The sequence below is a fragment of the Nonomuraea sp. NPDC050328 genome (assembly GCF_044459405.1).
Taxonomy (GTDB): Bacteria; Actinomycetota; Actinomycetes; order Streptosporangiales; family Streptosporangiaceae; genus Nonomuraea.
The window spans coordinates 1-55,732 of the sequence record NZ_JBITIW010000013.1; the positions used below are offsets into that span (position 1 = coordinate 1).

At 73.0% G+C, this 55,732-nt stretch carries 50 protein-coding genes (1 of these 50 cut by a window edge); 20 read left to right on the forward strand and 30 right to left on the reverse strand.

Annotated features, from left to right (window positions below):
• Nucleotides 1-486 precede the first annotated feature (486 nt).
• Nucleotides 487-2,577 carry a DNA/RNA helicase domain-containing protein gene (locus ACIBG7_RS36595; protein ID WP_357930255.1) on the reverse strand — a complete coding sequence of 697 codons (2,091 nt, stop codon included), beginning with the start codon at nt 2,575-2,577 and terminating at the stop codon, nt 487-489.
• A gap of 308 nt (nt 2,578-2,885) precedes the next feature.
• Here ACIBG7_RS36595 and ACIBG7_RS36600 point away from each other — a divergent pair, with 308 nt between their 5' ends.
• From ACIBG7_RS36600 to ACIBG7_RS36620, 5 genes are read left to right on the forward strand one after another with little or no spacing between them, the layout of a single operon-like run.
• Nucleotides 2,886-4,046 carry an ROK family protein gene (locus ACIBG7_RS36600; RefSeq protein WP_397339222.1) on the forward strand — a complete coding sequence of 387 codons (1,161 nt, stop codon included), beginning with the start codon at nt 2,886-2,888 and terminating at the stop codon, nt 4,044-4,046.
• Between the two features lie 21 nt (nt 4,047-4,067).
• A complete protein-coding gene (locus tag ACIBG7_RS36605) occupies nt 4,068-5,417 on the forward strand; it encodes an ABC transporter substrate-binding protein (RefSeq protein WP_397339223.1) in 1,350 nt (449 codons plus the stop codon).
• Between the two features lie 2 nt (nt 5,418-5,419).
• Nucleotides 5,420-6,358 (forward strand): sugar ABC transporter permease, encoded by a 939-nt coding sequence (locus ACIBG7_RS36610; RefSeq protein WP_357930264.1) that lies wholly within the window; start codon nt 5,420-5,422, stop codon nt 6,356-6,358.
• Complete coding sequence (locus ACIBG7_RS36615) at nt 6,355-7,251, forward strand: carbohydrate ABC transporter permease (protein WP_357930266.1); 897 nt, start codon at nt 6,355-6,357, stop codon at nt 7,249-7,251. Before ACIBG7_RS36610 ends, ACIBG7_RS36615 begins: the two co-directional genes overlap by 4 nt.
• Complete coding sequence (locus tag ACIBG7_RS36620) at nt 7,248-8,228, forward strand: BadF/BadG/BcrA/BcrD ATPase family protein (RefSeq protein ID WP_357930268.1); 981 nt, start codon at nt 7,248-7,250, stop codon at nt 8,226-8,228. The genes ACIBG7_RS36615 and ACIBG7_RS36620 overlap by 4 nt, the downstream gene beginning before the upstream one ends.
• 3 nt (nt 8,229-8,231) lie before the next feature.
• On the opposite strand, the gene ACIBG7_RS36625 is transcribed toward ACIBG7_RS36620, so the two are convergent.
• Both ACIBG7_RS36625 and ACIBG7_RS36630 read right to left on the reverse strand, forming a co-directional pair.
• On the reverse strand, nt 8,232-8,693 hold the full coding sequence (locus ACIBG7_RS36625) for an AsnC family transcriptional regulator (protein ID WP_357930271.1): 462 nt from the start codon (nt 8,691-8,693) through the stop codon (nt 8,232-8,234).
• Between the two features lie 34 nt (nt 8,694-8,727).
• Nucleotides 8,728-9,273 (reverse strand): ATP/GTP-binding protein, encoded by a 546-nt coding sequence (locus ACIBG7_RS36630; protein ID WP_357930273.1) that lies wholly within the window; start codon nt 9,271-9,273, stop codon nt 8,728-8,730.
• Between the two features lie 291 nt (nt 9,274-9,564).
• Between ACIBG7_RS36630 and ACIBG7_RS36635 the strand changes: the two genes are divergently transcribed.
• From ACIBG7_RS36635 to ACIBG7_RS36660, 6 genes are read left to right on the forward strand one after another with little or no spacing between them, the layout of a single operon-like run.
• Nucleotides 9,565-11,205: an extracellular solute-binding protein gene (locus ACIBG7_RS36635; protein ID WP_397339224.1), complete on the forward strand. Its 1,641-nt coding sequence runs from the start codon at nt 9,565-9,567 to the stop codon at nt 11,203-11,205.
• Between the two features lie 3 nt (nt 11,206-11,208).
• On the forward strand, nt 11,209-12,402 hold the full coding sequence (locus ACIBG7_RS36640) for a putative glycoside hydrolase (RefSeq protein ID WP_397339225.1): 1,194 nt from the start codon (nt 11,209-11,211) through the stop codon (nt 12,400-12,402).
• A gap of 12 nt (nt 12,403-12,414) precedes the next feature.
• Nucleotides 12,415-14,184 carry a hypothetical protein gene (locus ACIBG7_RS36645; protein ID WP_397339226.1) on the forward strand — a complete coding sequence of 590 codons (1,770 nt, stop codon included), beginning with the start codon at nt 12,415-12,417 and terminating at the stop codon, nt 14,182-14,184.
• Complete coding sequence (locus tag ACIBG7_RS36650) at nt 14,177-15,079, forward strand: ABC transporter permease subunit (protein WP_357930284.1); 903 nt, start codon at nt 14,177-14,179, stop codon at nt 15,077-15,079. The genes ACIBG7_RS36645 and ACIBG7_RS36650 overlap by 8 nt, the downstream gene beginning before the upstream one ends.
• A complete protein-coding gene (locus ACIBG7_RS36655; protein ID WP_357930286.1) occupies nt 15,076-15,951 on the forward strand; it encodes a carbohydrate ABC transporter permease in 876 nt (291 codons plus the stop codon). Before ACIBG7_RS36650 ends, ACIBG7_RS36655 begins: the two co-directional genes overlap by 4 nt.
• A complete protein-coding gene (locus ACIBG7_RS36660; protein WP_397339227.1) occupies nt 15,948-16,535 on the forward strand; it encodes an SGNH/GDSL hydrolase family protein in 588 nt (195 codons plus the stop codon). The genes ACIBG7_RS36655 and ACIBG7_RS36660 overlap by 4 nt, the downstream gene beginning before the upstream one ends.
• Here the strand turns inward: ACIBG7_RS36660 and ACIBG7_RS36665 are convergent.
• Genes ACIBG7_RS36665 through ACIBG7_RS36695 form a run of 7 tightly spaced genes read right to left on the reverse strand, consistent with a single transcriptional unit; the run spans nt 16,525 to nt 25,371 of the window.
• On the reverse strand, nt 16,525-18,354 hold the full coding sequence (locus ACIBG7_RS36665; RefSeq protein ID WP_357930289.1) for a dienelactone hydrolase family protein: 1,830 nt from the start codon (nt 18,352-18,354) through the stop codon (nt 16,525-16,527). The two genes, ACIBG7_RS36660 and ACIBG7_RS36665, sit on opposite strands and share 11 nt — an antisense overlap.
• Nucleotides 18,351-19,346, reverse strand: coding sequence for a LacI family DNA-binding transcriptional regulator (locus ACIBG7_RS36670; RefSeq protein WP_397339228.1), 996 nt, complete (start codon nt 19,344-19,346; stop codon nt 18,351-18,353). The genes ACIBG7_RS36665 and ACIBG7_RS36670 overlap by 4 nt, the downstream gene beginning before the upstream one ends.
• 49 nt (nt 19,347-19,395) lie before the next feature.
• Nucleotides 19,396-20,625 carry a Gfo/Idh/MocA family protein gene (locus ACIBG7_RS36675; RefSeq protein WP_397339229.1) on the reverse strand — a complete coding sequence of 410 codons (1,230 nt, stop codon included), beginning with the start codon at nt 20,623-20,625 and terminating at the stop codon, nt 19,396-19,398.
• Nucleotides 20,615-21,388, reverse strand: coding sequence for a glucosamine-6-phosphate deaminase (locus ACIBG7_RS36680; protein WP_357930296.1), 774 nt, complete (start codon nt 21,386-21,388; stop codon nt 20,615-20,617). Before ACIBG7_RS36680 ends, ACIBG7_RS36675 begins: the two co-directional genes overlap by 11 nt.
• On the reverse strand, nt 21,385-22,689 hold the full coding sequence (locus tag ACIBG7_RS36685) for a mannitol dehydrogenase family protein (RefSeq protein ID WP_397339230.1): 1,305 nt from the start codon (nt 22,687-22,689) through the stop codon (nt 21,385-21,387). The genes ACIBG7_RS36680 and ACIBG7_RS36685 overlap by 4 nt, the downstream gene beginning before the upstream one ends.
• The gene (locus tag ACIBG7_RS36690) at nt 22,689-24,197 is read right to left on the reverse strand and encodes a UxaA family hydrolase (protein ID WP_397339231.1); all 1,509 of its coding nucleotides are present in this window, start codon (nt 24,195-24,197) and stop codon (nt 22,689-22,691) included. The genes ACIBG7_RS36685 and ACIBG7_RS36690 overlap by 1 nt, the downstream gene beginning before the upstream one ends.
• A complete protein-coding gene (locus ACIBG7_RS36695) occupies nt 24,190-25,371 on the reverse strand; it encodes an N-acetylglucosamine-6-phosphate deacetylase (protein WP_397339232.1) in 1,182 nt (393 codons plus the stop codon). The genes ACIBG7_RS36690 and ACIBG7_RS36695 overlap by 8 nt, the downstream gene beginning before the upstream one ends.
• A 150-nt stretch (nt 25,372-25,521) precedes the next feature.
• Between ACIBG7_RS36695 and ACIBG7_RS36700 the strand changes: the two genes are divergently transcribed.
• On the forward strand, nt 25,522-26,268 hold the full coding sequence (locus ACIBG7_RS36700) for an SDR family NAD(P)-dependent oxidoreductase (RefSeq protein ID WP_397339234.1): 747 nt from the start codon (nt 25,522-25,524) through the stop codon (nt 26,266-26,268).
• A 75-nt stretch (nt 26,269-26,343) separates the two neighbouring features.
• On the opposite strand, the gene ACIBG7_RS36705 is transcribed toward ACIBG7_RS36700, so the two are convergent.
• The gene (locus ACIBG7_RS36705; protein WP_357930308.1) at nt 26,344-27,453 is read right to left on the reverse strand and encodes a Xaa-Pro peptidase family protein; all 1,110 of its coding nucleotides are present in this window, start codon (nt 27,451-27,453) and stop codon (nt 26,344-26,346) included.
• A 144-nt stretch (nt 27,454-27,597) separates the two neighbouring features.
• Here ACIBG7_RS36705 and ACIBG7_RS36710 point away from each other — a divergent pair, with 144 nt between their 5' ends.
• On the forward strand, nt 27,598-28,875 hold the full coding sequence (locus tag ACIBG7_RS36710) for a SpoIIE family protein phosphatase (protein ID WP_357930311.1): 1,278 nt from the start codon (nt 27,598-27,600) through the stop codon (nt 28,873-28,875).
• Between the two features lie 15 nt (nt 28,876-28,890).
• Complete coding sequence (locus tag ACIBG7_RS36715; RefSeq protein WP_357930408.1) at nt 28,891-29,784, forward strand: 5'-3' exonuclease; 894 nt, start codon at nt 28,891-28,893, stop codon at nt 29,782-29,784.
• Between the two features lie 17 nt (nt 29,785-29,801).
• On the opposite strand, the gene ACIBG7_RS36720 is transcribed toward ACIBG7_RS36715, so the two are convergent.
• Entirely contained in the window at nt 29,802-30,545 is a 744-nt protein-coding gene (locus tag ACIBG7_RS36720) for a TetR/AcrR family transcriptional regulator (protein ID WP_397339235.1), read from the reverse strand.
• Between the two features lie 63 nt (nt 30,546-30,608).
• On the opposite strand from ACIBG7_RS36720, the gene ACIBG7_RS36725 reads away from it, so the two are divergent.
• Complete coding sequence (locus ACIBG7_RS36725) at nt 30,609-31,808, forward strand: FAD-dependent oxidoreductase (RefSeq protein WP_397339236.1); 1,200 nt, start codon at nt 30,609-30,611, stop codon at nt 31,806-31,808.
• An 87-nt stretch (nt 31,809-31,895) separates the two neighbouring features.
• Here the strand turns inward: ACIBG7_RS36725 and ACIBG7_RS36730 are convergent, their stop codons facing one another.
• Nucleotides 31,896-33,026, reverse strand: coding sequence for a hypothetical protein (locus tag ACIBG7_RS36730; protein ID WP_397339237.1), 1,131 nt, complete (start codon nt 33,024-33,026; stop codon nt 31,896-31,898).
• Entirely contained in the window at nt 33,019-33,411 is a 393-nt protein-coding gene (locus tag ACIBG7_RS36735) for a hypothetical protein (protein ID WP_397339238.1), read from the reverse strand. The genes ACIBG7_RS36730 and ACIBG7_RS36735 overlap by 8 nt, the downstream gene beginning before the upstream one ends.
• Nucleotides 33,412-33,557: 146 nt before the next feature.
• Here ACIBG7_RS36735 and ACIBG7_RS36740 point away from each other — a divergent pair, with 146 nt between their 5' ends.
• Nucleotides 33,558-34,979, forward strand: coding sequence for an RNB domain-containing ribonuclease (locus tag ACIBG7_RS36740; protein ID WP_397339239.1), 1,422 nt, complete (start codon nt 33,558-33,560; stop codon nt 34,977-34,979).
• Nucleotides 34,980-35,051: 72 nt separating this feature from the next.
• On the opposite strand, the gene ACIBG7_RS36745 is transcribed toward ACIBG7_RS36740, so the two are convergent.
• The 8 genes from ACIBG7_RS36745 to ACIBG7_RS36780 all read right to left on the reverse strand — a co-directional run bounded on the left by ACIBG7_RS36745 (nt 35,052) and on the right by ACIBG7_RS36780 (nt 42,382).
• Entirely contained in the window at nt 35,052-35,222 is a 171-nt protein-coding gene (locus ACIBG7_RS36745) for a hypothetical protein (RefSeq protein WP_357930328.1), read from the reverse strand.
• Between the two features lie 167 nt (nt 35,223-35,389).
• A complete protein-coding gene (locus tag ACIBG7_RS36750) occupies nt 35,390-38,116 on the reverse strand; it encodes a DEAD/DEAH box helicase (RefSeq protein WP_357930331.1) in 2,727 nt (908 codons plus the stop codon).
• 51 nt (nt 38,117-38,167) lie between these two features.
• On the reverse strand, nt 38,168-39,061 hold the full coding sequence (locus ACIBG7_RS36755; RefSeq protein ID WP_397339241.1) for a diacylglycerol kinase: 894 nt from the start codon (nt 39,059-39,061) through the stop codon (nt 38,168-38,170).
• A gap of 9 nt (nt 39,062-39,070) precedes the next feature.
• Nucleotides 39,071-39,865, reverse strand: coding sequence for a twin-arginine translocase subunit TatC (tatC, locus tag ACIBG7_RS36760; RefSeq protein WP_397339242.1), 795 nt, complete (start codon nt 39,863-39,865; stop codon nt 39,071-39,073).
• A 63-nt stretch (nt 39,866-39,928) separates the two neighbouring features.
• On the reverse strand, nt 39,929-40,255 hold the full coding sequence (gene tatA / locus ACIBG7_RS36765; protein ID WP_397339243.1) for a Sec-independent protein translocase subunit TatA: 327 nt from the start codon (nt 40,253-40,255) through the stop codon (nt 39,929-39,931).
• A gap of 71 nt (nt 40,256-40,326) precedes the next feature.
• Nucleotides 40,327-40,476 (reverse strand): hypothetical protein, encoded by a 150-nt coding sequence (locus ACIBG7_RS36770; protein WP_357930338.1) that lies wholly within the window; start codon nt 40,474-40,476, stop codon nt 40,327-40,329.
• The gene (locus ACIBG7_RS36775; protein ID WP_357930341.1) at nt 40,473-41,441 is read right to left on the reverse strand and encodes a WYL domain-containing protein; all 969 of its coding nucleotides are present in this window, start codon (nt 41,439-41,441) and stop codon (nt 40,473-40,475) included. The genes ACIBG7_RS36770 and ACIBG7_RS36775 overlap by 4 nt, the downstream gene beginning before the upstream one ends.
• Nucleotides 41,438-42,382, reverse strand: coding sequence for a helix-turn-helix transcriptional regulator (locus ACIBG7_RS36780; protein ID WP_397339244.1), 945 nt, complete (start codon nt 42,380-42,382; stop codon nt 41,438-41,440). The genes ACIBG7_RS36775 and ACIBG7_RS36780 overlap by 4 nt, the downstream gene beginning before the upstream one ends.
• 38 nt (nt 42,383-42,420) lie before the next feature.
• Here ACIBG7_RS36780 and ACIBG7_RS36785 point away from each other — a divergent pair, with 38 nt between their 5' ends.
• Nucleotides 42,421-43,491: a DUF3866 family protein gene (locus ACIBG7_RS36785; protein WP_397339245.1), complete on the forward strand. Its 1,071-nt coding sequence runs from the start codon at nt 42,421-42,423 to the stop codon at nt 43,489-43,491.
• Between the two features lie 209 nt (nt 43,492-43,700).
• Entirely contained in the window at nt 43,701-44,906 is a 1,206-nt protein-coding gene (locus ACIBG7_RS36790) for a monooxygenase (protein ID WP_397339246.1), read from the forward strand.
• A 4-nt stretch (nt 44,907-44,910) separates the two neighbouring features.
• On the opposite strand, the gene ACIBG7_RS36795 is transcribed toward ACIBG7_RS36790, so the two are convergent.
• The 8 genes from ACIBG7_RS36795 to prcB form a co-directional block, all read right to left on the reverse strand.
• Nucleotides 44,911-45,393, reverse strand: coding sequence for a DUF3291 domain-containing protein (locus tag ACIBG7_RS36795; protein ID WP_397339247.1), 483 nt, complete (start codon nt 45,391-45,393; stop codon nt 44,911-44,913).
• Between the two features lie 13 nt (nt 45,394-45,406).
• On the reverse strand, nt 45,407-46,054 hold the full coding sequence (locus ACIBG7_RS36800) for a helix-turn-helix domain-containing protein (protein WP_357930354.1): 648 nt from the start codon (nt 46,052-46,054) through the stop codon (nt 45,407-45,409).
• A gap of 17 nt (nt 46,055-46,071) precedes the next feature.
• Complete coding sequence (locus ACIBG7_RS36805) at nt 46,072-47,868, reverse strand: PP2C family protein-serine/threonine phosphatase (RefSeq protein ID WP_397339248.1); 1,797 nt, start codon at nt 47,866-47,868, stop codon at nt 46,072-46,074.
• 67 nt (nt 47,869-47,935) lie between these two features.
• Nucleotides 47,936-48,886, reverse strand: a complete 951-nt coding sequence (locus ACIBG7_RS36810) for an FKBP-type peptidyl-prolyl cis-trans isomerase (protein ID WP_397339249.1) — start codon at nt 48,884-48,886, stop codon at nt 47,936-47,938.
• Between the two features lie 93 nt (nt 48,887-48,979).
• Nucleotides 48,980-49,891, reverse strand: a complete 912-nt coding sequence (locus ACIBG7_RS36815) for an FKBP-type peptidyl-prolyl cis-trans isomerase (RefSeq protein ID WP_357930360.1) — start codon at nt 49,889-49,891, stop codon at nt 48,980-48,982.
• 78 nt (nt 49,892-49,969) lie between these two features.
• A complete protein-coding gene (gene pafA, locus ACIBG7_RS36820; protein WP_357930363.1) occupies nt 49,970-51,328 on the reverse strand; it encodes a Pup--protein ligase in 1,359 nt (452 codons plus the stop codon).
• Nucleotides 51,329-51,521: 193 nt separating this feature from the next.
• A complete protein-coding gene (gene prcA / locus ACIBG7_RS36825; RefSeq protein WP_357930365.1) occupies nt 51,522-52,295 on the reverse strand; it encodes a proteasome subunit alpha in 774 nt (257 codons plus the stop codon).
• A 21-nt stretch (nt 52,296-52,316) separates the two neighbouring features.
• Nucleotides 52,317-53,162, reverse strand: a complete 846-nt coding sequence (gene prcB, locus ACIBG7_RS36830; RefSeq protein WP_357930368.1) for a proteasome subunit beta — start codon at nt 53,160-53,162, stop codon at nt 52,317-52,319.
• A 222-nt stretch (nt 53,163-53,384) separates the two neighbouring features.
• Between prcB and ACIBG7_RS36835 the strand changes: the two genes are divergently transcribed.
• Both ACIBG7_RS36835 and ACIBG7_RS36840 read left to right on the forward strand, forming a co-directional pair.
• Nucleotides 53,385-54,689 (forward strand): extracellular solute-binding protein, encoded by a 1,305-nt coding sequence (locus ACIBG7_RS36835; protein WP_397339250.1) that lies wholly within the window; start codon nt 53,385-53,387, stop codon nt 54,687-54,689.
• 23 nt (nt 54,690-54,712) lie between these two features.
• Nucleotides 54,713-55,732 carry the 5' portion of a DNA polymerase IV gene (locus tag ACIBG7_RS36840; protein ID WP_357930373.1) on the forward strand. 15 nt of this gene lie beyond the right edge of the window, so only the first 1,020 of its 1,035 coding nucleotides appear in the window; its start codon is at nt 54,713-54,715; the stop codon falls past the right edge of the window.

Here is a 55,732-nt window from a genome sequence, read left to right on the forward strand (position 1 = left end):
AGGTCCTGCCCCACGCCGGTGCTTCTCCTCCCGACCGGACGTGCTGGCACAACCGCACCCGCCCTCGCGCGGCCGGCCGGACCGGGCGGGGCGGACCCACCGTCGTGGGACCGCCCGGCGCTCTCGCGGTGAGTCCGGGAGCACGGGAACGGGAAGAGGGCCCGGCAACCCTTCGGACCGGATCCGTCCCGTCGGCGGCGAGCGCGGAGTTCCGTTGTCTACTGGGCTGCCGGGCCCGTCCCGGGTCCAACCCCCCGTCCGGTTGGGGTGCCCCGACTCGACGGACCGACGGCCCTGCACCTGGCTGTGTGGACGAAACCATCGGCTTCGTCACGGACGCAGGATCTGTCGATGTCAGAGACGGCCAACCGGCCAAGTCCCGTGCTGGACTGGGCAGCAAACTACCGACTCTGGCGATGATGTCAACCGTGTCCCGATCAGCGGCAACATCAAGTTTTCGCAGCTAGGACATGCTTGGCGCACTGCTCAATGACCCGTTGTCGGGACATTTCCCAGGCGGGACAGGCTGGACGGAAGGGGCAAGTCGTGCACGACGCCGAGCCGTTGCGTGGCCCGGGTCAAAGCTACGTAAAGATCGCTCAAGCCGCGCGGTGACTCCGCCACGATGCCCGCCGGCTCCACGACGATCACCGAGTCGAACTCCAGTCCCTTGGTGTCGCCGACGCCCATGACCGCCACCGGGGCGTCAAGCGCCTCCGCGCCGGCCCGCTCGCCGGGCCGTACCACGACCGCGTCGCCGAGGCTGAGCGTCGCCAGCATCGACTCCGGGGCGATCACCACCGTCTTGCCCCCGGCCTCGGCCGAGGCCTTGACCAGGGCGGGCAGTTCGGCCAGCGGCGCGGACCACGGCTGGAAGCCGCTCTCGCGCACCGACAGCGGCGGGCGCAGCTCCGGCCCGATGGCGGCCAGCACGTCGGCGGCGACCGCCATGAGCTCGACGGGCGTGCGGTAGTTGACCGTCAGCTCCTCCTGCCGCCAGCGACCGGCGACGTAGGGGTCGAGCACCTCGCCCCAGGAGCGGGCGCCGGCCGCCGAGCCGGTCTGGGCGATGTCGCCGACGATGGTCATCGACCGGGTCGGCACCCGCCGCATCACCGCGCGCCAGGCCATCGGCGACAGCTCCTGCGCCTCGTCCACGATGACGTGGCCGAAGGCCCAGGTGCGGTCGGCGGCGGCCCGCTCGGCGGTGGTGAGGTAAGGGCCCTCGCCGCGCTGGCGCTCGGCCAGGCGCTCGGCCTCCATGACGTCCGACAGGCCGGTCAGCTCCAGCACCTCGCGCGCGTAGGCGAGTTCGGACTCGCGCTCGCGCTCCTCGGCCAGCCGGGCGGCCAGCAGTTCCTCCTCGGCGTGCGCGGCCGAGGCGCGCAGGACCTGCTCGTCGATCTCGCCGAGCAGCTCGGCCGCCTCGTCGAGCAGGGGGACGTCGGCCTCGGTCCAGTCGCCGCCGGTGCGGGCCAGCAGCTCGGCCTCCTGCGGGGTCAGCCCGGCCGCGGCCAGGCGGTCGGGCGAGCCGTACAGGGAGATGAGCAGCCGCTGCGGCGTGAGGTAGGGCCACCAGCGGTTGAGCGCGCTGCGGACGACCGGTTCTGTGCGCAGGTCCTCGCGCAGGTCGGCGAGCTCGTCGTCGTCGAGCAGCCCCTTGCCGAGCTTCTTGCCCGCCTGGCGGGCCAGCGCGTTGAGCAGGGAGCGGACGAAGACCGCGCGGGCGGCGTTGTGCGGGCGGCGCGACTTGATCGCCTTGCTGCGGGCGGCGTCGAGCATGCGGCCGTCGATGGTCAGCGTGTAGCGGCCCAGCGGCAGCTCGACCGTGCTGCGCGGCACCCGCTGCCGCTCGCGTACGGCCCGCGTGAGCACCTCGGTCATCCGCAGGCTGCCCTTGAGCGCGGCGGTCTCAGGCCGCTCGCGGGCCAGGCCGGTGACGCCCGGGTAGAGCTCGCCGACGGTGGACAGCAGCACGTCGGTCTCGCCCAGCGAGGGCAGCACCTGCTCGATGTAGCGCAGGAAGGTCGGGTTGGGCCCGAGGATGAGCACGCCGCGCCGCTCCAGCCGCTCGCGGTGCGAGTACAGCAGGTAGGCGGCGCGGTGCAGCGCGACGACGGTCTTGCCGGTGCCGGGGCCGCCCTGGACCACCAGGACGCCGTTGAGGTCGGAGCGGATGACGCGGTCCTGCTCGCCCTGGATGGTCGCGACGATGTCGCGCATGCGGCCGGTGCGCTGCTCGCCGAGCGCGGCCAGCAGCGCGGCCTCGCCGTTCAGCGTGGCGCGGTCGGCGTCGGCCAGGTTGTCGAGGTCGAGCAGGTCGTCGTCGACGCCGGTGACGGTACGGCCGCGGGTCTGGATGTGCCGCCGTACGGTGACGCCCATCGGCGCGGCGGGCGTGGCGCGGTAGAACGGCTGCGCCACGGGGGCCCGCCAGTCGATGAGCAGCCGTTCCTGCTCGTCGTCGGTCAGGCCGATCTTGCCGATGTAGAAGCGGTCGCCGTCGGCCTGGTCGAGCCGGCCGAAGGCCAGGCCGCGCTCGACCGCCCACAGGCGGGCCAGCCGGGCGGCGTACATGCCGGCGAAGCTGTCACGCTCGGAGCGGTTCTGTTGCGTGCCGACCGCGCCCGTGGCCAGGACGTCCTTGAGTTGCCGCTGGGTTCGCTCGCGCAGTACGTCGAGGCGCTCATACAGGCGCGTGACGTAGTTTTGCTCCCTGGCGAGCTCGGAATGAGTCGAAATAGGGCACTCCCGCTGTGAAGACGACTATCAAGTATGCCGCAGCGAGGGTCACGGCTTGGTTGCGCCGCTTGACCCGGACGGTCCGAGTTCCCTATGGTCAGAGCTAGTTAGGAAAGTTTCCTAACCCACAACGAGGAGCCGATGTGAAGCCTGGGACCCCGAGCCTGCTGCGCGCGATCAACGACCGCGCAGCCTTGGAGGCGCTCTTGGAGCGCGGTCCCCTGACACGCCCGGAAATCGGTACTTTGACCGGTTTGTCGAAGCCCACAGCCTCCCAGCTGCTCTCCCGCCTCCAGGAGGCGGGGCTGGTGGTGCTCGACGGCATCCGGGAAGGCCTGCCGGGCCGGACCGCCGAGGTCTACCGCATCAACCCGGAGGCCGCCTACGCCGCCGCGCTCGACGTCACCCCCGACCGGATCGAGGTGCGCGTGGCCGACCTGACCGGCACGGTCGTCGGCGAGCACACGCTGGAGACGCCGCGCCGGCCCACCGGGGGCCTGGTCGAGCGGCTCAAGAGCGCGCTGGCCGGGGCCAACCCGCCCCCGGGGCTGCGCCACGTCGTCATCGGCGTGCAGGCGGCGGTCGATCCCAGCACCGGCAAGCTGGGCTACGCCACCGCCAAGGACATGCCCGGCTGGCAGATCCCCGACCTGGTGCCCACCCTCAGCAAGGGCCTGGGCGTCCCGGTCGACGTGGAGAACAACGTCAACCTGGTCGCGCTCGCCGAACAGGCGCACGGCGCGGCCCGCGGCCACGGCGACTTCGTGCTGCTCTGGGCCGACGAGGGCCTTGGCTCTGCGGTCGTGCTCGGCGGCCGGCTGCACCGCGGCGCGACCGGCGGCGCGGGCGAGGTCGGCTACATGCCCACTCCGGGCGCGCCCACCGCCCGGGAGACCGGGCGCACCGGCGACCACGGCTACCAGGCGCTCACCGGTGGCCGGGCGATCCACAAACTGCTCAGGTCGTACGGCGTGCGCGGCGCCGACTTCCGCCAGGCGATCACCAACGCGGTCCGGCTCAGCCCCCGCTCGGACGACGCCAGGGCGGGACTGCGCGACGTGGCCGCTCGGCTGGCGGTCGGCCTGGCCGCCATCACATCCGTCCTGGACCCGGCGCTGATCGTGCTGACCGGCGGAGTGCTGAGCGCGGGCGGCGAGACGCTGCGCGAGCTCATCGAACACGAACTGCACGCCCAGACCATCCCGCGGCCGCAGGTGCGGCTGTCGAGCGTCGAAGGCAACCCCGTCCTGGCCGGAGCCCTCGGCCTCGCCCTGGACGCCACCCGTGAAGAGGTCTTTCCCTAAAACGATCAGGAGGCACCCCCCGTGCGTTTGATCCCCCTCGCGGTCGCCGGGCTTCTGGCCCTGACCGCCTGCACCGCCACCCGGGAGGCGCCGCCCACCCTCGGCGCCCAGCCCAAGCCCAGCGCGGCCGGCACCGAGCCGGCCGCCGCCGCCCTGCCTCCGGCCTCGCTGGAACTGTGGCACGGCTTCTCCACCGACGCCGAGGTCAAGGCCTTCGAGGACGCGATCGCCGGCTTCAACAAGAAGTTCCCGCAGATCAAGGTCGTCGCCAAGAAGGGCATCCAGGACGACCAGATCACCTCGGCCATCCGCAGCGGCAAGGCGCCCGACGTGGCCGCCTCCTTCACCACCGACAACGTCGCCCAGTGGTGCAAGAGCGGAGCGTTCCAGGACCTCACCCCGGTCATCCAGCAGGACGGCATCGACCTGTCGGTGCTGCCGGCCGCCTCGCGCTCCTACACCGAGTTCGAGGGCAAGCGCTGCACCATGCCGCTGCTGGCCGACGCCTACGGCCTGTACTACAACAAGGCCCTGATGAAGGGCAGCGAGCCGCCCAAGACGCTGAGCGAGCTGACCGAGCTGACCAAGAAGCTCACCGTGCGCGACGCCGACGGCACCATCAAGGTCGCCGGCTTCATCCCGAGCTTCCAGTACTACGAGAACTCCCCCTCCCACCTCGGCCCGATGACCGGCGCGAAGTGGTACAACGAGGACGGCACCTCGGCCATCGGCTCCGACCCCGCCTGGAAGCAGCTCCTCACCTGGCAGAAGGAACTGGTCGACTGGTACGGCTACGCCAACCTGGAGAAGTTCCGTAAGAGCCTGGGCGACGAGTGGGGCGCCGAGCACCCCTTCTTCAAGGGCAAGGTCGCCATGATCGTCGACGGTGAGTGGCGCAACGCCATGATCGCCAACGACCCCAAGGCCAAGACCCTCGACTACGGCACCGCCCCGCTGCCGGTCGCCGACGACAAGCCCGACCTGTACGGCAGCGGCTTCACCGCCGGCACCGTCATCGGCGTGCCGAAGGGCGCCAAGAACCCGCAGCACGCCTGGGAACTGGTCAAGTACCTCACCACCGACACCGACTCGCTGGTGACCCTGTCCAACGCGCTGCGCAACGTGCCCACCACGAAGGCCGCGGCCGAGTCGCCGAAGCTGGCCAACGACGCCAACTTCAAGACCTTCCTCGACATCTTCGCCCACCCGAAGACCTCGACGCTGCCCGCCAACGTCAACAGCGTCTTCAACCAGGACGCCTTCAGCACCTTCCTCACCTCGTGGGAGAAGGGCTCCGTCAAGGACCTGGACGCCGGGCTCAAGGACGTCGACAAGCGGATCAACGACAAGCTGAAGCTGTCCGGAGGCTGATCGTGGCTTCCTCCCTCGCCGCGCCGCCCGTCCGGCGGCGCGGCCAGGGCCTGCGTGCCCTGGTCTGGCTCTCGCCCCTGCTGGCCGGTCTGGCGATCTTCCTCGTCTACCCGCTGCTCGCGACGGTCTTCTACTCCTTCCACCGCTACGACCTCTACACCCTGGAGTTCGTCGGGCTCGCCAACTACGAGTACCTGCTCTCCGACGAGCGGGTCTGGCAGTCGGCCCGCAACACGCTCTGGCTGGTCGTCTTCATGGTGCCCGCCCAGCTCGCCTTCGCCCTGGCGCTGGCGCAGCTCGTCACCCGGATCAAGGCCGGGGCGGGCGTCTTCCGCACCATCTTCTACCTGCCCTCGCTGGTGCCCATGGTGGCCGGCACGGTCGCCTTCGTCTTCCTGCTCAACCCGGCCACCGGTCCGGTCAACAACCTGCTGTCGCTGCTCGGCGTCGCCGGTCCCGACTGGTTCGGCGACCCGGCCTGGTCCAAGCCGAGCCTCACGCTGCTCGGCATGTGGGGCGCGGGCAACACGATGGTGATCTTCCTGGCCGCCCTGCTCGACGTGCCCAAGCACCTGTACGAGGCGGCCTCCATCGACGGCGCCGGGGCCTGGCGGCAGTTCAGGAGCATCACGCTGCCGACCATCTCGCCGGTGCTGATGTTCACGGCCATCACCGGGGTCATCTACGCGCTCCAGTACTTCACCCAGGCGATGATCGCCTCCCGGGTGGCCTCCGGCGCGACCGACTCGGCCGGGTCCACCTTCACCCCCGGCTACCCCGAGGGCTCCCTGCTCACCCTGCCGCAGCATCTGTTCCACTCCGGCTTTCGCGACTACGAGCTCGGTTACGCCTGCGTGCTGGCGCTGGCGCTCTTCCTGACCGCGATGGTCTTCACCCTGTTCCTGCTGCGCCGCTTCCGCTTCGCCGAGGAGGCCTCATGAGCGTCGCCGCTCCGCCCCGCCCCGTCGCACCGCGCGCGGCCGCCCGGGCCGCCCGCGGTACGGCCCGCCGGCGCCGTGCCCTGCACTGGATCGCCGTCCACGCCATAGCCGTGGCCCTGGCGATCATGTTCCTCGCGCCCGTCGTCTTCGTCGGGCTGACCGCCCTGATGACCGACGAGCAGGCGCTGACCAGCCAGTTGTGGCCCCAGGACTGGCACTGGGGCAACTTCGTCACCGTCTTCGCCGACTCCCAGCTCATGACCTGGATGGTCAACAGCTTCCTGTACGCCGGTCTGGCGACCGTCTTCATGCTGCTGTCGTCCATCCCGGCCGCCTACGCCCTGGCCCGCTTCCGCTTCCGCGGCCGGCGGTTCATGCTGCTGCTGGTCATCGCCTGGATGATGCTGCCGCCGCAGGTGGTCGCGATCCCGGTCTTCACCATCTGGGTCAACCTCGGCCTCACCGGCTCGCTGTGGCCGCTGATCCTGCCCATGCTGCTCGGCGACTGCTTCTCCATCTTCCTGCTGCGCCAGTTCCTGGTCAGCATCCCGCGCGACTACTTCGACGCCGCGCAGGTGGACGGCTGCTCCGACTTCCGCACCCTGGTCAAGGTCGTGCTGCCGATGGCCCGTCCGGCGATCGCCGCGGTGGCGATGTTCTCCTTCTTCTACTGCTGGAACGACTACTACGGCCCGTTGCTCTACACCGACCCCGGTGACCAGAGCGGCTGGACGCTCTCCCTGGGGCTGGCGACCTTCAAGGCCTTCCACAGCGTGCAGTGGAACCTCACCATGGCCGCCACCCTCCTGGTCACCGCACCGGTGATCATCGTCTTCTTCCTGGCCCAGCGGGTCTTCATCGAGGGAGTCACGCTGACGGGAGTCAAGGGGTGAACACCGCAGGGCGGCTGCTGGCCGTCGACGGGGGCAACAGCAAGACCGACGTGGCGCTGGTGGCGATGGACGGCAGTGTCCTGGCCACCGTGCGGGGCGGCGGGTTCGATCCGGGCCAGACCGGCTTGGCGCCGGCCGTGGACCGGCTGGAGGAGGCGGTACGGCGGGCGGCCGGTCCCGGTGCGGCGCCGCCGTACGCCGGGCATGTGGCCGCCTACCTGGCCAACGCCGACTTCCCCGAGGAGGAGGCGGCGATCGCCGCGGAGCTGGCCGGGCGCGGCCTGGCCGGTTCCGTGACGGTCGGCAACGACACCTTCGCCCTGCTGCGCGCGGGTGCGGCCAACCCGTGGGGGGTGGCCGTGGTGTGCGGGGCGGGCATGAACGCGGTGGGGGTCTCCCCCACCGGCCAGGTGGCGCGCTTCCCGGCCCTGGGCGCGCTGAGCGGCGACTGGGGCGGCGGCCTGGACCTGGGCACGGACGTGCTGTGGCACGCGGTCAGGGCCGAGGACGGGCGCGGCCCGGACACGGTGCTGACCGAGCTGGTCAAGGAGCGGTTCGGCGTGGCCACCGTCCTGGAGGTGGTGCTGGAGCTGCACGCCGGGCGGATCGAGTGCGCGGGACTGCAGGTGCTCGCGCCGGGGTTGTTCGAGGTGGCCCAGGCCGGGGACGCGGTGGCACGCTCCATCGTGGGCCGGCAGGCGGCCGAGGTGGTGGCGATGGCGGAGGTCTGCCTGCGCCGGCTCGACCTGCTCGACACGCCGGCCGAGGTGGTGCTGGGCGGCGGCGTGCTGGCCGCGCGGCACCCGTTGCTGGAGGCGCGGCTGGAGGAGGAGTTCGCCCGGCGCGCGCCGCAGGCCAAGCCGGTGGTGGCCGACCTGCCGCCGCTGGCGGGGGCGGCGCTGCTGGGCCTGGAGCACCTGGGTGCGGGCGAGACCGCGAAGGCCCGGCTGCGCGCCCACTTCCAGGCGAGCCGTTAGGCCCTACTCGGCCGCGGGCGCCTCGCCGATGGTCGGCGGGCGGTGCTCGAACGGGGTGCTCAGCACCACGGTGGTGCGGGTGGAGACGTTGGCCGCCGCGCGGATGCGCTGGAGCAGGTCCTCCAGCGCGTGCGGCGAGCCCACCCGCACCTTCAGGATGTAGCTCTCGTCCCCGGCCACGCTGTGGCACGCCTCGATCTCGACGAGGTGGGCCAGCCGGTCGGGGGCGTCGTCGGGAGCGGCGGGGTCGATCGGCTTGATGGACACGAACGCGGTCAGCGGCAACCCGATCGCCTCGTGGTCGACCAGCGCGGTGTAGCCGCGCAGAACGCCGCGCTTCTCCAGCCGGCGCACCCGCTGGTGCACCGCCGAGACCGACAGGCCGGTCTCCTTGGCCAGGTCGGTGAAGCTCATCCGGCCGTCGGCGGCCAGGAGCGTGACGATGCGGCGGTCGATCTCCTCCATCGGACAAAGGTAGCGGTTCCGGCCGACCGCCTCATCATGCGTGGATGCCCGCCCGCCCGGCCGCGTGCTGGAGCAGGGCGATGAGCACCTCCTTGCCCGATTCCCGGCGCCGGGCGTCGCAGGTCACCATGGGGACGTCGATGTCCAGGTCGAGCGCCTGCCGTACCGCGTGCAGAGGCAGCTCGCCGGCGCCCTCGAAGCGGTTGAGCGCGACCACGAAGGGCGTGCGGTGCTGCTCGAAGTAGTCGATGGCCGGGAAGCTGTCGGCCAGGCGGCGGACGTCGGCCAGCACCACCGCGCCGACCGCGCCGGAGGCCAGCTCGTCCCAGACGAACCAGAAGCGGGCCTGGCCGGGGGTGCCGAACAGGTACAGAAGGTACTGGTCGCGGATGGTGATGCGGCCGTAGTCCATGGCCACCGTGGTCGTGGACTTGCCTTCCACGCCGGAGAAGCCGCTGATGCGTTCCTCCGTGCGTACCGGGCGGGTTTCCGAGACCGCCCCGACCATCGTGGTCTTGCCCGCGCCGAATCCGCCCGCGATCAAGATCTTGATCGCGACTGGCGGCCGCAAGCGGTCCATCGCTCACCACCCCGTGTCAGGAGAGTGTCAAGAATGTAGCAACGCTCCTGACGCCCCTCAAGACCCATTCGCCGCAATTTGAACTTTCTTCACTTGACTCGCATGGTCAGGAAACCTGGTCAGGCGGTTGTGCGGCTCACCCATGGCATGGCCCGGTTTCCATTCGTTGCGACAACCGCTTGCCACGATTGAATGTGCGGTTTTCGTGAGCATTGTGGCCATGTATTGACAAGAAACGCAAGCGCTTGCACTCTTGTGCCCACCCCCGGTCATGAAAGGACGTGTCCCGCGATGGACCACTCCCCCGTGCCTCGACGGCAGGTGATCAAGGGTGCGCTCGGGTTCGCCGCGCTGGGCGCGCTGGCCGCCTGCGGCTCCGGATCAGGCGGCGGACCAGGCTCCGGACCAGGGGCCCAGACCTCCCGCGCCGCCGTACGGTTGCCCGACCACCTGCCCTACACCGGGCTCGAGCCCGACCTGCCCGGCACGCCGGAAGGGGCGCTCCCGGCCTTCTTCGCCTACCCGGCCGACCCGGTCCGCTTCACCACCGGCACGCCGGCCCGCGGCGGCACCATCCACGCGCTGTGCACCATGAACACCCCGCCCACCCCGCTGCCCGGCAACCGCTACTGGCAGGCGCTCAACACCGCGCTCGGCGCCGAGCTCAAGGTCACCGGCGCGCCGACGGCCGACTACGTCAACAAGTTCCAGACGCTGATGGCCGGCGGCGACCTGCCCGACACCATGGAGGTCCGGGCCAACACCCCGCAACTGCCCGGCCTGCTGGAGGCCAGGTTCCAGGAGCTGTCGGAGTTCGTGTCCGGCGACCGGATCAAGGACTATCCGGGCCTGGCCAACATCCCCACGGTGAGCTGGCAGTCCACCGTCTACAACGGCGGCATCTACGGCATCCCCATCCACCTGCCCGCGGTACGGCTGGCCGCCTCGGCCCGCGCCGACCTGATCGCCGCCAAGGGGCTCGACCTCGACGTCAAGACCGGCGCGGAGTTCCTGGAGCTGTGCCGCGCGCTGAGCGAGCCGGCCGCCAACAAGTGGGCCATCGACGAGCCGCTGTCCACCCTGGAGTACGTCGGCTCGATGCTCGGGATCGCCAACAACTGGCGGGTCGAGGGCGGCCGCTTCACCAAGAACTACGAGGACCCGCGGTTCGCGAAGGCCCTCGAACTCGTCGCCAGGATGTGGGCCGAGCAGGCCTTCCACCCCGACGCCTTCACCGCCACCGGCGCGCAGAAGGTCGCCTGGATGTCCTCGGGCGCCACCAAGATCCACGTCGGCGCCTCGACCTGGTCGAACATCGCCGTCGCGGCCCGCGCGGCCGATCCGAAGGCCGAGATCAAGGCCATCGCCGCGCCGAAGTTCGACGGCGGCGGCCAGGCGGCCACCTACCTCGGTCCCGCCGTCTTCTCCATCACCGGACTGAAGAAGGCTCCCAAGGAACGCGTCCAGGAGGTGCTGCGGGTGCTCGACTGGCTGGTCTCCCCCTTCGGCACCGCCGAGCACCGCCAGCGCGTCTACGGCGTCAAGGACTGGGACTTCACCCTCAAGGGCAGCGACCCCCTCCACACCGACGTCGGCAAGTCCGAGACCACCGTGCCGACGCTCTACATCGCCGCCTCGCCGGTGGTGCACTACACGCCGGGCTTCCCCGACATCACCAGGAACGAGTACGAGGCCGAGAAGACCGCTCTCGCCACCCGGGAGGCCTGGCCGACCGGCGGCCTGTACTCCCCCACCGACCAGGCCCAGGGCGCCGCGCTCGACAAGCGCATGAAGGACCTGCAGGCCGACATCATCCAGGGCCGCAAGCCCGTCTCCGCCTGGGCCGAGGGCGTGGCCGCGTGGAGGTCCGGCGGCGGGGACAGGATCCGCGCCGAGTACGCCGACTCGTTGCAGAAGACCGGGAGGAACTGACCCATGATGCGCCGCCTGCTCACCCTCACCGCCTTAGCGGCCGTTCTCGTCGCCGGCACCGCCACCAGCGCGGGCGCCGGGCGCCGGGCCGACCTGCTCCAGCCGCGCACCCAGGCCCACGGCATCTCCCGCGGCCAGGTCTTCGACAACCGCATGCCCGACCGCTCGGTCTACCAGGGCCGCGTGCCGTTCGTGTGGGGCGCCTACCCGCTGGACGCGCAGCCGCCGGACGTGGTGCCCAGCCGCTACCTGCCGGCCATCCGCGACAACGGCCCGGCCCGGACGCTGTCGTGGTACCAGGCCAACCACCCGGACTGGATCATGTACCAGGCCGACCGGACCAGCCCGGTGATCCAGGGCGGCAGCTCGCCCATCGTCACCCTCGACGTGGCCAACCCCGCGGTGCGCGAGTTCTACTTCACCACCCTGGTGCTGCCGAACATCCAGGCCGGCTACCGCTGGATCGCCCTCGACAACGTCGTGCCGTGGAACTGGACCGCCGCGGCCGGCCACTACGACGCCTCCGGCGCCTGGGTGCAGCAGTACAGCGGCCTGGACGACCCCGCCTACGCCCAGGTCTTCCTCGACTGGCTGTGCTGGCTGCGCAACAAGCTGCACAAGTACGACGTGGGCCTGGCCGGCAACATCAGCCCGCTCGGCGCCAACGCCTTCCAGCGCGACAAGTCCGCCAAGGCCGTGCGCATCGTCGACCTGTGGCTGCACGAGGGCGGCTTCACCCGGGCCCGCGACAGCAACATCCTCGACGGCGAGTGGGCGCAGACCTTCGCCCTCTACCGCTCGGTCGTGCCCGCCAAGCCGGTCGTCAGCGTCGGCATGACCACCGGGGCGCTGGCCACCGCGAGCCAGAGCCAGATCGACTGGATCATCGCCAACTACCTGCTGGTCCGCGAGCCGGCCACGATGCTCGCGCTGGTCGGCCGGTTCGACTACGGCTACTTCGTCGACCGGCCCGAGCTGGACCTCGACCTCGGCGCCCCCACGGCCGCCCCGGCGCAGCACGCCGGCGGCCTGTGGTACCGCGACTACCAGCGCGGGCGCACCGTGGTGAACCCCTCCTCCACCGCCACCTCGACACTGCCGCTGCCCGCCGGCACCTGGACCGACAGCCACGGCGCCGCGCACACCGGCCAGGTCACCCTGGCGCCCAACTCCGGCCTGATCCTCACCCGTTCCTAGGAGGTCGCCCCGATGCGCCTGTCCGCACCCGGCGAGCTGAGCGGCGGCCTGGCCGAGCTCGCCGCCGAGTACCCCCGGCGGTTCGGCCACGGCCCCGAGGTCCGCCTCGAACCCGACCCCGCCGTCGCGGGCTTCTCGACCACCGCCGAGGAGTACGGCTGGCGCATCGGCTACGCCCGCCCGCGCGACGCCTACCGGGCGCTCGGCGCGCTCCTCGGCGAGGCCGCCGAGCGCGCCGAGTCCAGCCCGTTCACCAGCCTGGCGGTGATGCTCGACACCTCGCGCAACGCCGTCATGCGCCCCGAGGCCGTGGCCTCCTACCTGCGCAAGTGCGCGCTCATGGGCATCGACACGCTCTGGCTCTACATGGAGGACACCTACCAGGTGGCCGGGGAGCCCGTGCTCGGCTACGCCCGCGGCCCCTACACCCCCGAGGAACTGCGGGCCATCGACGACACCGCGCACCGGCTCGGCATCGAGGTGATCCCGTGCGTGCAGACGCTCGGCCACTTCGAGCAGATCCTGCAGTGGCCGGCCTACTGGCCGCTGCGCGACACCGAACGGGTGCTCATGGCCGAGGCGGCCGAGGGCTACGCGCTGATCGGCCGCATGCTGGCCACGGTCGCCTCCTGCTTCCGCAGCCGGCGGGTGCACGTCGGCCTCGACGAGGCGCACGGCGTCGGCACCGGCGGCTACCGCAGGCGCTTCGGCGACCGGCCGCCCTTCGAAATCCTCTCGGCGCACCTGAAGAACGTGCTCGGCCTGTGCCGCGAGCACGGCCTGGCGCCGATGATCTGGAGCGACATGTACTTCCGGCTCGGCTCGGCCACCGGCGACTACTACGACCCGGCCACCGAGATCCCCTCCTGGGTGGCCGGGCAGATCCCGGCCGAGGCCGAGCTGGTCTACTGGGACTACGAGCACGGCGACGCCGCCTTCTACGCCGGCTGGATCGGCCGCCACCGCCGCGACCTGGGCAAGACGCCCGTCTTCACGGCGAGCGGCTGGACCCACCACCGGCTGTGGGCCGCCCTGCCCCGCGCCCTGGCGACGCTGACCGCCGGGATGACCGCCGCACGCGCCGAGGGGCTCACCGAGGCGGCGATCACCATGTGGGGCAACGACGGGACCGAGTGCGACCTGTTCTCCGCGCTCCCGGCCGTCCAGGCCTTCGCCGCGCTCGCCTACGGCGCCGAGCCGGAACGCGACCCGCTGCGGCCCTCCGCGCGGCTGGCCGCCGACTTCCGCGGCTCCTGCGACGCCACCTTGGAGGCGTGGCTGGCCGCCGCCGAGCTCGACTACCTGCCGGGGGCGGGCGATCCGGCGCGCTGGCGGGGCAACCCGGCCAAGTGGCTGCTCTGGCACGACCCGGTGCTCAGCTTCCTCACCGCCGGCCTGCCCGGCTGGCTGGCCGGGCACTACGCGGAACTGGCCGCCCGGCTGGAGGGGCCGCTGCCCGGCGACGTACGGCTGGCCTTCCCGCGGGCGCTGGCCGAGACCTTGGCCGCCAAGGTCGTGCTGCACCGGGAGCGCCGGGCCGTACCGGGCCTGGCGGAGCAGGTGCGGGAGCTCCGCGAGCGGCACCGCGAGGTGTGGTGCGGCGACAACAAGCCGTTCGGCTGGGACGTCATCGACCGGCGCTACGGCGGGCTGCTGGCGCGGCTGGAACACCTGGAGCGGTTCGGGGCGGTGGAGTTCGAGGCACTCGACCCGTACCCGGACGGGGCGCTGGCCCAGTGCCTGCCGTACGCGCGCACCGCCTCGGCGAGCTTCCATGCGTGAGCGGCTGCGGCGGGACGGCTTCCTGCTCCTGCTGGCCGTCCCCGGCATGGCGGTGATCGTCGTCTTCCAGTACCTGCCGCTGCTGGGCAACGTGATCGCCTTCAAGGACTACCAGCCCTACCTCGGCATCGCCGGCTCCCCCTGGGTCGGCTGGGACAACTTCGGGGTCATCCTCACCCTCGACCCGCTGTTCCTGACCGCGCTGAGCAACACGCTGATCATCGCCTTCCTGCAGGTGGTCTTCGTCTTCCCGGTGCCGATCGCGCTGGCGCTGCTGCTCAACTCGCTGCTGTCGGAACGGCTCAAGCGCCTCGTGCAGTCGGTGCTCTACCTGCCGCACTTCATGTCCTGGGTGATCGTCGTCGCGCTGTTCCAGCACATGCTGGGCAACGGCGGCCTGCTCAACGCGTGGCTGCGCAGCAAGGGCATGGAAGGCTTCTCGATCATCGGCGACCCCGAGCTGTTCAAGGTGCTGATCACCAGCCAGGTCGTCTGGAAGGACACCGGCTGGGGCACCATCCTGTTCCTGGCCGCGCTCTCCCGGGTGGACGTCGAGCTCTACGAGGCGGCGGCGGTGGACGGGGCCTCGCGGCTGCGCCAGCTCTGGCACATCACGCTGCCCTCCATCCGCGGCGTGATCGTGCTGCTGCTCATCCTCAAGCTCGGCGACGCGCTCACCGTCGGCTTCGAGCAGATCCTGCTCCAGCAGCGCGCGGTCGGCGTGGACGCCTCGGAGGTGCTGGACACCTACGTCTACAACAACGGCGTGATCAACGGGGGCTGGGGGACGTCGGCCGCGGTCGGCCTGGTCAAGGGCGTGATCGGGGTCGCGCTGGTGCTCGGCGCCAACAAGCTGGCCCACCTGTTCGGCGAAAGGGGCGTCTACTCCCGATGAACACCTTCACCCCTTCCCCGCCCGTGCGGGCCGCCAAGGGCGTGCTCCTGCTGCTGTGCTGCGCGGTGGTGGTACTGCCGTTCGCCGCGGTGGTCGCCACCAGCCTGGCCGGGCAGGCGCAGATCAACGCCGCGGGCGGCTACGTGCTGTGGCCCTCGCCGGTCACCTTCGACGCCTACCGGGCGATCTTCGCCGGCGGGGTGGTCTCGCGGGCGCTGGTGATCTCGCTCCTCGTCACCGTCGTCGGCACCGTGCTCAGCCTGGGCTGCAGCACGCTGCTGGCCTACGCGCTGTCGCGGCCGGGCAGCCTCGGCTCGCGGCCGCTGCTGATGCTCGTGCTGTTCACGCTGCTGTTCTCGCCCGGCATCATCCCGCTCTACCTGGTGGTCCGGCAGCTCGGGCTGCTGGAGTCGCACTGGTCGCTGATCCTGCCGGTGCTGATCAACGGGTTCAACGTGATCGTCATCCGGTCGTTCTTCCTGGACCTGCCGCGTGACCTGCTCGACTCGGCGCGCATGGACGGCGCAGGCGAGCTGCGGGTGTTGTGGCAGATCGTGCTGCCGCTGTCGAAGGCGGTGCTGGCCGTGGTCGGGCTGTTCTACGCGGTCTCCTACTGGAACAGCTTCTTCGCCGCGCAGCTCTACCTCAACGACTCGGCCGACTGGCCGCTCCAGCTCGTGCTGCGCACCTACGTGGTGGACGGCTCGACCATGGGCGTGGACAACGCGGCGCTGACCGGCGAGCTGCCGCCGCCGCAGCAGGCCATGCAGATGGCCGTCCTGGTCGTCTCACTGGTGCCGATCTTGCTCGTCTATCCTTTCCTGCAGCGGCACTTCGCGAAGGGCGTCCTGGTCGGTGCGGTGAAGGGATGAACGTGCTCTGGTTGTTCTGCGGCGACAGCGTGACCCAGGGGGCGCTCCACACCTTCGGCTTCCGCGACTACACCCAGCTCTTCGCCGAGCGCGTCCGCTTCGAGCTGGAGCGGCCCGGCGACGTGGTGGTGAACACCGCGGTGAGCGGCGCGCGGTTCACCCAGCCGGACCTCGCGCGGTTCGAGCCGGACGTGGTCTCGCTGATGTTCGGCATGAACGACTGCCTGGACGGGACGCGCGGGCTCGACGGCTTCCACGCCGCCTACGCCGAGGCCGTGACGCGCATCCAGCGCGCCGGGGCGCGGGCGGTGGTGCACACGCCCAACCGGGTCCTGCCCGGCGCGCTGCCGGAGCGGATCGAGCACCTCGGGGCCTACGCGGAGGTGGCGCGCAAGGTCGCCGCCGACACCGGCGCACTGCTGGTCGACCACCACGCCGAGTGGGGCGGCCGGCCGATCGCGCACTGGATGGCCGACGACTGCCACCCCAACGAGTACGGTCACCGGGCCCTGGCCCGCAGCCTCCTTCGGGCCCTCGACCTGTGGGACCCCGCCAGCGGGACCGGGCGGTTGTTCATCCCCTGAGCTCGCCGGGCGCCAGGCGCGCGGCCAGGCCCGGGATCACCGCCTGCCAGCCGTACGCGGGCTCGCCGACTCCGGCCGCGACGGCGGCGCGCGGGTCGAGCGGCGCGGCGCCCTCCACCGCGCGCACCCGCGGCTCCAGGCGGGCGGCCAGCGTGACCAGCAGCGCCTCCTCCGGCCCCGCGCCGTACAGCACCAGGCCGGTACGGCAGGCGGCCAGCCGCTCGTCCCGCCAGGCGAACCCGACCGCCCGCAGGACGTCGAACACCCGCCCGGCGGCCAGGCTGTCGCCCAGCCACAGCAGGTCGGTGGCCAGCTTGAAGGTGGTGTCGAAGTACCCCGGCGCTCGCGCGTTGACCGGCGCGGGAGCCAGCGCCCCGGTGCCGCGCACGTCGATGGCGAGCACCAGCCGGCCGGGGCCGGGCTCGGGCGGCTCGCCGAGCGCGATGACCAGCTCGCGGGCGCCCTCCGGGTCGCCGTGCAGCACGCCGCAGTTCCACAGGTCGGCCTCGGAGCGCCAGAAGACGTGCCGGTCGAACCAGCGGGGGAAGAACTCCTCCGGCGGCGTGCGGTGCGCGTGCACCCGCTCGGCCAGCCACCCGGTCCAGTCCCGGCCCGCGTCGGGCAGGTGGGCGAGGTTCAGGTCGCGGGGGTGGCGGGTGTCCGGGCGGTCGGCGAAGATCCCCTTGGCGGTGCAGCGCAGGAGGTGCTCGGGCAGCGGTTCCGGCTCGCGCTCGTCGGTGACCCGGCCGCCGAGGTGCTCGGCGAGGAAGGCGGTCGCGGCGCGCGCCAGCTCGGGGAAGAAGCCGTGCCCGACCTCGGAGCGCACGAGCCGCAGCCGGTCGGCCGCGCCGAGCAGGCCGAAGGCGCGGCGCGCGCGGCGGACGCTGCGGACGGTGCCCTCGATCGGGAAGAAGTCGTAGTCGGCGGCGAGCACGAGCGTGGGCCTGGGCGCCATGGCCAGGAGGAAGTCCTCGTGGTCGACGCCGCCCAGGGTCGCGCCGGGCAGCACCTGTTCGGCGTCCTGGGCCTGGCCCGACCACAGGTAGGCCTCGCGGCCGGTGACGAACGTGCCGGGCGCGGCGGCGGCCAGGCGCGGCTCCAGCGCCATCAGCAGGGTGGTGATCGTGCCGCCGCCGCTGTTGCCGGTCATGCCGATGCGGGCCGGGTCGACGTCGGGGCGGGCCGAGAGGTAGTCGATGGCTCGGCGGGCGTCGTGCACGAAGTAGCGGGCCACCGAGTGGCCCAGCCACCAGCACTGCACGCCCGCGTCGGTGTGCTCGGAGACGCCCCCGTCGGTGCGGGCGGTCGCGGCGCGTTCGCCCTGGCCGAACGGGTCCGTCGCCAGCGCGATCAGGCCGGCTCTGGCCAGGCGGGCGCAGACGGCCTGGTAGGTGGGGTGGGCCTTGGCCTCGGGACCGTGCCCGCAGGCGAACAGCACCGCGCCCGCCGGCTCGCGCACCTCGGCGGGGCGCCACAGGTTGGCCGGCACCACCACTCCGGGGGCGGTGGTCAGGAGGAGTTTCTCGACGACGATGTCGCCGAGGTCGATCACCCCGCACTCCTCGGCCTCGACCGCCACCCCGCGCTCATCAGGCAGGTCGACGGATGGCGGGGCGCCGGTGACGTCGGGGAGGCCGCCTAAAGAGGCGAGGACCTGGGCGCGGATGGCCGCCTGGCGGGCCCGCACGTCCTCCGGCGTGGCGAGGGCGTCGTTGACGGCGTGCCAGCGGCGCAGCTCGGCCAGGGTCCGCCGGTAGACGTGCGCCTGCAGGTCGTGCGAGACGTCGAAGCGCCCGCCCAGGTGCGGCCCGAAGCTCACCGCCGCTCCGGCGCCGGCCCGGTGGAGCTGCGCACCACGAGGTAGGTCTCCAGCTCGGCCAGCGGCGTGCCGCCCCCCTCGTGGGTGCCGTCGATGACGTCCAGCAGCAGGTCCACCGCGGTCGCCCCCGCCTCGGCGCCGGGCACGTGGATGGAGGTGAGCGTCGGATAGGCCACCCCCGACAGCGGGCTGTCGTCGATGCCGATCACGCTGAGGTCGCGCCCGACGCTCTGCCCGCGCTCGGCCAGCCGCGCCATCACCCCGAGCGCGATCAGGTCGTCGTAGGCGATGACCGCGGTGACCGGGCTGCCGTGCAGCAGGTCGGCCGCCTGCACCCCGGCCTGCACCTGCGGCTCGAACGGCCCGAAGACGGTCAGCTCGGTCCCGAGCTGCGCGCACGCCTCCTCGATGGCCGCGGTGCGCTGCTGGTTGGACCACGAGCGCCGCGGCCCGGCCAGGTAGCCGATGTGCCGGTGGCCGAGGGCCACGAGGTGCTCGACCGCCTGCCGGATGCCGTCCGCGTTGTCGATGATCACCGTCGGCGCCCCGGGCACCTGCCGGTTGACGAACACGACCGGTCCGAGCCGGACGATCTCGGCGATCCGCGCCTCGCTGGACCGCGGCGAGACCATGATCAGCCCGTCGACCTGCTTGGCCAGCACGCGGGCCCGGTCGAGCTCGTCTGCGGCCCGCTCGTCGGTGTCGGCCAGCACGACCGCCAGGTCCTTGCGCGCCGCCCGCGCCTGCACGGCCTTGATGATCGGCGGGAAGAACGGGTTGGCGACGTCCGGCACGATCAGCCCGATGGTGCCGGTGCGGCCCATCGACAGCGAGCGCGCCACCCGGTTCGGCGTGTAGCCCAGCTCGCGGGCGACCCGCTGCACCTTGTCGCGGGTCTGCGCGCTGACCCGGCCCGGGTCCGACAGCGCCCTGGAGACCGTGGACGGCGACAGGCCGCACGCCTCGGCCACCTCGGCCAGCGTGACGGTCATGGCCACCTCCCCTTCGAGTTCGCAACCGCTTGCCGGAAGCTTCCCACACTCACCCGAGCGGTCCCGCCGGATCGGCGCCGCCCGCGACGGCGAGCAGCGCGTCCACGTCGACCGCCTGGCCGGTGCGGATGGAGCGCCGCACCGCCTCGCCCAGCACCACCGCGCGAGCGGCGTCGGCGGCGGGAGCCAGGTCGCCCGGACCGTCGCCGAACAGGTCGGCCACCATCGGCCCGTCGGCGCCCAGATGGCCGCCGTGCTCGCCCGGCACCTCGTACGCGCGGCGCTCGCCGAACATCGGGTGGACCACCACGGGCGGCTGCGGGCCGGCGGCCTGCCTGCCGTACTCCAGGCTGGTCTCGAGGCGGCCGTGCGTGCCGTTGACGCCCAGGCGGTAGCCCTCCCAGGGGGCGGCGAACTGGATGGAGTACGACAGGTGCGCGCCGCCACGGTAACGGACCAGGGCGGCGTAGTTGTCCTCGATGTCGATCTCGGCGTCGTAGAGGTAGCGCTCCTGCCCGCCGTACTGCCGGCCGCGCAGGGCGGGCAGTTCCACGCCCTCCTCGCGCCAGCGCGCGTTGAACGGGCAGCGGCGGCGCTGCTCGGCCACCGGCAGCGCCGCGCCCGGGTTGTGCGGGCTGGCGGCGCCGAAGTAGGCCAGCGAGCCGGCCGCGTAGACCTGCTGCGGCGTGTCGCGCAGCCACCAGCCGACCAGGTCGAAGTGGTGGCAGCTCTTGTGCACCGCCAGCCCGCCCGACAGCGCCGCCCGCCGGTTCCAGCGCTGGAAGTAGCTCGCGCCGTGCAGCGACTCCACGTTCCAGACCAGCTCGACGCCGAGCACCCGGCCGATCGCGCCCTCGTCGAGCAGCCGCCGGATCAGCCGGTGGCGGGGCGCGTAACGCAGGTTGTGCGTCACCCTGACCTGCCCGGGCGCCGAGGCGGCCAGGACGCGGCCGGCGTCGGCGGCGGTGGTGACCATGGGCTTCTCGGAGACGACCCGGAGCCCGTTCCGCAGCCCGGTCAGGATCGCGCCGGCGTGGGTGTGGTCGGGCCCGGCCACCAGCAGCACGTCGGGGGCGGTCTCCAGGACCATGCGCTCGAAGTCGTCCGGCGCGTACCACGCCAGGCGCTCGTCGAAGGCCCGCACCCGCTCGCGGTCGGGGTCGAGCACGGCGACCAGCTCGCCGCGCCCGGCGTACTCGCCCAGCAGCGGCCGGGCGAAGACCGACATCCCGCGCGCGCTCAGCCCCGACAGCGCGTAGCGGGTGCGTTCAGGACGCATCGGCCGGCACCAGCGCCGCGGAGTCACGGTCGAGGAAGAGCCGCGCCCCGGCCTGCTCGCGCAGCCACGTGGCCGGGCAGTGCGCGCCGACCGGGCCGCACAGGCTCTCCTGTACGGCTGCCGCCTTGCGCCCCTCGGGCACGACGGCCTGCACGACGGCGGCGCTGAGCAGCGCGGGCACGGTCAGCGTGAGCGCGGTCGCCGGGACCGAGGCCAGGTCGGGGAAGTGCCCCTCGCCCACCTGCTGGCGGCGCGACTCCGGGGTGAGCGTGATCGTCTTCACCCAGCGCGGGTCGTGCCGGTCGGCCTGGTGGGGCTCGTTGAAGGCCAGGTGACCGTTCTCCCCGATGCCCAGGCAGACCAGGTCGAGCGGCGCGGCGCGCAGCAGGTCCTCGTAGCGGCGGCACTCGGCCTCGGGGTCGGCCGCGTCGCCCGCCAGGTAGCGCACCGCCGCCGGGCGCAGCGGCTCCTCGACGTTCTCCCTGATCCAGCGCCGGAACCCGGCCGGGTGCCCGGCGGGCAGGCCCGCGTACTCGTCCATGTGGAAGACGGTCACCGCCTCCCACGGCACCCGCTCCTCGCGCAGGGCGCGGACGAAGCCGAGCTGGGAGTTGCCGGTGGCGATCACCACGCGGGCCGAGCCGCTCGCGGCGACGCGCTCGCGCAGCACCTCGGCGGTGTGCCGGGCGGCGGCCTCGGCGAGCTCGGCCTGGTCCCGGTGGACGTGGACGGCCAGCAGCCCCGCCTCGAAGCGGTGGTTCACGGTGTGGTTTCCCTTCTGATGACGGTTCCGGCGCCGTGCCGGGCCAGGTCGCGCAGGTCGGCGTGGAGCAGGTCGGTGAAGCCGCGGTGGCCGGGCAGGTCGTCGCCGAAGACGGCGCGCTCGCCGAGCAGCCGGCCCAGGTTGGCGGCCGGGTTGCCCGCGGCGCGCCGGGCCAGCCGGGCGGCTCCGGGGTCGGCGGCCTCGACCGGCCGGCCGGCGTCGTCGAGCCCGACGGTGACGTGCCGCAGCCAGGCGGCGACGGCCAGGACCGCCCAGCGCGGCACCGCCCCGGCGGCCAGCCGGTCGCGGACGGTGCCGAGCAGCCGGATCGGCACCTTGAGCGAGCCGTCGGCGGCCACCTGGGCGCAGCGGTGCCGCAGCGCGGGGTTGCGCATGCGGCCCAGCACGGTCGCGGTGTACTCCCGCAGGTCCACGCCGTCCGGCGGGGTGAGCGTGGGCAGCACGTCCTCAAGTGCCAGCCGCTCGGCCAGCCGGCCCAGCGCCGGGTCGGCCAGGGCCTGGTCGATGCGTTCGTGGCCGGTCAGGGCGCCGGTGTAGGCCAGGGCGCTGTGCACGCCGTTCAGCACGCGGATCTTGGCGCGCTCGTACGGGGTGACGTCGGCGGTGAACACCGCGCCGGGCCAGGCCGGCCGGCCGCCGGGGAAGCGGTCCTGCAGCACCCACTGCCGGTACGGCTCCGCCACCACCGCCGCCCGGTCGCGCTCGCCGGTCAGCGCCTCGACCAGCGTGTGGTCGGCCTCGGTGGCCGCGGGCACGATCCGGTCCACGACGGTGGCGGGGAAGGCGACCCCGGACTCCACCCACCCGGCCAGGCCCCCGTCCCGAGCGGCGCAGGCGGCGAGCACGAGCCGGGCGAGCGTGGGGCCGTTGCCCGGCAGGTTGTCGCAGCACACCACGGCCAGCGGCCCGGCCTCGGCGGCCCGCCGGGCGGCGAGCCCGTCCACCAGCAGCCCGAGCACGTCACCCGCCGGGGTGTAGGCCTTCTCGGTGACGGTCAGGGTCACCACCCGGGTGTCGGGATCGGCGAGGGCCGCGACCGCCTCGGCCCGCTGCGTGGGCGCGTGCAGCGTCTCGGTGATCGCGCTCACCGGCACCGCCTCGGCCCGGCCGTGCTCACGCACCAGCACGTGGTAGCGGTGCCCCTGGGCTCGTAACGCCCCGGCCACCGTGCCCGACCTCGGGGCGATCGCCCGGATCCGCCAGCCGGGCGAGTCCTGGGTGTAGACGGCCTGGTGCGCGCGGTGGAAGGCGCCGAGGCCGACATGGACCACGGAGGGCATCACATCACCGCCCCGAGCTGCCACGGCACGAACTCCTCGGCGCCGAAGCCGAGCTCCTCACTGCGGGTGCGGCGGCCGGAGGCGGTCTCGACCAGCAGGCCGAACAGCCGCCGCCCGGCCCGCTCGACGTCCTCCAGGCCGTCGGCGACGGTGCCGCAGTCGAGGTCCATGTCGTCGCCGAGCCGGCGGAACAGCTCGGTGTTGGTGGCGACCTTCACGCTGGGGACGGGGCGGCAGCCGTACACCGAGCCTCGGCCGGTGGTGAAGCAGATGAGCTGCGCGCCGCCGGCGACCATGCCGGTGGCGGAGACCGGGTCGTAGCCGGGGGTGTCCATGAAGACCAGGCCGCGCTCGGTGACGGCCTCGCCGTACTCGTAGACGGCGGTCAGCGGGCTGGAGCCGCCCTTGGTGACCGCGCCGAGGGATTTCTCCAGGATCGTGGTGATGCCGCCCGCGCGGTTGCCCGGGGAGGGGTTGTGGTCGAGGCTGCCGCCGTGCCGGGCGACGTAGCCGCGCCACCAGTCGATCCGGGCCAGCAGCCGGGCGGCCACCTCGGGTGACGCGGCCCGCGCGGCCAGCAGGTGCTCGGCGCCGTAGATCTCCGGCGTCTCGCCCAGCACCGCGGTGCCGCCGTGCGCGACGAGCAGGTCGGCGGCCACGCCGAGCGCCGGGTTGGCGCTGAGCCCCGAGTAGCCGTCCGAGCCGCCGCACTGCAGGCCCAGGACGAGCTCGGCCAGCGGCACCGGCGTGCGCCGGGAGCGCGCGGCCTCGGGCAGCAGTTCGCGCAGGGCGGCGGTGGCGGCCGCGACGGTGGCGGCGGTGCCGCCGGACTCCTGGATGGTGAGCGTGGGGATGGGCAAATCGAGGGCGGAGATCTGGTTGACCTCGCAGCCGAGCCCGATCATGACCAGGCCGGCGAAGTTGGGGTGGCGCGCGTAGCCCTCCAGGGTGCGGCGCAGGATGGCCAGGCCCTCGCCGTCGTCGGCCAGGCCGCAGCCGGTGCCGTGGGTGAGCGCGAGCACGCCGTCGGTGCCGGCCTCGCGGGCCTCCTGGTCGAAGCGCTGGGCGACCAGCTTGGCGACGGTGGCCGAGCAGTTGACCGAGGTCAGGATGCCCAGGTAGTTCCGGGTTCCGGCCCGGCCGCCCGGGCGGCGGTAGCCGTCGAAGGTGCCCGAGAGCGTGGGCTCGGCGGGTGTCGCGGGGGCCGGGGCGGCGGCCGTGCCGCCGTGCTCGGCGAACTCCAGGTTGTGGGTGTGCACGTGCTCGCCGGGGACGATCGGGCGGCTCGCGGTGCCGATGGGCTGGCCGTACTTGCGCAGCCAGGTCCCGGCGGGCACCGGGCGCAGGGCGAGCTTGTGCCCGCGCGGCACCGGCCCGGCGACGGTGAGGGAACCGATCCGCTCCCCCGCCACCAGATCGCGCAGCGCCACGGCCACGTCGTCCTCCGGCCTCAACACCAGCACGTGCTTGGTCATCGCCCCGCCCCGATCCCGCTCGTGCTCAGCCATGGACCGGCTCCCCGATCCCGGTCAGGTCGACCGCCCAGCGGCCGGCCACGATGGTGGCGACCGCGGTGAACTCCTCGTCGAACAACGCCAGGTCGGCCGCCAGGCCGGGCCGCAGCGCGCCCCGGTCGCGCAGCCCGAGCACCCGCGCGGGCACCTCGGTCGCCGCGGCCACCGCCTCGCCGAGCGGCAGCCCGAGGTCGCGGTGCAGGTGCCGCAGCATGCCGTCCAGCCCGGTGACCCCACCGGCGAAGCTCCCCGTCCCGGGCAGCACGCCGACCCCGCCGGCCACCACGCAGTCCAGGGCCCCCAGCCGGTACGGCGAGCCGTCCGGCAGCCCCGCACCGGGGGTGGCGTCGGAGACCACGGCCAGGTCCCCGCCCAGGCACCGGAAGGCGATGCGCAGCAACGCCGGAGGCAGGTGGCGGCCGTCGGCGATCACCTCGGCGGTCAGCCCGGTCGAGGCCAGCGACTCCTCCAGCAGCCCCGGCACCCGCCAGGGCCCTTCGCGGCGCAGGCCCGACTGGCCGCTCCACAGATGGGTCAGATGCCGCACCCCGGCCTCGACCGCGGCGGCGAAGAGGGGGCCGTGCGCCTGGCTGTGGCCGATGGCGACCACCGTGCCCGCCGCCGCGAACCGCCGCACCGCCTCCAGGCCGCCGGGCAGTTCGGGGGCGAGGGTGACCATCGTGGGCGGGCCCGCCGCCAGCAACCGCTCGACGAGCGCGGCCGACGGGTGCCGCAGCAGCCCCGGATCGTGCGCCCCGGCCTGCTCGGGAGCCAGGAAGGGCCCTTCCAGATGCACCCCGGCCAGCCGCGCCCCTCGCTCGGGTGCCGTGCCCGGCCGGCGGGTGGCGAAGGCCAGGGTCTCGGCCATCCGGTCGAGCTCGGCGGTGGCCAGCGAAGCCTGGAGCGTCGTCACCCCGAACCGGGCGTGCGCGGCCAGCACGGCCTCGTACCCGGCGGCGGACGGCTCGTCGAACCCGTGCCCGGCGGCCCCGTGCGCGTGCAGGTCGATCAGCCCGGGCGTCAGCAGCAGCCCGGAGACGTCCACCCGCGGCACCCCGCCCGGCACCTCGGCGGCGGGCGGCATCGCCTCGATCACGCCGTCCCGCACCAGGACGGCCCGCGTCCCCCCGGCGGGCAGCCGGGCGCCGACGAGTGCGTATCGCGTCATGCCGTCCCTCCGGTATGCAAGCGGTTGCGCACACTTTCTATCCCATCGATACAGCCCTCTACAAGACCGCGATGGAAATTGCGGCAATCGCTTGCGCAACCGATGCCACCGCCTCCTAGGATCAAGCCATCCCCGTCGAAAGGAGCGGTCATGTCCCGATTCCAGGGCCGCACGGCCCTCGTCACCGGCGGCGGCTCGGGCATCGGCCTCGAGATCGCCCGCCGCCTGAGCGCCGAGGGCGCCGCGGTCACCGTGGCCGACCTCGACCCCTCGGCCGCCGCGCGGGAGCTGGGCGCGACCCCGCTGGAGCTGGACGTCACCGACGAGCGCGCCGTCTCCGCCCTCGACCTGGCGCCGGACGTCCTGGTCAACAACGCCGCCACCTGCACCGACACGCCGTTCCCCGAGCTCAGCGGCGAGGAGTGGGACGCCGACCTCGCCTCGGTGCTCAAGGGCCCGTTCCTGATGTGCCGGACCCTGCTGCCGCGCATGCCGGCCGGCGGCAGCGTGGTCAACATCGGCTCCGTCAACGCCGCCGCCTTCTTCGGCAACGACGCCTACAGCGCCGCCAAGGCCGGTCTCGAGAGCCTCACCCGGGGCCTGGCCGTGCGGTACGGCCCGCGCGGCATCCGGGTGAACCTGGTGGCCCCGGCCACCATCCGCACCCCCATCTGGGACGCCCGGCTGAGCCGCGACCCGGAGCTCATGGCGCGCCTGGCCGGCTGGTACCCGCTCGGCCGCATCGGCTCACCCGCGGACGTCGCCGCCGCCGTGCTCTTCCTCGCCTCGCCGGAGGCCGCCTGGATCACCGGGACCACGTTGCGGGTCGACGGCGGCCTCACCGCGGGCAACGCGCGGCTCGTGGCCGACATCCTCACGCCCGGCCACCTCCGCTGAGCAGGGGCGCCGGACGCGCGACGGCCCCCGCGCGGTCGAGCCGTCGCGGGGGCCGTCGTCAGCGCGATGAGCCGATCAGACGATCACCAGGTCGCGGGTGGTGCGGTTGAGCCGCTCGCCGCCGTCGGCGGTGCAGACCACGATGTCCTCGATCCGGGCGCCGTGCCGGCCGGGCAGGTAGATGCCCGGCTCGACGGAGAAGGCGAAGCCCGGCTCCAGCAGCTCGCCGTTGCCCGCCACGATGTAGGGCTCCTCGTGCGTCTCGATGCCGATGCCGTGCCCGGTGCGGTGGATGAAGTACTCCCCGTACCCGGCCTCGGCGATCACCTCGCGGGCCGCGGCGTCGATCGACTCGCACGACACGCCCGGCCGTACCGCCTGGCAGGCGGCTTCCTGGGCGCGCTGCAGCACCGCGTAGTACTCGGCGAACTCGGCGGGCGGCTCGCCCACGCAGTACATCCGGGTGGAGTCGGAGCAGTAGCCGCTGTGGAACTGGCCGCCGATGTCGACGACGACCGGCTCGCCGGGCTGGATCACCCGGTCGGACAGCTCGTGGTGCGGGCTGGCGCCGTTCGGCCCTGAGGCGACGATGACGAAGTCCACGACGGCGTGCCCGGCGGCCAGGATGGCGTCGTGGATGTCGCGGCCGACCTCGCGCTCGGTCCGCCCGGCCTTGAGGAACTGCGGCACCTGCCGGTGCACGGCGTCGATGGCCGCCCCCGCCTCGCGCAGCGCCGCCACCTCGACGGCCGACTTGCGCATCCGCAGCTCGCGCAGCACGCTCCCGGCCAGCACCTGCTCGGCCTGCGGCATCGCCGCCCTGAAGCGCAACGAGGCCATCGCCCACATCCGGTCGGCCAGGCCGACCTTGCGCACCTGACCCAGGCGGGCGGCGACCACCGCGTAGGGGTCGTCGGTCTCGTCCCACGCCACGAAGTCCAGGCCGAGGCGCGCGGCGGGCGAGGCCTGCGCCGCGGGCAGCTCCAGGCGTGGCACCATCATGAAAGACTCTCCGGAAGCCGGCACGACCAGGCAGGTCAGCCGCTCCAGCGGCAGGGCCTCATAGCCGCTGACGTAGCGCAGGTCCGGGCCGGGGGTGAGCAGGAGGGCGTCCAGGCCCGCCCGGGCGGTGGCCTGCTGAACTGCGGAAAGCCGGGACACCGGATAAAGGTCGGTTGAGGTCACGCTCGCTAATCTACTCCGGCGCAGCCCGGCAAAATCCACGAAAAGCTCTCACAACACGGCAAGCTATCGCTACACTCCGTTCAAGGACGATCACATACTGTGGGGGTAATTGTCCTGTTCCGTTGAGGTCTGAGAGTGAGACATATGGTCGGCGTCGTTCCCTCCTCGTCGCAAGACCGCCGCCCGCTGACCGCGGAGGAGCTCGTACGCCAGCTCACCGACCAGCAGGCCGCCGAGCGTGAGGCCGCCATGCTCTCCATCCAGCTCGCGCACGCCCAGCGACTGGGGAACATGGGCTGGGCGCGCTGGGACCTGCGCAGCGGCGAGATCACCTGGTCGGAGCACGTCTACGTGATCTTCGGGCGCGACCGCGAGCGCGGTCCCGCCGCGCTGGCGGACCTGGCGGCCTACATCGACCCGGCCGACGCCGCCGCGCTCGACCGGCTGCTCGACGCGGTGGAGGCGGGCGTGAGCCCGATCCAGGCCGAGTTCCGCATCCGCCGGGCCGGCGAGGTGCGCAACGTCCGCATGGTCCTCGAACCGCTGCCCGCCGCCGACGGCGTGTCCGGCGTGTCCGGCGGGCCGGGCGGCTCCGGGGTGCCCGGCGTGCACGGGGTCATCCAGGACATCACCGGCCGCCGCCGCGCCGAACGCCTCATGTCCGAGTCGCGCCGCCAGCTCCTGGAGGAGCGGGAGAAGGCCGCCGTCGACCGGACGATCATGCTGGCCATGCGCGAGGCCATCCTGCCCGCCGAGACGCCCTGCCTGGCCCTCCCCCGCACCAACGTGGCCGTGCGCTACGTCCCGGCGGAGAAGACCGCCTCGCTGGGCGGCGACTGGTTCGAGGCCGCCGGGCTGCCCGACGGGCGCGTCCTGCTGGCCATCGGCGACGTCTCCGGGCACGGCCTGCCCGCCATCGCGCACATGGCCCAGCTCCGGCACGCGCTGGTCGGCCTGACCATGACCGGCGAACCGGCCGACCGGCTGCTCGGCTGGCTCAACGAGCTGGTCATGCACCGGCTCGACGGCACCACCGCCACCACGGTGCTCGGCCACCTCGACCCGGTCAGCCGCGTCTTCACCTGGGGGCAGGCCGGGCACCTGGCGCCCATCCTGGTGCGCGGGGGGCGGGCCCAGCAGCTCATCGCGCCGAAGGGCGTGCTGCTCGGTGCGACCTGCGATCAGCCGTACCGGCTGGCCAGCACCCGGCTGGAGGCCGGTGACGTGCTGCTGCTGTTCACCGACGGCCTCGTCGAGCGGCGCACCCGCGACCTCGACGCGGGCCTGGCCCTGGCCCTGGCCGCGGCGAGCGAACTGCCGCCGCTCGACCTGGAGGCCGGGCTCGACCGGCTGCTGGAGCGCATCGGCGGCCCCAACCCCGAGGACGACGCCTGCCTGCTGGCTGTCGGTATCCTCGGCTAGGTTGAGTCCGTGCTGATGCTGCTGGACACCCCGTCGCTGTACTTCCGCGCCTTCTACGGGATCCCCGAGTCGATGACCGCGCCCGACGGCATGCCGGTCAACGCCGTGCGCGGGCTGATCGACATGATCGCCACCCTGGTGCGCACCCACCGCCCGAGCGAGCTGGCCGCGACCATGGACGCCGACTGGCGGCCCGCCTTCCGGGTGGAGGCCATCCCCACCTACAAGGCGCACCGCGTGGCCCACGGCGAGGTCGAGGAGGTGCCCGACACGCTGGTGCCGCAGATCCCGGTCATCGAGCAGGTGCTCGACGCGCTCGGCATCGCGCGCCTGGAGTGCGCCGGCTACGAGGCCGACGACGTCATCGGCACCCTCACCCACCGTGCCAAGGGCGCGGTCGACATCGTCACCGGTGACCGCGACCTGTTCCAGCTCGTCGACGACAGCCGGCCCGTGCGCGTCCTGTACACCGCGCGCGGCATCCGCAACCTCCAGCTCGTCGACGAGGCCTTCGTCACCGCCAAGTACGGCATTCCCGGCCGCTCCTACGCCGACTTCGCCACCCTGCGCGGCGACCCCAGCGACGGCCTGCCCGGCGTGCCCGGCGTCGGCGAGAAGACCGCCGCCGCGCTCATCACCCGCTTCGGCTCGCTGACCGCGCTGCTGGAGGCCCTCGACGCGGGTGAGAGCGCCGGCTTCCCGGCCGGGGCCCGCATCAAGCTCGCCGCCGCGCGCGACTATCTGCGCGTCGCGCCCGCCGTCGTCGAGGTCGCCGCCGACGCGCCGCTCCCGGCCGCCGACCTCACCCTCCCGGCCGCGCCGGCCCACCCCGACGAGCTGGTACGGCTCGCCGACCGCTACGACCTGACCAGCCCGCTCAACCGCCTCCTCAACGCCCTCCAGCTCTAGGCTTTTGGCGGACGGCTTCAGGTGGCGGCCCCGCGTTCCTGGATCAGGGCCTCGACGCCGTCCAGGATGCGGGCCAGCCCGAAGCCGTAGTCCAGCCGCCGCTCCTCCGGCGGCAGCTCGGCCGGATAGGCGTACGCCCCGGCGTCGATCGCGGCACGCAGGGCCGGGAAGCGCCGCGCGTCGACCAGGCGCGCGAGCAGCGTGCTGTAGGCGGCCACCGACTCGTCCCTGGCGGCCTGCCCCACCTCGGCCGCCAGCCGGGCGGTGGCGTGCAGGTAGTTGGCGACCAGCAGCACGACCTCGACCTTGTCGGCCTCGGCGAGTCCGGTGCCGCGCAGGGCGGCCAGGGCGTGCTCGGTCCAGGCGAGCTGGTTGGGCGTGACGGGCGGCCCGGTGATGGGCAGGTGCACGATCCAGGCGTGCGCGCGCAACATTCGCCACTGGGCCGCGCTCCAGCGCTCCAGCCCGGCCCGCCAGTCCCCGGCGGGTTCGCCGAGTTCGGCGGGCACCGCCGCGACCGCGTCGAGCATCATCAGCAGCAGCTCGTTCTTGCTCTTGACGTAGCGGTAGAGCGACATCGGCGTGTAGCCGAGCCGGTCGGCGAGCTTGGCCATGGACACGGCCTCGAGCCCTTCGGCGTCGGCCGCCTCGACCGCCGCCGCCACGATGCGGGCCTGGCTCAGGCCGGGCCTGGGTTCCGGCTCCGGCCGGTCGAGCCGCTCCCAGAGGCTGCGCAGCCCGGGCGGAAGGTCGCCGTTCATCTGATGTCCCCACGTAGCAACGAGGCTTGCCGTCCCGTCGAGTATATGGCATAGATTAGGTATATGGCATATACAGCACTGGTCATCGGTGGCGGCATCGCGGGCACGGCGAGCGCGATCGCGCTGCACAAGGCCGGGATCGAGGCGGTCGTCCACGAGGCGTACGACCGGCCGGCCGACGACGTCGGGGCTTTCCTCACCCTCGCGGTCAACGCCCTCGACGCCTTACGCGCCCTCGGCTTCGACGTCACCCGCCTCGGCTTCGAGACCCCGCGCATCACCCTCACCAGCGGCTCCGGCCGGCGGATCGGGGACCTGCCGCACGGCCCCCGGCTCCCGGACGGGACGGTCAGCCGTACCGTCAAGCGGGCCGAGCTCTACCGGGCCCTGCGGGAGCAGGCCCTCGCCAGAGGCATCCGCATCGAGTACGGCAAGCGGCTCACCGACGCGGTGAGCACCGGCGGCGGCGTCCGTGCCCGGTTCGCCGACGGCAGCACCGCCGAGGCCGGCCTGCTGATCGGCGCCGACGGCGTGCGCTCCCGCACCCGCCGGATCATCGACCCCGACGCCCCCGGCGCCCGCTACGGCGGGATGGTGAACGTGGGCGGCTGCGCGCGGGGCGTCCGGGCCGGCGAGCCGGGCACGATGCACGCCGTCTTCGGCCGCCGCGCCTTCTTCGCCTACGCCGCGCAGCCCGACGGCCAGGTCCTGTGGGCGGCGAACCTGATGCGGCCCGTCGAGCCCACCCCCGCGGCCCTGGCCGCGATCTCCGGGCCGCGGTGGCGGGCCGACCTCACCGACGCCTTCCGTCGCGACCACAGCCCGGCTCTGGCCCTCATCGAGGCGACCGAGACCCTGGTCACCGGCTGGACCACCTACGACGTCCCCTCCGTGCCGAGGTGGCACCGCGACCACCTGGTCATCGTCGGCGACGCCGCCCACGCGACCGTCCCCTCCGCCGGCCAGGGCGCCGCCCTCGCCCTGGAGGACGCCGTCGTGCTGGCCAAGTGCCTGCGCGACACGCCCGGCATCGGCCCTGCCTTCGCGGCCTACGAACGGCAGCGCCGCGACCGGGTGGAGCGCGTCGTCGCGCACGGCCGGCGCACCGACACCTGGAAGACCCTCGGCCCGGTCGCCCGGCTGACCCGCGACCTGGTCATGCGCCTGGCACTGAAGCACCTGGCCCGCACCGGCCACGACCCCAGCCGCTGGATCTACGACCACCACCTCGACTGGGACGAGCCGGCGCCCGCGGCCCGGTGAGAACCGTGGCGGGTCAGGCGATGGGGGGTCAGACGATGACGGCTCAGGGGATGGCGGCTCAGGGTTGGCGGCTCAGGGGATGGCGGCTCAGGGGATGGCGGCCAGGTCCACGACGAGCCACTCCTGGCCGAGCCACTGCACCAGGGTGCGGCCGTCGGACAGCGCGCGCGGCAGGCGCAGTCCCTGGCCCGGCGGGGCCGCCGGACCGAGCGCCGCGATCAGGCCGCGTTCGGCGTCCTGCAGCACGGGCCGGTGCCGGCCGGTGGCCTCGGACACGACACCGGCCCGGAAGCGGTCACGCACCAGCGGCTCCGGCGGCCCGGCGACCGCGTACGGCACCGGGCGGCTGGTGCCGTCGGCGGCGACCAGGGCGGCGGACTGACCGCCCGCGTCCGCGTGCAGGCAGCGTGTGGCGCCGCAGCCGAGCAACCGGCCCGATCCGCTCGCGGCCTGCCGGGCCTGGCCGGTCTTGAGGTTGCGGACCGAGGCGAAGGTCCCGTCGCCGAAGGGACGGCGACCGGGGCTGCCGATCCACGGCCAGGCCAGCAGGTGCTGCCCCTCGGTGCCCGCGACGAGCTGGGGGCCTGCGCCCGGCTCGGCCCGGTACAGGCCGCCCGCTCCGGCGGAGTAGACGAACCCGCCGTCGGCCAGGGCCAGTTCGGAGGGACGCTGCGTCCGGTCCCGCGCCGGGAAGGCGACCGCCACCGCCGGGGTGCCGCCGGTGACGGGAACCGTCCAGATCTCGACGAGCTCGCCGCCGGCCGCCTTGCGTGCGGTCCACCAGGCGACCTTGCCGTCGCCGACGGTGAAGTCCCCGGCGAACAGGACCGCCCGGCGGGGGGTGACGACGTCGGCCACCTTGGTGGGCGGGCCGCCGGCCAGGTCGTAGCGCCACAGGGAGTCGGACTTCTCGAAGCTCGACTCGGTGGTGACCAGCAGGGTCCCGTCGTCCAGCAGGGCTTGGGGGTGGAAGCGGCGGCCGTCGGGGAGGGTCGCGGGGATCCGCCTGACCGCCTGCGGCCAGACCGCGGCCGCCTCCTGGAGAGGGTCCTCTGCCTGCCGTACCGGCTGGGCCGGGACCGGGGCGGCGGGCGCGCCGGGGCGTGCCAGCCAGGTGGGTCCCGCCACCACGACGCAGACCGCCGCGGCTCCCGCCAGAGCCGTGCGCCACGGCCGGCCGCGTCGGGCCGGGGCGGAGAGCTGCTCGGGGTCAGGCATAGAAGACCCCCTTCGAGCCGCAGTTGAAGACCCGGACGCCGCCCGAGACCGAATCCCTGCTGCACGCCTGGAGCTCGACCTGCTCGCCCTCGTAGAAGGAGGCGTAGTAGTCGTCGCCGGTGCCGGCGCCGCCGGTGTAGTCGTAGGTGCCGTAGTAGCTGCCGTACTGCCACACCTTGACCCGGACGCCGTACCCGTCGGGCTCGTAGTCGTGGATGTAGATCGTCTCGGTGGCGAGACCGTCGTCGAACCAGGCGCCGCCGCCGCGGTTGCCGGTGAAGACGCTGCCGTCGCTGGCGTGCGCGGGCGTCGCCCCACCCGCCACCAGCGCCAGCGCGGCGGCCACCATCGCCACCCGCCTCGCTAAAGGCCCTATGTCAAGCACTGTCCCACCTTCCAGTCAGATAGCCAGTCATATCGTGGTCTATCAAGACGGCCCCGGAAGCGAAAGATCTTGACTTGTCCCGCCACCCCGGCGCTGACCGGGGTAGTCACGACATCACCCGACTTCTTTCCCGATAGGTTGATCACATGACGAGCATCCGCGTGCCCGGCGAGCCCCACCCCAAGCTGAGCGACGGCCTGGAGCGCATCAGACGTGAGCAGAAACTGCCCGACGCCTTCCCGCGCGCGGTGCTCGACGAGGCCGAGTGGATGGCCACCTCCCCCGAGCACACCCGCCGCGACCTGACCGAACTGCCCTTCATCACCATCGACCCGCCCGGCTCGATGGACCTGGACCAGGCGATGTACATCGAGCGCCTGGGCGAGGGCTACCGCGTCTGGTACGCCATCGCCGACGTCGGCGCGTTCGTCCGGCCGGGCGGCGCGATCGACGCCGAGGCGCGGCTGCGCGGCGAGACGATCTACATGCCGGACGGGCGCGTCCCGCTGCATCCGCCGGTGCTGTCGGAGGGCGCGGCCAGCCTGCTGCCCGGCGCCGACCGCCCGGCCGCCGTCTGGCAGATCGACCTGGACGCCGAGGGCAAAACGGTCGGCGCCGACGTGCAACGCGCGCTGGTGCGCAGCCGCGAGCGGCTCGACTACGACTACGTGCAGGCCGCCGTCGACACCGGCACCGCCGACGGCGTGCTGAGCCTGCTGGCCGAGGTGGGCGAGCTACGGCTGCGGCTGGAGCGCGAGCGCGGCGGCGTCACCCTGCCCACACCCGAGCAGGAGATCGTCGCCCTGGGCTCGGACGACTACCGGCTGGAGTACCGCATCCCGCTGCCGGCCGAGGCGTGGAACGCCCAGATCTCCCTGCTCACCGGCATGGCCGCCGCCGCGATGATGCTCGACGCCGAACTCGGCCTGCTGCGCGTGCTCCCGCCGCCGCACCCCGACGACCTGGCCAAGGTCCGCCGCGTCGCCGCCGCCCTCGACGTGCCCTGGCCCGAGGGCGCCGGCTACGGCGACGTCGTGCACGGCCTCGACCCCAGCAAGCCCCAGCAGGCCGCCTTCCTGCAGGAGTCGAAGGTGCTGCTGCGCGGCTCCGGCTACGTCGCCTTCAACGGCGCTCCCCCGTCGCTGGCCGAGCACTCCGCCGTGGCCGCGCCGTACGCGCACGTCACCGCGCCGCTGCGCCGGCTGGCCGACCGGTACGCCACCGAGATCTGCCTGGCCATCGCCGCCGGCGAGCCCGTCCCCGACGACATCCAGGAGGCGCTGCCGGACATCCCGGAGATCATGTCCACCACCGGCCGCCGCGCCGGCGCCGTCGAGCGCGCCTGCGTCGACCTGGTCGAGGCCTTCCTGCTGCGCGAGCGGGTCGGCCAGAGCTTCGACGCCTTCGTCATCGACGTGGACGAGCGCCGCTCCGGCGGCCTGGTGCAGCTCCTCGACCCCGCCGTCATCGCCCGCTGCACCGGCGCCCTCCCCCTGGGCGAACCGGTCACCGTACGGCTGGCCCAGGCCGACCCTGCCACCCGCGAGGTCCGCTTCACCCTGGCCTGAGGGCCCGCTTCGCCCCGGCCCGGACATGGGCCAAGGCCGCGTCCGGGCGGGACGCGGCCTTGGGGACGACGGCTACTTCTTCAGCAGGCTCCACCCCGCGCCCACCCCCATGAGGTGCAGGGCGACGCAGAGCAGGCCGGCCGTGCCGAGGGTGGCGACGGTGACCACGCTGCCGACGGCGACGCCGGCGATCTCGAAGACGAGGGCGAGAACGAAGAGCAGGGCGGCGAGGAGAGCGAACATCGGCAACCTCCGAGGGGTGGCGGACGCGGCGGCCTCAGGCGGAAACGTCCGGCGGCTGGTGCTTCGACAGGGGGATTTCCGCTGCGATCACCAGGGAAACTGACCGCCAGGTGACGTTGAGTGAACTCACGATCACACCACCTTGACCGGGCGGTCAGCCACCCGCGCTACACCATCGAGGAGTAGGCCACCACGCCGCGGCGCATCGCGTCGATCGCCTTCGAGGCGGTCTGCTTGACGCTGCTTCCGGGCGGGGCGGCGGAGCCGAGCTGCGACAGCAGGTCCATGAGCTGCTTGACCCAGCGCACGAAGTCGCCCGCGGCCAGCTCGTTGCCGTTGATGCCGTCCATGAGCACCGCGTCCAGCGAGTGGCCCTTCGTCCAGCGGAAGGCCGCCCAGGCGAAGCCCAGGTCGGGTTCGCGGATGATGGACACGCCGTTGTCGCGCTCGATGCCCTCCAGTTCGCCCCACAGCCGGACCATCGCGGTGAGCGCGTCCTGCGCCCGCCCGGCCGGGATCTTGGGCCGGCGGGCGTCGTCGGACTGGCGGGACTCGAAGACCAGCGCCGACACGCACGCGGCCAGCTCGGGGGCGTCGAGCTTCTCCCACAGGCCCGAGCGCAGGCACTCGGCGGTCAGCAGGTCGAGCTCGGTGTACAGCCGGCCCAGGCGGCGGCCCTCGTCGGTGACGGTCTCGTCGTCGAGGTAGCCGAGCTGGTCGAGCACCCCGCAGACCCGGTCGAAGGTGCGCGCGATGACGTGCGAGCGGCCCTCGACCCGGCGGCGCAGCCCCTCGGTCTCGCGCTGCAGCTTGTAGTAGCGCTCGGCCCAGCGGGCGTGGTCCTCGCGCTCGTCGCAGCCGTGGCAGGGGTGCTGGCGGATCTGCCGGCGCAACTCGAGGATCTCGTCGTCCTCCACCGCGTGGTCACGGGCCCGGTCGGGCTTGCCGAGGTCGCGGTCGCCGATCTTGGCCAGCAGGGTGGAGACCAGGTTGGCCCGTTCCTTGGGCGCGCGGGCGTTGAAGTTCTTCGGGATGCGCAACGTCTCGATCGGCTCGACCGGCACCGGGAAGTCGGCGGAGTCGAGCTTCTTGACCTGCTTGCCGATGGTCAGCACCAGCGGGCGCGGGCCGTCGCCACGCGGGGTGAGTCCGGGGTCGAGCACGATGGCCAGCCCGGCGCGACGGCCGCCCGGCACCCGGATGACGTCGCCGGGCTTGAGCGCCTCCAGCGAGCGCAACGCGGCGGCCCGGCGGGCGTGGCCGCGCTGCTTGGACAGCTCGGCCTCCCGGTCGGACAGCTTGCGGCGCAGCGCGGCGTACTCCGGGAAGTCGCCCAGGTGGCAGGTCATCGCGTCCTGGTAGCCGGCCAGCGCCTCCTCGTGCTTGCGGAGCTGCCGCGCCAGCCCCACCACGGCCCGGTCGGCCTGGAACTGGGCGAAGGACGCCTCCAGCAGCGTGCGGGCCCGCTCACGGCCGAACTGGCCGACGAGGTTGACCGCCATGTTGTAGGACGGCTGGAAGGACGAGCGCAGCGGGTAGGTGCGGGTGCCGGCCAGCCCGGCGACCGACAGCGGGTCCATGCCCGGCTGCCACAGCACCACCGCGTGGCCCTCGACGTCGATGCCGCGCCGCCCGGCCCGGCCGGTGAGCTGGGTGTACTCGCCCGGGGTGAGGTCGGCGTGCATCTCGCCGTTCCACTTGTCGAGCTTCTCGATCACCACCGTGCGGGCGGGCATGTTGATGCCCAGCGCCAGCGTCTCGGTGGCGAAGACCGCCTTGACCAGGCCGCGCACGAACAGCTCCTCGACGACCTCCTTGAAGGCCGGGAGCATGCCGGCGTGGTGGGCGGCCAGGCCGCGCTCCAGGCAGTCGCGCCACTCCAGGTAGCCCAGGATCGCCAGGTCCTCGTCCGGCAGGTGGGCGGTGCGCTCGTCGACGATCTGCCGGATCTCGTGCTTCTCGCGCTCGGTGGTCAGCCGGATGCCCGCGTACAGGCACTGCATGACGGCGGCGTCGCAGCCGGCGCGGGAGAAGATGAAGGTGATCGCGGGCAGGAGGCCCTCGGAGTCGAGCTTCTCGATGATCGCGGCCCGGTCGGGCGGGCGGTTGCGCTGCGGCCTGCCGTACCCGCGCCTGCCCTTGCCCGCCAGCCGCTCCTCGTCGCGGGCGATGCGCATCAGCGTGGGGTTGATGTGCTTGAGCCCGTCGGCGCTGTCGGCGGTGAACAGGTCGTAGATGCGGTTGCCGACCATCATGTGCTGCCACAGCGGCACCGGCCGGTGCTCGTCGACGATGACGGTGGTGTCGCCGCGCACGGTGCCGAGCCACTCGCCGAACTCCTCGGCGTTGCTGACCGTGGCCGACAGCGCCACGATGCGCACCGAGTCGGGCAGGTGGATGATGACCTCTTCCCACACCGCGCCGCGGAAGCGGTCGGCGAGGTAGTGGACCTCGTCCATGACCACGAAGGCCAGGTTGCTCAGCGTCGCCGAGCCGGCGTAGAGCATGTTGCGCAGCACCTCGGTGGTCATGACCACGATCGGCGCCTCGCCGTTGACGCTGTTGTCGCCGGTCAGCAGGCCCACCTTGGCCGTGCCGTACCGCTTCACCAGGTCGTTGTACTTCTGGTTGGACAGCGCCTTGATCGGCGTGGTGTAGAAGCACTTCTTGCCCTGCTCCAGGGCCAGGTGGACGGCGAACTCGCCGACGACCGTCTTGCCCGAGCCGGTGGGGGCGGCCACCAGGACGCCGTCGCCGGCCTCGACCGCGCGGCAGGCGTCGAGCTGGAACTCGTCCAGCTCGAAGTCGTAGAGCCTCCGGAACGAACTCAGTGCGGCTCCGTCGTCCCCGAACTTCTCACGGAAGGCCGCGTACCGTTCCGCTGGTGTGCTCATGCGTTCCAGCCTACCGATATCGGGATCACGGCCTGACCGACGCGGGCGCCTTTACAAAGTAAGTACGCTGAGAGCTGCCGGAACGGCCTCGCACAAGATCGGCCCCGGCCCCACGCGCTCGCCGTCGGCGTAGGCCACCACGTCCGGCGCCTCCAGCAGCACCCGCTTGGCCCGCCGCGTGGTCACCGCCGGATGGGTGGTGTGCGTACCCCGGTAGACGCGCGGGAAGGCCCGCACGAACGCGCCCTTCGGCACCGCCCCGAGGATCGTCACGTCCAGCAGCCCGTCGTCGAACCGCGCGTCCGGGCAGACCTTCATCCCCGCGCCGTAGGAGCTGGTGTTACCCACCGCGACCAGCATGGCCTCCAGCTCCAGCACCTCGGCCCCGTCGTCCAGTTCGACCCGGAACGGGATCGGCTGGAACTCGCGCAGCTCCTGGGCCAGTGCCAGCAGGTACTTGGCCATGCCGCGCGGCCAGGTGAGCCGGTTGGCCCGCTCGTTGACCCGCGAGTCGAAGCCGCAGCACACCACGCCGGCGAACCACTCGCTCTCGCCGCCCGCCTCGACGCGGGCCGCGTCCACCGTGCGCGCCCGCCCGCCCAGCACCACCTCGGCCGCCGCGATCGGGTCACGGTACGGCAGGCCGAAGGCCGTGGCGATGTCGTTGCCGGTGCCCGCCGGGATGATGCCCAGCGGCACCTCGCTCCCGGCCACCGCCTGGACCGCCAGATGCACCAGCCCGTCACCGCCGAAGGCGACCAGCGCGTCGGGCCGCTCGGCGACCGCCGTACAGGCCCGGTCGAGCGCGTCGGCGGCGCTCTCACCCACGATGACGCTCACCTCGGCGCCCCGCGAGCGCAGATGACGCACCACCGGCTCCAGCAGGCGCACCGCCGCTCCGTTGCGGGCGGTCGGGTTGGCAAGCAGGGCGATCTGGGGAGACACGCCCGAAACCTACCGGTTGTCGTCGGACAGATCCAGAGGCGAGATCTCGTCGTCGTCCAGCGCCGAGTAGTCGTCCGGGTCGGCCGGCAGCCGCCGCTCGCGGATGAACATGAACAGCTCGGCCACCGAGTACAGCACCAGCATCGGCACCGTCAGGGCGAGCATCGTGAAGATGTCGCCGCCCGGCGTGATCACCGCGCTGAAGACGAACAGCAGGAAGACCGTCGTGCGCCGGTGCTTGGCCAGCGTCGCCCGCGGCAGCACCCCGATGACGTTGAGGAAGACCAGCAGCAGCGGCAGCTCGAAGGAGACGCCGAACACCAGCAGCATGATGACCCAGTAGCTGAGGTACTCGTCCATCTCGATGAACGGCAGGGCGCTGTCGGGCATGAAGCCGAGCAGGAAGCCGAGGCCGGTGTCCATCACCAGGTAGGCGAAGACCGCGCCGACCAGGAACAGCGGCACGGCGATCGACAGGAAGACGATCGTGTGCCGCTTCTCGTTGCGGTAGAGCGCCGGGGTGACGAACTTCCAGACCTGGTAGAGCCAGACCGGCGAGGACGCCACGACGCCCGCCAGGGCCGCGACCTTCAGGTTGACGAAGAACGACTCGAAGACCCCACGCACCGCGAAGGTGCACTCGGGCCGGACCTTCTTGGAAATGTCGAGGCTGCAGTAGGGCTCGCTCATGAAAGCCCAGATCGGGTCGAAGAAGATCAGCCCGACGACGGTGGCGAGCGCAAGGGCCAGCACCGAGACGACCACCCGGTTGCGCAGTTCGCGCAGGTGGTCCATGAGCGGCATGCGCCCCTCTTCATCGGGCCGTGAGCCGGAACTCGATCTCTTGAGCAGCGCCACGACCCGATCCTACGCGTGCTTGTCGCTCTGCGCGGCGGCGCGCAAGCGGGCCGCCTCCTCCTCCAGCCGGCGAGCCTGCTCCTCCGGCGTGAGCACGGGAGCGGCCGGCGGGATCTGCGGCTGCGCGGCGGGCTGGTGCGGGGCCGGCTGCGGCTGCACGGTCTGGGCCTGCACCACGGTGGTCTTGTCTTCGTCCGACGTCATCATGCCGCTGGTCTCGGACTTGAAGATGCGCAGCGAACGACCCACGCCACGCGCCAGGTCCGGCAGCTTCTTGCCGCCGAACAGCAGCAGCAGGACAACCAGGATGACGATCCACTCTGGTCCGAAGGACATCGGCATACTTCCTTACGAATGAGCGCGAGGTGCTTTCTCAGCCCCGATCGTACGCTGCCCGGGCCGTGCTCTCATCCCTCTGCTGGCCTGTTTGTCCTAATTCTCTCACCAGCCGCGGCGATTTCCCTGTTCAGGCCCCGTGCCGCAACCAGCACGCGGGCTCCGAGCACGCCCAGCACCGCCATCCCGGCCAGGGCGCAGCCGGCGAGGATCCAGATCATGGGGCAGAAGAGTACAGGGCCAGCGCCCGCTCGGCCTCGCCGCGCACCTTGGCGGCCAGGCTCTCCGGCGAGACCACCCGGCCGGTGTCGCCCAGGCGCAGGGCCAGGCGCAGCACCCACTCCTCGTCGCGGGCGCGCAGCGTGATCCGCAGCCGCCCCTCCCCCAGCTCGGCGACCTCTTCGTAGGGGTAGTACTCCGCGACCCAGCGTCCGGCGGCGGTGACCTCCAGCTCGACCAGTTCGTCGGTGGGCGAGGGACGGAAGACGCCCTGGGTGACGTCGATCGGCTCGGCCTCGGCGGGCGGGTCGGCGGGGGTGTCGAGCACCTCCACGCCCAGCATGCGGTCGAGCCGGAACAGCCGCATGCCCTCGGCGCGGTAGCACCAGCCCTCCAGGTAGCTGCGGCCGTCGGCCATGACCAGCCGGGTCGGGTCCACCTCGCGCGGCGTCACCTCGTCGCGGCCGGGCACGTAGTAGCGCAGCGACAGCCGCCGCCCGCGCACCAGCGCCTCGCGCACCCTGGGCAGCGCGTCGGGCGCCGCCTCCACGTCGACGGCGACCTGGCTGCTGACCGCCGCCGCGCCCGCGCCGGCCGCCTGCTCCAGCTTGGCCACCACGCGCGGCAGCGCGTCGCCTTCGAGACCGGGCCCGATCACCGGGGTGGCCGCGAGCATGCGCAACGCCACCAGCAGCGCGCTGGCCTCGTCGATGCCCAGCCGCAGCGGCCGGGCGATGGTGTCGGCGTTGTCGATGACGATCTCGCCGCCGTCCCACGACACGTCGATCAGGTCGCCGGGCGTGTGCCCGGGCAGCCCGCACATCCACACCAGTTGCAGGTCGTCGATGAGCTGCTTCTCGCTGAGCCCGAAGACCTCCGCCACCTCGCCGACCTGCGCCCCGGGGTGGGACATCAGGTACGGCACCAGCGCCAGCAGCCTGGGCAGCCGGTCGGCCGCGCCGCTCATGCCAGGGCTCCCTTCAACCGGCGGATCACCGCGTCGCGCGCGTCGGGCGGCTCGGCCACCCGCACGTCCGCGCCCAGGCTGGCCAGCCAGCCGGCCAGCCGCTCGGGGTCACCGAAACGCAGCTCCACGCGATCCCATCCGTCGGCGTTCTCGTGTACGGCTCGCGCCACCTGGCGCAGGCCCTCGCAGGTGCCCCGCCGTACCAGCAGGACGGCGGTGCGCTCCTCCATCGGCTCGTCGGGGAAGCCGACCAGCTCGCGCAGGTCCACCCCCTCGGGCACGCTCACGCTCGGCCCGCGCAGCGTGGCGACCTCGCCCAGGATGCGCGAGAGCCGGAAGGCGCGCGGCGCCTGCCGGTCGCGGTCGAAGCCGGCGAGGTACCAGCGGCCGCGCCGGGAGACCACGCCCCACGGCTCGACCGTGCGCGTGCGGACGTTCTCGCTGCCGGAGCCGCGGTAGTCGAAGCGCACCACCTTGCGGTCGCGCACCGCCTCCCACAGCGCCGGGAAGGCCGGGTCCTTGGTGTCGACGCGCAACTCCAGCGCGCCGCCGAGGGCCTGCTCGGTCTGGACGCCGCCGGCCCGCAGCTTCAGCAGGGCGCCGGAGGCCGCCTCGGCCAGGCTCGCCCGCTGCCACACCTGCGCCGCCAGGCCCAGCACCGCCGCCTCGTCGGGCTCCAGGGTGATCTCGGGCAGCTCGTAGGCCTGCCGTTCGATCCGGTAGCCGGGCTCGTCCTCCCACGGATCGCGCAGCACGTCGATCGGGATGCCGATCTCGCGCAGCTCGTTCTTGTCGCGCTCGAACATCCGCTGGAAGGCCTCGTCGCTCTCGCGGTCGTAGCCCGGCACGGCCTGGCGGATCTGCTCGGCCGACAGGGGACGCCTGGTGGCCAGCAGGCAGATCACCAGGTTCAGCAACCTCTCGGTCTTCCGCCGCGACATCCGCCCCCTCCTTCGCCAGTGACGCTACCCTGCCCTGCGTGATCAGATGGCGCAGAGGCGAGGTCGTGGAGATCCGGCGCGAGTGGCCGGGAGCGGTGGAGCTCGTGGCCGGCACGGCGGACGGGCCGGTGCGGGCCCTCGCCTATCCGGCTCTGGTGGGCCGCCCCGAACCCGGTGACGAAGTGCTGCTCAACACGACCGCGCTCGCGATGGGTCTCGGTACGGGAGGTTACGCCATGGTGGTGGCCCTGCCGAACCGTTTGCCGGAAGATCCATCCGGTCCGGGCCACCTGGTGAAGGCCCGGTACACCCCGTTGCAGGCCACGGTGCTCGGCGCGGACGAGCAGGACTCGCCCCACCACGAGGTCCTGCGCGAGGCCGATTCGCTCGACGGGATGCCCGTAGTGGTCGCCGACCTGCACTCGGCGCTGCCGGCGATCCTGGCCGGACTGCCGCGTACGGCTCGCGCCGTGTACGTGATGCTGGACGGCGGCGCGCTGCCGGCGTGGTTCTCGATGTCGTGCGCGCAGCTCAAGGAGGCGGGCTGGCTGGCGGCCACGGTCACCGTGGGGCAGTCGTTCGGCGGCGACCTGGAGACGGTCACCACGCACACCGGCCTGCTGGCCGCCCGGCACGTGCTGGACGCGGACGTGGCCATCGTCACGCAGGGGCCGGGCAACCTCGGCTCCGGCACCCGGTGGGGGTTCTCGGGAGTCTCGGCGGGCGAGGCGGTCAACGCGGCGGCGGTGCTCGGCGGGCGGCCGGTGGCGGCGCTGCGGGTCAGCGAGGGTGACGCGCGGGAGCGGCATCAGGGGGTTTCGCACCACTCGCTGACCTCCTACGGGCGGGTGGCGCTGGCCCGGGCGCGGGTGGCGGTGCCGGAGCTGGGCGGGGAGTTCGGGGCGCGGGTGGCGGCCCAGGCGGCTGCGCTGGGCGAGCGGCACGACCTGGTCCCGGTGCCGGTGGACGGGCTGCGCGAGGCGCTGGAGGCGGCCCCGGTGCGGCTGTCGACCATGGGGCGGGGGCTGGACGGGGACGAGGCCTACTTCCTGGCCTCCGCCGCCGCCGGCCGCCTCGCCGCCGGCCTCCTCCCCCGACCGAAAGCCTGAGGCCGGCAGCAGGCTGAGGCGGACAGGCTGAGGCAGGCAGGCTGAGGCAGGCAGGCTGAGGCAGCCGGGCGGGCAGGCAGGCGGGCAGGCAGGCGGGCAGGCTGAGGCGGGCGGCACCTTGGGGTGAGGGGACGGGTCCTCCTCAGGTCTGAGACGGTCCATCCCTTCGCCCGACGACATCCCCCACCCCGCCGGGAGATCGTGGGTCCATGAGACGGATCATCCTCGCGACCGCCACCGGGCTGGTTCTGACGCTCGCGGCCGCCTGCGGTACGACCGCCCCCGGCCAGAAGGCCGGCCAGGCGAGCCGGCCCGCCGGGCAGCCCGCGCAGAGCGGCCAGGCCGAGCACGGCGGACTGCACGGGACGACGCCGGCGGCCACCCCGGCCGCCGAGCCCCTGCGCGCGGGCGAGCGGTTCCAGACGCTCAGCATGCCCGCCGCCCACACCCCCAAGCCGCCCGGCGGCGGCACCGACGAGTACCGCTGCTTCCTGGTGGACCCCGGCGTGACCGCGCCGGACACCTACCTGACCGGCACCCAGTTCGTGCCCGGCAACACCGCGATCGTGCATCACGCGATCTTCTTCAGCCTCGACCCCGCCAAGACCGGCCCCGCTCGCGCCCTGGACGCCAAGAGCCCCGGCGAGGGCTGGACCTGCTTCGGCGACGCCGGGCTGAACGAGAGCGACTGGATCGGCCACTGGGCGCCCGGCACGAACGAGGTGCTCCTCGACCCCAGCCTCGGCTACCCGCTCAAGCCGGGCAGCGCCCTGGTGATGCAGATCCACTACAGCACCCTGGCCATGGCCGGCGCCGAGCCCGGCCCCGACCGCTCCAGCGTGCGGATGCGCCTGGCCACCGGCGCCCGCACCGCGCTGCGCACCGAGACCTACCCGGCCCCGATCGAGCTGCCGTGCACCGCGCAGGAGAAGGGCCCGCTGTGCGAGCGCGAGGCGGCCGTCGCCGACGTGGGCAAGCGGTTCGGCGCCGACGCCGCCGACCGGGTCGGCTTCCTCAGCCACATCTGCGACGGCGGCAAGCCCAAGTCCGGCCCCGTCCAGGCCTGCGACCTGCCGTTCGAGCGGCCGATGAGGATCCACGCGCTGGCCGGGCACATGCACCTGCTCGGGCGTTCGATCAAGGTGGAGCTCAACCCCGGCAAGCCCGACGGCCGCACCCTGCTCAACGTGCCGGAGTACAACTTCGACAACCAGGCCATCCAGCCCCTGCCCGAGCCGGTGGCCGTCGGCAAGGGCGACACCATCCGGGTCACCTGCACCCACGACGCCGGCCTGCGCGCCCAGCTCCCCCTGCTCAGCAAGCTGCCGCCGCGCTACGTGGTCTGGGGCGAGGGCACACAGGACGAGATGTGCCTGGGCATCCTGGTGACCTCCGCGGGCAAGCCGGCCGCCTGAGCCGCTAGGCCGGGGCGGCGGCCGGCAGTTCCCAGGAGTCGCCGAGGTCGGCGGCGTCGTGGAAGTCCTTGTAGGTGAAGGCGAGCGGCCCGGGGCCGCGGGCGCGCAGGTGCTCCAGCCGGGCGATCCCCTCCGCCAGGGAGGGGATCACGCCTTCGGGCACCCACCAGAGCACCGCGTTGGCCCCGCCGCCGGCGTGCTCGAACCACTCGCGGCGGCGGCGCAGGAAGGCGAGGTGGGCGCTCTTGTAGATGTAGTTCCAGAGCGCCTCGCGCGAGGTCCAGATGGAGTAGGTGACCGCGAAGTCGCCGAGGTCGTGCTCGACCAGGGCGGTGGGGTCCTCCTCGCTGCCCTTCAGCCGCCAGACGAAGCCGGGGTCGCGCTCGGCCAGGCCGTTGATGGTCTCCAGGTTGTTGACGAAGTCGGCCATCTCGGGCCGGTCGATGGGGTAGCGCAGGCGCGCGACGTTGAGCTGGGCGAGATGCATGCCGCCTACTATGTCAATTTTCGTTTGTTTTAGAAAGTCCCACGCAGCACTCCCCCGGTCTCGGATCCAGCACCGCGCGCTCCGGGTCCTCGCCCAGGCCGGTCAGCAGGCCGCGGCAGAGCGCCAGATTCACCGAGCAGACCAGCAGCGGATGGGCCTCGGCGGCCACGTGGAAGGGGCAGTTGCGCAGCCGTACCCGTTCGCCGTCGGCGTAGGGCTCGTAGCCGCGCTCGCGCAGCACCTCCTCCACCGGCCGGCCCGCCGCGGCCCGGCCGAGCCGCTCGCCGAAGCGTCCGGCCACCCGCTCGGCGCGCTCCTCGCCGTCCAGCTCCATCAGCGTCTCGGCCAGCAGGTCGGCGAGGATGCCGTAGTCGCGCGGCGGCAGGCTGACCACCCGCTCGGCGCGGGCGCGGCGGTAGACCTTGGCCGGGCGCCCGCTGCCCGGCCCCTTGCGCTCGGGGGCGCGGAAACCGCTCTCCAGCAGGCCGGCCTCGACCAGCTTGTCCAGGTGGAAGGCGGCCAGGGTGCGGGAGACGCCCACCGCCTCGGCCGCCTCGGCGCGGCCCACCTCGCCGCCGCTGGCCGCCACCAGCTCGTACAGGCTCCGCCGTACCTCGTCGTGCAGGGAGGCCAGGCTCCGCAGGTCGTCGTCGCCGCTCACAGCGGGAGTCTACGAGGCTAGAGCACCATCAGGGCCAGCAGGCAGACGTCGTCCTCGGCGCTGGCGGCGTCCAGCTCGCGCAGCACGTAGTCGATGCCGTGCTCGGGGTCGGCGCCCACCAGGCCCTCGGCCGCGGCGGCGGCCTTGACCAGCGCCCGCATGCCCTCCTCCACGTCGCGCCCGCGGCGCTCGACGATGCCGTCGGTGTAGAGCAGCAGCAGGTCGCCCGCTTCGAGCTGGGTGCAGCGCAGGCTGTACTCGGTGCTCTCGAAGGCGCCGAGCATGGTGCCGCGCTCGGCCTCCAGCAGGCCCGCGCGGCCCCGCCGTACCAGCACCGGGTTGGGATGGCCGGCGTCGGCCCACGCGAGCGTACGGCAGGCCGGGTCGAAATGCCCGATGATCGCGGTGCCGGTCGCGGTGACCCCCGGGTTGGCGTGGTACATCAGCTCGTTGAGCCAGGTGGCGAGTTGGTCGGCGGGCGCGCCGGTGTAGGCCAGCCCCGCCAGGCCGCTGCGCATGGTCGCCATCAGCCCGGCGGCGGCCAGCCCGTGCCCCATCGCGTCGCCCACGGCCACCAGCACCCGCCCGTCGGGCAGCGGCCGGGCCTTGAACCAGTCGCCGCCGAGCCGGTCGGCCTCCTCGCCCGGGTGGTAGCGCAACGCGATCCGCAACCCCGGCAGGTCGATGACGCCGCGGCGCACCGGCAGCAGCACGTCCTGGAGCCGCGCGGCCACCCGGTGCTCCTCCTCGGCCCGGCGCTTGGCCAGGTCGGCCCGCTCGTGCGCGACGGCCAGGGCGCGCTCGCGGCGGCGGAGGCCGGTGACGTCCTGGGCCATGATCCGGATGGCGACCGGCAGCCCGTGCCCGTCGAGCACCGGCTCGCTGACCAGGCGCAGGTGCCGCACCCCGTGCCGCTGCTGCAGGCGGTACTCGGTCTCGATCGCCTCGCGGTCCTCCAGCAGGGTGCGCATCTGCTCCTCCACCAGCGGCTGGTCCTCGGCGACCACCCGGGCGGGCAGCTCGTCCAGCGACAGCGGGCCCTCCTCCGGCTCGCGGCCGAACATCTCGTAGATCTGCGGCGTCCACAGCGCCCGGCCGGTGGCCAGGTTCCACTCGGCCCAGCCGAGCTCGGCGATGCGCTGGGCGCGCTCCCAGCCGGCCACCAGGCGCTCCTCGTCGTCGTGGGTGTCCCAGGCGACCAGCAGGCCGTCCTCGACGCGGACCGCCCGCACGGTGATCGAGGCGGGCCACAGCAGCCCGTCGCGCACCTCCACGTACTCGAACGGTCCCCGGCGCAGCCGCTCACCGGTGGCGTAGACCCGCAGGTACTCGTCGAACAGCCCGGAGCGGGCCAGCCCGGGGTTGAGGTCCAGGACGCGCCCGCCGATCAGGTAGTCGCGCCCCCGGCCGGTGACGTCGGTGGCCACGTCGTTGGTCCCGGCGACCACGAAGTCCACCACCCGCTCGGCCGGGTCGCGCACCGGGGTCAGGTAGGCGGCCGACACGTGCACGGCCTGCAGGGCGGCCAGCAGCCAGCGCGGCACGTCCTGCTGCGGAGCGTGCGGCGGCGGGCCCATCTCGCCCTCCAGGGTTTTCGCCACGTCGACCACGTCCATGCCGCTCTCCAGCGACAGCCGGACGAGTTGCGCCTCGGCCTCGGCGGGCAGCACGTCGGTCCTGGCCGCCAGGTGCGCGATGGCCCCGGCGGTGGCCGCCTCGCCGCGCATGCGGGTGCGCAGTTCGGCCAGGCGCCTGCGGATGAACGCGGCGGTCGCCCGGCTCTCGGCCGGGGTCTCGCGCGGATTGGCGGTCATTGCCCTATCCCTGCCCACCTGGAGGCGGTCAGGCGGCAGCGCGGACCAAGGTTCGGCCCGCGAACGGTCAATAGGCGGCCAGCACGTCCATGACGAAGACCAGCGTGTCGTCGCCTCGCACGCCCTGCGCGGGCAGGCCGGCGGCGCCGTACCCGAGGGCGGGCGGCACGATCACCAGCACCCGGCTGCCGACCGGGACTCCCAGCAGGGCGCGGTCCCAGCCGGCGATCACGTTGCCGACCCCGATGGTGACCGCCTTGGGGCGGCTGCGCGTCCAGGTGGACTCGAAGGGGCGCCCGTCGCGCCAGACGGCTCCGCTGTAGTGGGTGACGACGAGCTGCCCGGCCTCGACCCTGGGCCCGCTGCCCCGGCCGAGCACCGCGGTGGCGAACCCGGGGGCGGGAGCGGCCGGGATGCTCAGCTCGGGCGGCGTCCCGGGCGCGACGGTGACCCCGCCCAGCCGGCCGCCCGGCGCCCCGATCACCGTCTCGCCCGGGCCGTGCACTCCGAGAATGTCGATCACGTAGAAGAGCTCCGGGCCGGGCCGGAGCGTGGCGTCGTCGTCCTCGGCCCCCTCGGTGCTCCCGGTGCTCCCGGCGGTCGGCGTCGCGCCGGCGGAGGTGACGGCGGCGGCCTCGGCGGCCGGGATCAGGGCGGTGACGCGGCTGCCCACCCGCCGGCCCAGCAGCGCGGCCTCCAGGCCGGGCAGCAGCTCGCCGAGCGGGAAGACGGCCGGGACGCCCCGGCGGAAGCTGGAGTCGGCCACGCGGGCGCCCAGCTCGTCCCAGGTATGCGCGGTGAAGTGCACGATCGCCGTCTCACCGGCGGCGACCGGCCTGCCGTACCCCTCGGAGACGAGACCGGAGCGGGCCTGCCCGGCGGGGCCGCCGGAGGGGAAGACGACCGTCGGGACGGCGCCGAACGCGCCGCTCACCCGTAACTCCCCGGCCGGCGGGCTCGCGGCACAAGCCGCGAGCACCAGCAGGAGAACGACGATCACGGGCCCGCGGCGACGCATGGCCCGTGATCATATCCGCCCGCGGCTCAGCCCGCGAAGACCGAGCTCAGCCCGCGTAGAGCAGGCCCAGCCCGCGTAGAGCACGCCCCAGGCTCAGCCCGCGTAGAGCACGTCGATCAGGAAGACGAGGGTGCTGTTGGCCGGGATGCCCTCCCGCGCCTGCGCGCCGTAGCCGAGGTCCGGCGGCAGCACGAGCAGCACGCGGCTGCCGATCGGCACGTCCTTCAGACCGGCCTTCCAGCCGGGCACGAGCTGGTCGAGGCCCATCTCCAGCGGCTGGCCGCGGTCCCAGCTCGAGTCGAACTGCTTGTCGGAGCCCCAGAGCTTGCCGATGTAGTGCGCGATGATCTGGTCGGTCTCGGTGACCTTGGCGCCGTTGCCCTTGATGATCGTCCGGACGAGCAGTTCCTTCGGCGCGGGCAGGTCGGTCTTGGTGGTCAGCTTCGGCGCCTGGTCACCGCCGGGGTTGACCACGGTCACGCCGTCGGCCGTCTCCTTGGTCTCGGTGCCGGAGGCCGCCTTGGGCATGAGGCCGATCGGGTCGAAGACGAACACCTGCGTCAGCGACGGGTCCTTGCCCTGCTTCTTGGCCTCCTCGGCCTCCTCCTTGGTCAGCGCGTCCGGCGCGACCACGGCGAGGAAACGGCCACCCGGCTTGCTCTTGGTGAACCCCTCGACCAGCACCTTGGGCAGGTTGTCGTCGATCTTGATCGGCGCCGGCGACTTGGAGGTGTAGGAGGAGACCTCCTCCTTGTTCTCCTTGCCGTCCCAGTTCCAGATCGTGTAGTGGGTCATCACGGTGTCGCCCTTTTGCAGCGCCGCGCCGTTGCCCGGGTTGAGGATCTGGTAGGACGAGGCCTTCGCCGGGTCGCCCGCCGGGAACGTGGCCGCGGGCTTGGCGCCCAGCGCACCGCTCACCTGCAGCGAGTCAGACGATCCTGAGCCGCCGCAGGCGGCGGCGAAAAGCAACGGCAGAGCGGCCAGTACGGCCAGGCGGCGGCGCATGGGTGTCATCCTCGGAAAGGGTCGGCGTCAGTCCCGCGTACCCTACCGGACACCCGTGTCAGCCCCGGATAAACGCCGCTACATCCCCGCTATGAGTTTGTCCACCCTCTCGTCGACGCTCCGGAACGGGTCCTTGCAGAGCACGGTGCGCTGCGCCTGGTCGTTGAGCTTGAGATGCACCCAGTCGACGGTGAAGTCGCGGCGCTTCTCCTGCGCCTTGCGGATGAACTCGCCGCGCAGCCGCGCCCGCGTGGTCTGCGGCGGCACCGACTTGGCCTCGAAGATCTTGAGGTCGGAGGCCACCCGCTCGACCGCGCCGCGCTTCTGCAGCAGGTAGAACAGGCCGCGCCGGCGGTGCACGTCGTGGTAGGCGAGGTCGAGCTGCGCCACCCGCGGCGAGGACAGCGGCAGGTCGTACTTCTTGCGGTAGCGCTCGATGAGCTGGTATTTCGTCACCCAGTCGATCTCGCGGCTGACCAGGTCGAGGTTGCCCGTCTCGACCGCGCGCAGCGTGCGCTCCCACAGCTCCAGCACCCGCCGGGCCACCGCGTCGCCGCCGCGGCGGTCGACGAAGTCCTTGGCCTTCGACAGGTACTCCTGCTGGATCTCCAGGCTGGAGGCCTCCCGGCCGTTGGCCAGCCGGACCCGCCGCCGGCCGGTCATGTCGTGCGAGACCTCGCGGATGGCCCGGATCGGGTTCTCCAGGCTCAGGTCGCGCAGGACCGTGCCCGCCTCGATCATGCGCAGCACCAGGTCGGTGGCGCCGACCTTGAGCAGCATCGTGGTCTCGCTCATGTTGGAGTCGCCCACGATGACGTGCAGGCGGCGGAAGCGCTCGGCGTCGGCGTGCGGCTCGTCGCGGGTGTTGATGATCGGCCTGGACCGGGTGGTCGCGCTCGACACGCCCTCCCAGATGTGCTCGGCGCGCTGCGAGACGCAGTAGACCGCGCCCCTCGGCGTCTGCAGCACCTTGCCCGCGCCGCAGATGATCTGCCGGGTGACCAGGAACGGGATCAGCACGTCGGCCAGGCGGCCGAACTCGCCGTGCCGCCCGACCAGGTAGTTCTCGTGACAGCCGTAGGAGTTGCCGGCCGAGTCGGTGTTGTTCTTGAACAGGTAGATGTCTCCCGCGATGCCCTCTTCGCGCAGCCGCTTCTCCGCGTCGACCAGGAGGCCTTCGAGGATCCGCTCACCCGCCTTGTCGTGGGTCACCAGCTCGATGACGTTGTCACACTCGGGGGTTGCGTACTCGGGATGGCTGCCCACGTCGAGGTACAGACGTGCGCCGTTGCGGAGGAAGACGTTGCTCGATCGGCCCCAGGACACCACTCGCCGGAACAAGTAACGCGCGACCTCGTCCGGCGACAGCCTGCGCTGCCCCCGGAACGTGCACGTCACGCCGTACTCGTTCTCCAGCCCGAAGATGCGACGATCCATCACCTCACACTAGTTCCCTACCGGGGGCAAAGGGAGAGATCTTGAAGAGCGATTTCCTTCCGGCGGCGCCACCCGTGCGCTGAGCGGGGGTTCCGCTCCGGCGAATATCGGGGTACGGCCGGCATCCCGGGCAAAACGCAACCCCCGGGAGACCACTCCCGGGGGCTTGCGACGGCGATCGGCGGACGGCGGGTCAGGACCCGTCGTCCATGGCGCCCTCGGGAGCCGTGGGCGGCTCCTCCTCGCCGGTCCCGGCCGCCGGGGCGGCAGGGGTCGCGGCCCCGGACTCGGCGCTCACCAGGCGCTCCAGCCGCGGCCCGGTCAGCCGCTGGAACTTGCGGTGCTCCCGGTTGCGGTCGAGCACGGCCACCTCGAGCTGCCCCACCGCCGGCCGCTCCCCGCCCGGCTCGGTCAGCGCGCTCAGCGCCGCGCCCAGCGCGCCGGCCAGCGGCATGCCCTCGCGGTAGTGCTCCTTGAGCCGCCCGGAGACCGCCTCGGCCTGCCCGCCCATGACGGTGAAGCCGTGCTCGTCGAAGACCGAGCCGTCGAAGGTCAGCCGGTAGATCGCGTCACCGTCGGGCGTGTCGCCCACCTCGGCGACGACCACCTCGACCTCCAGCGACTTGATCGACTCGGTGAAGATGCGCCCGAGGTTGGAGGCGTACAGGTTGGCCAGGCCCCGGCCGGTCACGTCGGAACGGTCGTAGGTGTAGCCGTTGATGTCGGCGTAGCGGATGCCGCCGAGCCGCAACTCCTCGAACTCGTTGTACCGCCCGACCGCGGCGAAGCCGATCTTGTCGTAGATCTCGCTGATCTTGTGCAGCGCCCGCGACGGGTTGGGCGCGACGAACAGGATGCCGTCCTGGTACTGCAGCACCACGACCGAACGGCCGCGCGCGATGCCCTTGCGCGCGTAGTCCGCCTTGTCCCGCATGATCTGCTCGGGAGAGGCGTATCCAAAAGGCATGGTCACCTTCGGTGATCCTTTCTAGCGCAGCGGGGCGATGGGACCGTCGGGGGAGATCATCCGTTCGTCGAGCATGCCCTGCACGACCTCGGACACCTCCTCCTCGGACAGGCGGCGGAAACCGTCGGCGTCGATCACCGCGACCACCGGCCAGATCTTGCGCGTCACGTCCGGCCCGCCGGTCGCCGAGTCGTCGTCGGCGGCGTCGTAGAGGGCCTGGATGAGCATCGTGACGACGTCCTGCTTGGACGCGCCCTCGCGGTAGAGCTTCTTCAGCGAGCCCTTGGCGAACAGCGAGCCCGAGCCGATCGCGTCGTAACGCTCCTTCTCGTACGGCCCGCCGGCCACGTCGTAGCCGAAGATCCGGCCGCCGTCACGCTCGGGGTCGTAGGCGGCGAACAGCGGGACCACGACCAGGCCCTGCATCGCCATGCCGAGGTTGCCGCGGATCATCGTCGCCAGCCGGTTGGCCTTGCCGGCCACCGACAGCGTGCGGCCCTCCATCTTCTCGTAGTGCTCAAGCTCCACCCGGTAGAGCCGCGCCATCTCGATGCCGGTCGAGGCGGTGCCGGCGATGCCCATGCAGGAGTAGTCGTCGGTGCGGAAGACCTTCTCGATGTCGCGCTGGGCGATGATGTTGCCCGAGGTCGAGCGCCGGTCGCCGGCCATCACCACGCCCCCGGCGAAGGTGGCGGCCACGATCGTGGTCGCGTGCGGGACCTGATCACCGATCGGCACGGCCAGCGGCTCGCGCACGGGCAGCAGCTGTGGGGCGTAGCCGCCGAGGAACTCGGTGAACGAGGAGCTGCCGGTGTTGCTGAAAAGGTGGTTCGTCAATCCGGCGGGCAGATCCTTGTGCGATGCCACTCCGGCTCCCTCCAAACAATAGATCCGACAGGCTTGACCCTACTCATCTTCCGTCGCAGCATGCACTTCCCCCGATCAGCTCGCGGCGAACCGGCCGGGAGGCGTTGATCGTTCATTCGTGTCACCTCCGTCACATCCGGTGACGCCGGGTGTCCTTTACGGCCCGCCGGGCGCGTGCGATGGTCGGGGTGCCCCGCACGTCCGTCCGCCCGGGAGGCCGATGTGCGACGTCCGACCCTGGCCGCGGCCCTGTTCACAGCGCTGCTCTCTCCGCTGCTCACGCTCGCGGGCGGGTGCGGGGCGGGCCCGGAGGCCACCGGCCCGCTGACCCTGACGGTCGCCGGCTCCGGGGAGTGGCTGACCCGCTGGGCGGTGCCGGAGTTCGAGCGCGCCAACCCCGGGATCAAGGTCGGCGTCCGTCCCGCCCCGGCCGATCAGGCCGCGCTCGGCGCCGAGCTCCAGGCCGGGCGCGGCGCGGACATCATCGAACTCGACGGCCGCTGGCTCGGCGACCTGGCCCGTGCCGGGCGGCTCAAGCCCCTGGCCGAGACCGCGGGACCGGGCGCCGACGGCTGGACCGGGTGGGCGCAGATCCCGCAGGCCGTCCAGGGCCTGGCCGTCTTCGAGGGCCGCCGCTACGGCATCCCGCGCACGGTCGACGCGCGGCTGCTGTTCTACAACCGCGCCCTGCTGCGCCGCGCCGGGCTGCCGGACCCCTGGCGGCCCGCCTCCTGGGCCGAGTTGCTGGAGGCCGCGCGCAAGCTCAAGGCGGCCGGCGTGCCGTACCCCCTGCACCTGCCCACCGGCGAGACGGCCGCGCTGGACGGCCTGCTGCCCCTGCTGGCCGGCACCGGCACCGAACTCCTGGCCGACCGCAGGTGGGCGGGCGCCTCCCGGGCGGTGAAGGACGTCCTCGGCCTCTACGACCAGGTGTACGGCGAGCGCCTCGCCGAGCGCCTGGACGCCCCGGACCTCGCCCGGTCGCGGTTCGCCGCCGGCAAGAGCGCCATCCATCTGGACACCGACGCCCTCTGGCACACCGTCCTCGACCCGGCCCGCGGCACCCGGCCCCTGCCCGGCCGTGAGGCCGCCGTCGGGTACGCCCTGCTGCCCGCCCAGCGCCCCGGCGGCGGGCTGCGCGGCCAGGACCACGTCAGCCTCTCCACCGGCACCCTCCGCGTCCTCAACCCGGCCACCCGCGACCGCGCCGCCGCCTGGAAGCTGCTGACCTTCCTGCACTCGGCCCCGGCCGTCGAGGCCGAACTCGCCGGCCGGCCCCGCCCGACCCCGCGCCGCGACGTCAACGCCCGCGTCCTGGCCGCCGATCCGATGCTGCGCTTCGCCGCCGAGCAGGCGCTGCCGCTCACCGCCTTCCCGCCGCCGGTGAGCCTGTACCCGAGGGTCGCCGACGCCCTGCGGGAGGCCGTGGCCGCCGTCGTGGCCGGCCGCTCCCCCGGCCACGCCGCCGAGTCCTACCAGCGCACCCTCGAAACGCTGGTCGGCGGCCCCGCCAACGTCGCCGGCTGAGCGGCGTCCTGGACACTGGAGGGATGCGGGACTGGATCCTCCACCTCGACCTCGACGCCTTCATGGCCGCCGTCGAGATCCTGCGCGACCCGGGCCTGCGTGGCCGGCCGGTCGTGGTCGGCGGCGACGGCGACCCCGCCCGCCCCCGCACGGTCGTGGCCACCGCCTCCTACGAGGCCCGCGAGCACGGCGTGCACTCCGGCATGCCCCTGCGCACCGCGCACCGCAAGAGCCCCGAGGCGGTCTTCCTGCCCGTGGACCTGCCCGCCTACGAGCGCGCCTCCGCGCAGGTCATGGCCGTGCTGCGGGAGTTCGCGGTGACGGTCGAGGTGTGGGGGCTGGACGAGGCCTTCCTGAGTTACCGCGGCGACGACCCCGAGGCGCTGGCCCGCTCGATCCAGCGGGCGGTCCTCGACCGCACCGGCCTGAGCTGCTCGATCGGCATCGGCGACAACAAGCACCAGGCGAAACTCGCCGCGCAGTTCCGCAAACCCGCCGGGATCTCGCGCCTCACCGGCGAGGACTGGGCGGAGGTCATGGGCGAGCGGCCGGTGACCGCGCTGTGGGGCATCGGCGCCCGCACCGCCGCCAAGCTCGACGCCCTCGGCCTGCGGACCGTCGCCGAGCTCGCCGCGGCCGATCCGGCCGAGCTGGCCGCCCGTTTCGGGCCCACCAACGGCCCCTGGCTGCGTTATCTGGCCCTGGGCAAGGGCGAGACCACCGTCACCGACACTCCGTGGGTCCCTCGCGGCCACAGCCACGAGACGACCTTTCCCCGTGACCTGACCGATCCCGGCGAGATCGCCGGGCACGTCTCCGCCTTCGCCGTCCGCCTGGCCGATGAGGCGCGGGCCGCCGGCCGGGAGATCGTCCGGGTGACGGTGAAGGTACGGCTGCGCCCCTTCCTCACCCTGACGCGGCAGTCGAAGCTGGCTGCCGCCACCACCGACCCCGGCCTCGTCGAGGCCACGGCCCTGGCGCTCCTGGACCGCTTCGACCTCAGCCGGCCGGTCCGCCTGCTCGGCGTCGGCGTCGAGTTCGCC

Excerpts from the sequence above, each read along its gene's own strand:
- tatC (WP_397339242.1), bottom strand. The coding sequence starts at position 39,865 with ATGCCGCTCATGGACCACCTGCGCGAACTGCGCAACCGGGTGGTCGTC.
- ACIBG7_RS36730 (WP_397339237.1), bottom strand. The coding sequence starts at position 33,026 with ATGCCTGACCCCGAGCAGCTCTCCGCCCCGGCCCGACGCGGCCGGCCG.
- pafA (WP_357930363.1), bottom strand. The coding sequence starts at position 51,328 with ATGGATCGTCGCATCTTCGGGCTGGAGAACGAGTACGGCGTGACGTGC.
- ACIBG7_RS36635 (WP_397339224.1), top strand. The coding sequence starts at position 9,565 with ATGGACCACTCCCCCGTGCCTCGACGGCAGGTGATCAAGGGTGCGCTC.
- ACIBG7_RS36740 (WP_397339239.1), top strand. The coding sequence starts at position 33,558 with ATGACGAGCATCCGCGTGCCCGGCGAGCCCCACCCCAAGCTGAGCGAC.
- ACIBG7_RS36720 (WP_397339235.1), bottom strand. The coding sequence starts at position 30,545 with ATGAACGGCGACCTTCCGCCCGGGCTGCGCAGCCTCTGGGAGCGGCTC.
- ACIBG7_RS36695 (WP_397339232.1), bottom strand. The coding sequence starts at position 25,371 with ATGACGCGATACGCACTCGTCGGCGCCCGGCTGCCCGCCGGGGGGACG.
- ACIBG7_RS36790 (WP_397339246.1), top strand. The coding sequence starts at position 43,701 with ATGAGACGGATCATCCTCGCGACCGCCACCGGGCTGGTTCTGACGCTC.
- tatA (WP_397339243.1), bottom strand. The coding sequence starts at position 40,255 with ATGTCCTTCGGACCAGAGTGGATCGTCATCCTGGTTGTCCTGCTGCTG.
- ACIBG7_RS36630 (WP_357930273.1), bottom strand. The coding sequence starts at position 9,273 with ATGGACCGCTTGCGGCCGCCAGTCGCGATCAAGATCTTGATCGCGGGC.
- ACIBG7_RS36660 (WP_397339227.1), top strand. The coding sequence starts at position 15,948 with ATGAACGTGCTCTGGTTGTTCTGCGGCGACAGCGTGACCCAGGGGGCG.
- ACIBG7_RS36670 (WP_397339228.1), bottom strand. The coding sequence starts at position 19,346 with ATGACCGTCACGCTGGCCGAGGTGGCCGAGGCGTGCGGCCTGTCGCCG.
- ACIBG7_RS36690 (WP_397339231.1), bottom strand. The coding sequence starts at position 24,197 with ATGGCTGAGCACGAGCGGGATCGGGGCGGGGCGATGACCAAGCACGTG.
- ACIBG7_RS36645 (WP_397339226.1), top strand. The coding sequence starts at position 12,415 with ATGCGCCTGTCCGCACCCGGCGAGCTGAGCGGCGGCCTGGCCGAGCTC.
- ACIBG7_RS36650 (WP_357930284.1), top strand. The coding sequence starts at position 14,177 with ATGCGTGAGCGGCTGCGGCGGGACGGCTTCCTGCTCCTGCTGGCCGTC.
- ACIBG7_RS36595 (WP_357930255.1), bottom strand. The coding sequence starts at position 2,577 with ATGTACGCCGCCCGGCTGGCCCGCCTGTGGGCGGTCGAGCGCGGCCTG.
- ACIBG7_RS36810 (WP_397339249.1), bottom strand. The coding sequence starts at position 48,886 with ATGCGTCGCCGCGGGCCCGTGATCGTCGTTCTCCTGCTGGTGCTCGCG.
- ACIBG7_RS36745 (WP_357930328.1), bottom strand. The coding sequence starts at position 35,222 with ATGTTCGCTCTCCTCGCCGCCCTGCTCTTCGTTCTCGCCCTCGTCTTC.
- ACIBG7_RS36725 (WP_397339236.1), top strand. The coding sequence starts at position 30,609 with ATGGCATATACAGCACTGGTCATCGGTGGCGGCATCGCGGGCACGGCG.
- ACIBG7_RS36780 (WP_397339244.1), bottom strand. The coding sequence starts at position 42,382 with ATGTCGCGGCGGAAGACCGAGAGGTTGCTGAACCTGGTGATCTGCCTG.
- ACIBG7_RS36615 (WP_357930266.1), top strand. The coding sequence starts at position 6,355 with ATGAGCGTCGCCGCTCCGCCCCGCCCCGTCGCACCGCGCGCGGCCGCC.
- prcA (WP_357930365.1), bottom strand. The coding sequence starts at position 52,295 with ATGCCTTTTGGATACGCCTCTCCCGAGCAGATCATGCGGGACAAGGCG.
- ACIBG7_RS36655 (WP_357930286.1), top strand. The coding sequence starts at position 15,076 with ATGAACACCTTCACCCCTTCCCCGCCCGTGCGGGCCGCCAAGGGCGTG.
- ACIBG7_RS36625 (WP_357930271.1), bottom strand. The coding sequence starts at position 8,693 with ATGGAGGAGATCGACCGCCGCATCGTCACGCTCCTGGCCGCCGACGGC.
- ACIBG7_RS36710 (WP_357930311.1), top strand. The coding sequence starts at position 27,598 with ATGGTCGGCGTCGTTCCCTCCTCGTCGCAAGACCGCCGCCCGCTGACC.
- ACIBG7_RS36775 (WP_357930341.1), bottom strand. The coding sequence starts at position 41,441 with ATGAGCGGCGCGGCCGACCGGCTGCCCAGGCTGCTGGCGCTGGTGCCG.
- ACIBG7_RS36795 (WP_397339247.1), bottom strand. The coding sequence starts at position 45,393 with ATGCATCTCGCCCAGCTCAACGTCGCGCGCCTGCGCTACCCCATCGAC.
- ACIBG7_RS36685 (WP_397339230.1), bottom strand. The coding sequence starts at position 22,689 with ATGCCCTCCGTGGTCCATGTCGGCCTCGGCGCCTTCCACCGCGCGCAC.
- ACIBG7_RS36750 (WP_357930331.1), bottom strand. The coding sequence starts at position 38,116 with ATGAGCACACCAGCGGAACGGTACGCGGCCTTCCGTGAGAAGTTCGGG.
- ACIBG7_RS36770 (WP_357930338.1), bottom strand. The coding sequence starts at position 40,476 with ATGATCTGGATCCTCGCCGGCTGCGCCCTGGCCGGGATGGCGGTGCTG.
- ACIBG7_RS36675 (WP_397339229.1), bottom strand. The coding sequence starts at position 20,625 with ATGCGTCCTGAACGCACCCGCTACGCGCTGTCGGGGCTGAGCGCGCGC.
- ACIBG7_RS36805 (WP_397339248.1), bottom strand. The coding sequence starts at position 47,868 with ATGACCGCCAATCCGCGCGAGACCCCGGCCGAGAGCCGGGCGACCGCC.
- ACIBG7_RS36715 (WP_357930408.1), top strand. The coding sequence starts at position 28,891 with ATGCTGCTGGACACCCCGTCGCTGTACTTCCGCGCCTTCTACGGGATC.
- ACIBG7_RS36815 (WP_357930360.1), bottom strand. The coding sequence starts at position 49,891 with ATGCGCCGCCGCCTGGCCGTACTGGCCGCTCTGCCGTTGCTTTTCGCC.
- ACIBG7_RS36700 (WP_397339234.1), top strand. The coding sequence starts at position 25,522 with ATGTCCCGATTCCAGGGCCGCACGGCCCTCGTCACCGGCGGCGGCTCG.
- ACIBG7_RS36640 (WP_397339225.1), top strand. The coding sequence starts at position 11,209 with ATGATGCGCCGCCTGCTCACCCTCACCGCCTTAGCGGCCGTTCTCGTC.